General features: G+C 73.8%; 44 protein-coding genes and 2 pseudogenes (1 of these 46 cut by a window edge). 13 read left to right on the top strand and 33 right to left on the bottom strand.

Annotated elements, in window-relative coordinates; translation table 11 throughout:
- From AB0D44_RS18965 to AB0D44_RS18940, 6 genes are all read right to left on the bottom strand, one after another.
- Positions 1–667, bottom strand: partial view of an amino acid ABC transporter ATP-binding protein gene (locus AB0D44_RS18965; protein ID WP_362591938.1) — the 5' portion only. The gene continues 152 nt to the left of window position 1, outside the view; the window shows 667 of its 819 coding nt (coding positions 1–667); the start codon lies at positions 665–667; its stop codon lies beyond the left edge, outside the window.
- A 37-nt stretch (positions 668–704) separates the two neighbouring features.
- On the bottom strand, positions 705–1,535 hold the full coding sequence (locus AB0D44_RS18960; RefSeq protein ID WP_362591935.1) for an amino acid ABC transporter permease: 831 nt from the start codon (positions 1,533–1,535) through the stop codon (positions 705–707).
- Positions 1,502–2,269: an ABC transporter substrate-binding protein gene (locus AB0D44_RS18955; RefSeq protein ID WP_362592006.1), complete on the bottom strand. Its 768-nt coding sequence runs from the start codon at positions 2,267–2,269 to the stop codon at positions 1,502–1,504. Before AB0D44_RS18955 ends, AB0D44_RS18960 begins: the two co-directional genes overlap by 34 nt.
- A gap of 281 nt (positions 2,270–2,550) precedes the next feature.
- The gene (locus AB0D44_RS18950; protein ID WP_362592003.1) at positions 2,551–4,602 is read right to left on the bottom strand and encodes a SpoIIE family protein phosphatase; all 2,052 of its coding nucleotides are present in this window, start codon (positions 4,600–4,602) and stop codon (positions 2,551–2,553) included.
- Positions 4,603–4,942: 340 nt separating this feature from the next.
- On the bottom strand, positions 4,943–7,069 hold the full coding sequence (locus AB0D44_RS18945) for a tetratricopeptide repeat protein (protein WP_362591933.1): 2,127 nt from the start codon (positions 7,067–7,069) through the stop codon (positions 4,943–4,945).
- The gene (locus tag AB0D44_RS18940; protein ID WP_362591930.1) at positions 7,066–7,476 is read right to left on the bottom strand and encodes a hypothetical protein; all 411 of its coding nucleotides are present in this window, start codon (positions 7,474–7,476) and stop codon (positions 7,066–7,068) included. Before AB0D44_RS18940 ends, AB0D44_RS18945 begins: the two co-directional genes overlap by 4 nt.
- A 217-nt stretch (positions 7,477–7,693) precedes the next feature.
- On the opposite strand from AB0D44_RS18940, the gene AB0D44_RS18935 reads away from it, so the two are divergent.
- Entirely contained in the window at positions 7,694–8,893 is a 1,200-nt protein-coding gene (locus AB0D44_RS18935; RefSeq protein ID WP_362591927.1) for a serine hydrolase domain-containing protein, read from the top strand.
- Between the two features lie 34 nt (positions 8,894–8,927).
- On the opposite strand, the gene AB0D44_RS18930 is transcribed toward AB0D44_RS18935, so the two are convergent.
- From AB0D44_RS18930 to AB0D44_RS18865, 14 genes are all read right to left on the bottom strand, one after another.
- A complete protein-coding gene (locus AB0D44_RS18930; protein WP_362591924.1) occupies positions 8,928–9,641 on the bottom strand; it encodes a hypothetical protein in 714 nt (237 codons plus the stop codon).
- Positions 9,625–14,295, bottom strand: a complete 4,671-nt coding sequence (locus AB0D44_RS18925; protein WP_362591922.1) for a CHAT domain-containing protein — start codon at positions 14,293–14,295, stop codon at positions 9,625–9,627. The genes AB0D44_RS18930 and AB0D44_RS18925 overlap by 17 nt, the downstream gene beginning before the upstream one ends.
- Before the next feature lie 105 nt (positions 14,296–14,400).
- Positions 14,401–15,924, bottom strand: a complete 1,524-nt coding sequence (locus tag AB0D44_RS18920) for an AMP-binding protein (RefSeq protein ID WP_362591919.1) — start codon at positions 15,922–15,924, stop codon at positions 14,401–14,403.
- On the bottom strand, positions 15,921–17,063 hold the full coding sequence (locus AB0D44_RS18915; RefSeq protein WP_362591916.1) for an acyl-CoA dehydrogenase family protein: 1,143 nt from the start codon (positions 17,061–17,063) through the stop codon (positions 15,921–15,923). The genes AB0D44_RS18920 and AB0D44_RS18915 overlap by 4 nt, the downstream gene beginning before the upstream one ends.
- Positions 17,056–18,231, bottom strand: a complete 1,176-nt coding sequence (locus AB0D44_RS18910) for an acyl-CoA dehydrogenase family protein (protein ID WP_362591913.1) — start codon at positions 18,229–18,231, stop codon at positions 17,056–17,058. The genes AB0D44_RS18915 and AB0D44_RS18910 overlap by 8 nt, the downstream gene beginning before the upstream one ends.
- A complete protein-coding gene (locus AB0D44_RS18905; RefSeq protein ID WP_362591910.1) occupies positions 18,228–18,500 on the bottom strand; it encodes an acyl carrier protein in 273 nt (90 codons plus the stop codon). Before AB0D44_RS18905 ends, AB0D44_RS18910 begins: the two co-directional genes overlap by 4 nt.
- A 127-nt stretch (positions 18,501–18,627) precedes the next feature.
- Entirely contained in the window at positions 18,628–19,776 is a 1,149-nt protein-coding gene (locus AB0D44_RS18900) for an acyl carrier protein (protein ID WP_362591907.1), read from the bottom strand.
- Between the two features lie 29 nt (positions 19,777–19,805).
- The gene (locus AB0D44_RS18895; RefSeq protein ID WP_362591904.1) at positions 19,806–20,519 is read right to left on the bottom strand and encodes a maleylpyruvate isomerase family mycothiol-dependent enzyme; all 714 of its coding nucleotides are present in this window, start codon (positions 20,517–20,519) and stop codon (positions 19,806–19,808) included.
- On the bottom strand, positions 20,516–21,796 hold the full coding sequence (locus AB0D44_RS18890; RefSeq protein ID WP_362591901.1) for a pyridoxal phosphate-dependent aminotransferase: 1,281 nt from the start codon (positions 21,794–21,796) through the stop codon (positions 20,516–20,518). Before AB0D44_RS18890 ends, AB0D44_RS18895 begins: the two co-directional genes overlap by 4 nt.
- Positions 21,793–23,199: a lysine 2,3-aminomutase gene (locus tag AB0D44_RS18885; protein ID WP_362591898.1), complete on the bottom strand. Its 1,407-nt coding sequence runs from the start codon at positions 23,197–23,199 to the stop codon at positions 21,793–21,795. The genes AB0D44_RS18890 and AB0D44_RS18885 overlap by 4 nt, the downstream gene beginning before the upstream one ends.
- Entirely contained in the window at positions 23,196–24,854 is a 1,659-nt protein-coding gene (locus AB0D44_RS18880) for a carbamoyltransferase C-terminal domain-containing protein (protein ID WP_362591895.1), read from the bottom strand. The genes AB0D44_RS18885 and AB0D44_RS18880 overlap by 4 nt, the downstream gene beginning before the upstream one ends.
- Positions 24,855–25,047: 193 nt before the next feature.
- A complete protein-coding gene (locus tag AB0D44_RS18875; RefSeq protein ID WP_362591892.1) occupies positions 25,048–27,492 on the bottom strand; it encodes an ATP-grasp domain-containing protein in 2,445 nt (814 codons plus the stop codon).
- A 110-nt stretch (positions 27,493–27,602) separates the two neighbouring features.
- Positions 27,603–28,928, bottom strand: coding sequence for an MFS transporter (locus tag AB0D44_RS18870; RefSeq protein ID WP_362591889.1), 1,326 nt, complete (start codon positions 28,926–28,928; stop codon positions 27,603–27,605).
- Positions 28,925–30,208 (bottom strand): condensation domain-containing protein, encoded by a 1,284-nt coding sequence (locus AB0D44_RS18865; protein WP_362591887.1) that lies wholly within the window; start codon positions 30,206–30,208, stop codon positions 28,925–28,927. The genes AB0D44_RS18870 and AB0D44_RS18865 overlap by 4 nt, the downstream gene beginning before the upstream one ends.
- 223 nt (positions 30,209–30,431) lie before the next feature.
- Here AB0D44_RS18865 and AB0D44_RS18860 point away from each other — a divergent pair, with 223 nt between their 5' ends.
- The 3 genes from AB0D44_RS18860 to AB0D44_RS18850 all read left to right on the top strand — a co-directional run bounded on the left by AB0D44_RS18860 (position 30,432) and on the right by AB0D44_RS18850 (position 32,935).
- Positions 30,432–32,033 (top strand): AMP-binding protein, encoded by a 1,602-nt coding sequence (locus tag AB0D44_RS18860; protein ID WP_362591884.1) that lies wholly within the window; start codon positions 30,432–30,434, stop codon positions 32,031–32,033.
- 123 nt (positions 32,034–32,156) lie between these two features.
- Positions 32,157–32,399: a DUF6059 family protein gene (locus AB0D44_RS18855; RefSeq protein ID WP_362591881.1), complete on the top strand. Its 243-nt coding sequence runs from the start codon at positions 32,157–32,159 to the stop codon at positions 32,397–32,399.
- Between the two features lie 137 nt (positions 32,400–32,536).
- Positions 32,537–32,935 (top strand): hypothetical protein, encoded by a 399-nt coding sequence (locus AB0D44_RS18850; protein WP_362591878.1) that lies wholly within the window; start codon positions 32,537–32,539, stop codon positions 32,933–32,935.
- Positions 32,936–33,048: 113 nt separating this feature from the next.
- On the opposite strand, the gene AB0D44_RS18845 is transcribed toward AB0D44_RS18850, so the two are convergent.
- Both AB0D44_RS18845 and AB0D44_RS18840 read right to left on the bottom strand, forming a co-directional pair.
- Positions 33,049–33,255: a hypothetical protein gene (locus tag AB0D44_RS18845; protein WP_362591876.1), complete on the bottom strand. Its 207-nt coding sequence runs from the start codon at positions 33,253–33,255 to the stop codon at positions 33,049–33,051.
- A 67-nt stretch (positions 33,256–33,322) separates the two neighbouring features.
- Positions 33,323–34,486, bottom strand: coding sequence for a hypothetical protein (locus AB0D44_RS18840; RefSeq protein ID WP_362591874.1), 1,164 nt, complete (start codon positions 34,484–34,486; stop codon positions 33,323–33,325).
- A gap of 192 nt (positions 34,487–34,678) precedes the next feature.
- Here AB0D44_RS18840 and AB0D44_RS18835 point away from each other — a divergent pair, with 192 nt between their 5' ends.
- From AB0D44_RS18835 to AB0D44_RS18825, 3 genes are all read left to right on the top strand, one after another.
- Positions 34,679–35,578: an aminoglycoside phosphotransferase family protein gene (locus tag AB0D44_RS18835; protein WP_362591871.1), complete on the top strand. Its 900-nt coding sequence runs from the start codon at positions 34,679–34,681 to the stop codon at positions 35,576–35,578.
- A gap of 253 nt (positions 35,579–35,831) precedes the next feature.
- Positions 35,832–36,071, top strand: a complete 240-nt coding sequence (locus AB0D44_RS18830; protein WP_362591867.1) for a chaplin — start codon at positions 35,832–35,834, stop codon at positions 36,069–36,071.
- A gap of 142 nt (positions 36,072–36,213) precedes the next feature.
- Positions 36,214–36,837 carry a class I SAM-dependent methyltransferase gene (locus tag AB0D44_RS18825; protein WP_362591864.1) on the top strand — a complete coding sequence of 208 codons (624 nt, stop codon included), beginning with the start codon at positions 36,214–36,216 and terminating at the stop codon, positions 36,835–36,837.
- 159 nt (positions 36,838–36,996) lie between these two features.
- Here AB0D44_RS18825 and AB0D44_RS18820 read toward each other — a convergent pair whose 3' ends face one another.
- The gene (locus AB0D44_RS18820; RefSeq protein ID WP_362591861.1) at positions 36,997–38,325 is read right to left on the bottom strand and encodes an MFS transporter; all 1,329 of its coding nucleotides are present in this window, start codon (positions 38,323–38,325) and stop codon (positions 36,997–36,999) included.
- 200 nt (positions 38,326–38,525) lie between these two features.
- Here AB0D44_RS18820 and AB0D44_RS18815 point away from each other — a divergent pair, with 200 nt between their 5' ends.
- Both AB0D44_RS18815 and AB0D44_RS18810 read left to right on the top strand, forming a co-directional pair.
- On the top strand, positions 38,526–38,756 hold the full coding sequence (locus tag AB0D44_RS18815) for a DUF6296 family protein (protein ID WP_362591858.1): 231 nt from the start codon (positions 38,526–38,528) through the stop codon (positions 38,754–38,756).
- 25 nt (positions 38,757–38,781) lie between these two features.
- The gene (locus AB0D44_RS18810; protein ID WP_362591855.1) at positions 38,782–39,402 is read left to right on the top strand and encodes an L-threonylcarbamoyladenylate synthase; all 621 of its coding nucleotides are present in this window, start codon (positions 38,782–38,784) and stop codon (positions 39,400–39,402) included.
- 15 nt (positions 39,403–39,417) lie between these two features.
- On the opposite strand, the pseudogene AB0D44_RS18805 reads toward AB0D44_RS18810, so the two are convergent.
- The 6 genes and pseudogenes from AB0D44_RS18805 to AB0D44_RS18780 all read right to left on the bottom strand — a co-directional run.
- Positions 39,418–40,896: pseudogene (locus AB0D44_RS18805) on the bottom strand (UDP-N-acetylmuramoyl-L-alanyl-D-glutamate--2,6-diaminopimelate ligase); the annotation flags it as partial.
- Between the two features lie 272 nt (positions 40,897–41,168).
- Positions 41,169–41,330, bottom strand: coding sequence for a hypothetical protein (locus tag AB0D44_RS18800; RefSeq protein ID WP_362591852.1), 162 nt, complete (start codon positions 41,328–41,330; stop codon positions 41,169–41,171).
- A gap of 89 nt (positions 41,331–41,419) precedes the next feature.
- On the bottom strand, positions 41,420–42,601 hold the full coding sequence (locus tag AB0D44_RS18795) for a hypothetical protein (protein WP_362591849.1): 1,182 nt from the start codon (positions 42,599–42,601) through the stop codon (positions 41,420–41,422).
- Between the two features lie 91 nt (positions 42,602–42,692).
- Positions 42,693–43,106, bottom strand: a complete 414-nt coding sequence (locus tag AB0D44_RS18790) for a hypothetical protein (RefSeq protein ID WP_362591846.1) — start codon at positions 43,104–43,106, stop codon at positions 42,693–42,695.
- A gap of 86 nt (positions 43,107–43,192) precedes the next feature.
- Positions 43,193–45,130: a GAF domain-containing protein gene (locus tag AB0D44_RS18785; RefSeq protein ID WP_362591843.1), complete on the bottom strand. Its 1,938-nt coding sequence runs from the start codon at positions 45,128–45,130 to the stop codon at positions 43,193–43,195.
- A gap of 67 nt (positions 45,131–45,197) precedes the next feature.
- Entirely contained in the window at positions 45,198–46,601 is a 1,404-nt protein-coding gene (locus AB0D44_RS18780) for an MFS transporter (RefSeq protein WP_362592000.1), read from the bottom strand.
- Positions 46,602–46,837: 236 nt separating this feature from the next.
- On the opposite strand from AB0D44_RS18780, the pseudogene AB0D44_RS18775 reads away from it, so the two are divergent.
- Together AB0D44_RS18775 and AB0D44_RS18770 are read left to right on the top strand one after the other, a co-directional pair.
- A pseudogene (locus tag AB0D44_RS18775) lies at positions 46,838–47,026 on the top strand (hypothetical protein); the annotation flags it as partial.
- Entirely contained in the window at positions 47,016–48,524 is a 1,509-nt protein-coding gene (locus tag AB0D44_RS18770) for an SDR family oxidoreductase (RefSeq protein ID WP_362591840.1), read from the top strand. The pseudogene AB0D44_RS18775 and the gene AB0D44_RS18770, both read left to right, overlap by 11 nt.
- 25 nt (positions 48,525–48,549) lie before the next feature.
- Here AB0D44_RS18770 and AB0D44_RS18765 read toward each other — a convergent pair whose 3' ends face one another.
- Together AB0D44_RS18765 and AB0D44_RS18760 are read right to left on the bottom strand one after the other, a co-directional pair.
- Complete coding sequence (locus AB0D44_RS18765; RefSeq protein ID WP_362591837.1) at positions 48,550–51,030, bottom strand: SpoIIE family protein phosphatase; 2,481 nt, start codon at positions 51,028–51,030, stop codon at positions 48,550–48,552.
- Between the two features lie 177 nt (positions 51,031–51,207).
- Positions 51,208–51,993 (bottom strand): 3-hydroxybutyrate dehydrogenase, encoded by a 786-nt coding sequence (locus AB0D44_RS18760; RefSeq protein ID WP_362591834.1) that lies wholly within the window; start codon positions 51,991–51,993, stop codon positions 51,208–51,210.
- 299 nt (positions 51,994–52,292) lie between these two features.
- Here AB0D44_RS18760 and AB0D44_RS18755 point away from each other — a divergent pair, with 299 nt between their 5' ends.
- Entirely contained in the window at positions 52,293–52,472 is a 180-nt protein-coding gene (locus AB0D44_RS18755; RefSeq protein ID WP_362591831.1) for a hypothetical protein, read from the top strand.
- A 39-nt stretch (positions 52,473–52,511) separates the two neighbouring features.
- Here the strand turns inward: AB0D44_RS18755 and AB0D44_RS18750 are convergent, their stop codons facing one another.
- Both AB0D44_RS18750 and AB0D44_RS18745 read right to left on the bottom strand, forming a co-directional pair.
- Positions 52,512–53,174 carry a response regulator transcription factor gene (locus tag AB0D44_RS18750; RefSeq protein WP_362591828.1) on the bottom strand — a complete coding sequence of 221 codons (663 nt, stop codon included), beginning with the start codon at positions 53,172–53,174 and terminating at the stop codon, positions 52,512–52,514.
- Positions 53,149–54,321 (bottom strand): sensor histidine kinase, encoded by a 1,173-nt coding sequence (locus AB0D44_RS18745; protein ID WP_362591825.1) that lies wholly within the window; start codon positions 54,319–54,321, stop codon positions 53,149–53,151. Before AB0D44_RS18745 ends, AB0D44_RS18750 begins: the two co-directional genes overlap by 26 nt.
- A 175-nt stretch (positions 54,322–54,496) precedes the next feature.
- On the opposite strand from AB0D44_RS18745, the gene AB0D44_RS18740 reads away from it, so the two are divergent.
- The gene (locus AB0D44_RS18740; RefSeq protein ID WP_362591822.1) at positions 54,497–56,767 is read left to right on the top strand and encodes an MMPL family transporter; all 2,271 of its coding nucleotides are present in this window, start codon (positions 54,497–54,499) and stop codon (positions 56,765–56,767) included.
- Positions 56,768–56,935 lie beyond the last annotated feature (168 nt).

Raw genomic sequence — 56,935 nt, 5'->3', positions numbered from 1 at the left:
GCTCGACGATCACCCCGCCGTCCATGAACACGACGCGGTCCGCGACCTCGCGGGCGAAGCTCATCTCGTGGGTGACGACCATCATCGTCATGCCCTCGCCCGCCAGCACCCGCATCACGGAGAGCACTTCGCCGACGAGTTCCGGGTCGAGGGCCGAGGTCGGCTCGTCGAAGAGCATCACCTCCGGTCCCATCGACAGGGCCCGGGCGATCGCCACCCGCTGCTGCTGGCCGCCGGACAGCTGCGCGGGAAACGCGTCCGCCTTGTCCGCGAGGCCGACCCGTTCGAGGTTCTCCCGGGCGATGGCGGCGGCCTGCGCCTTGTCCCTGCCGAGCACCCGGCGCTGCGGCAGGGTGAGGTTCTCGGTGACGCTCACGTGCGGGAACAGGTTGAACTGCTGGAAGACCATGCCGATGCGGCGGCGCACGGCGTCGATGTCGACGTCGAGGTCGGTGACCTCGGTCCCGCCGACGAAGACCTGGCCCCCGCTAGGCTCCTCCAGCAGGTTGACGCAGCGCAGGAGCGTCGACTTGCCCGAGCCGGACGGCCCGATGACGCACACCACCTCGCCGCGTGCGACGTCCAGGTCGATGCCGCGCAGGACGTGGTTGTCGCCGAAGGACTTGTGCAGGCCCCGGATCTCGATCTCCGGGCGGTCCGTGGTCATCGTGGGCACCGCTTCCCTCTTGGGTCTCATCTCGTCCTCACGCCGCCTTGTCCGCGCGGGCCTCGAGGCGGCGCACCACGAGGCTCAGCGGCACGGTCACCAGCAGGTAGCACAGGCCCGCGACCAGGATCGGGGTGGAGTTGGCGGTCTCGCTCGCCAGGTCCCGGCCGAACTTCGTCAGTTCCCGCTCCTCCAGTGTCACGCCCAGGAAGAGCACCAGGGAGGAGTCCTTGAACAGCAGGACCAGCTCGTTGGTGAGCGGCGGGATGACGATGCGGAACGCCTGCGGAATGATCACGGAGACCATGGCGCGGGCGTGCGAGAAGCCCAGCGAGCGGGCCGCCTCCATCTGCCCCTTGGGCACCGCCTGGATGCCGGCCCGGATCGTCTCCGCCATGTAGGCGGCGGCGACCAGGCCGAGACCCAGCGCGACCTTGCCGTACGTACCGCCGGGGATCTCGGTCCCGGGGAACGCCAGCGGCACGGCCACGCCCACGAAGATGAAGATCAGCAGGGCGGGCAGGCCCCGGAACAGTTCGATGTACACGCCGGCGACCCACCGGTAGGGGGTCACCGAGGACAGTCTCATCATGGCGATGACGAGGCCGAGGACCAGGCCGAAGACGAACCCGGACAGCGTGTACACCACCGTGTTGCGCAGCGCGATGGTGATGATCTTCGGGAACAGCCGCAGGGCCAGGTCCGTCTGCGCGAACTGGTTCTGCAGGCGGTCCCAGTCGGCCAGGACGCCGATCGCGATGACCGCGGCGACGAAGACCGCGTACTGGACGCCCCGCCACACCCGGCGCCGCTGGCGCCGGGTCAGCCGAGAGGTCACGAGGTGGCCTGGGGCAGCGGGCCGATCCACTGCTCGTAGATCTTCTTGTAGGTGCCGTCCTCCTTGGCGGTCGCGATCGCCTTGTCGATAGCGGCGAGGAGGGCGGTGTTGCCCTTCTTCACCGAGAAGCCGTACTGCTCACCGGTGTCGATGTTCTGCCCGAGGACGAACTCCGCCTCGTTCGCCTTGTCCTTGAGCCAGCCCTGGACGACGGGATAGTCGATGACGACGGCGTCGACCTGGCCGGTGCGCAGCCCGTTGAGCACCGCGTCGGAGCTCTCGAAGGCGACCGGGTTGAAGCCCTGGGCCTTGGCGTAGCTCTCGCCGGTGGTCTCGGCCTGGGCACCCAGCTTCTTGCCCTTCGCCTTGACGTCGGCGAGCGAGGTGATGCCGCTCTTCTTCGTCGCGAGCAGCGCCTGGGTCGCGTCGAAGTAGGGGACGGAGAAGTCGACGTTCTTCTTGCGCTCGTCGGTGATCGTCATGCCGGCCGCGGCGAGGTCGCACTGGCCCGAGTTGAGGAAGGCACCCGTCTTGAAGTTCTCGAACGGCGTGTCGAGGATCTTCTGTTCGACTCCGAGGTTCTTCGCGACCAGGTCGATCAGGGCCACGTCGAATCCGACGACCTTGCCGCTCTGCTCGAACTGGAAGGGCGGGTACGGCAGATGGGTGCAGGTGGTCAGCTTGCCCTTCTCGACGACGTGCACGCCCCCGGCCGCCTCTCCCGGCCCGCTGTCGCCGGAGGAGCAGCCCACCACGAGGAACATGGCCGCGGCGGCGGCAGCGCCGGCCGCCGAGCGGATGCGGTGGCTGGTGCGGTGAGTACGGTGACCTTGGGCCGTCCGGAACACGGTTGACCTCCACGAGTGCGGGGCGGGCGGCGGTCGCGGGACGGGACCGCCGCCCGCGATCGTAAGCCCCCCGCGGCGCGCCGCGGGGGACCGTGCGCGATGCGTCGTGGCCGCTGCGGCGCCGCTGTGTCCCGGCCCCAGCGCGCCACCGTCCCCGCTCGAGTGTTCCCGGAGGCGCCGGGCAGTGTCCGGCTCCGTCAGGCTCGGGGGCGGGAACGCAGCAGGAGCAGGGCGATGTCGTCGGTCCGGGGGGCCGCACGCCGGGCGTACCGGATGAGGTCGTCGGCGAGCGCGTCCAGGGGCTGGTCGTGGGCGCGGGCGAGGTGTGCCGCCGTGTCCGCGATGGAGTCGTCGAGGTCGCGGCCCGGGCTCTCGACGAGGCCGTCGGTGTAGAGGGCGAGGAGGGTGCCGGGGGTGAAGGGGATCTCGGTGGCCGTGTAGGTGGCGACCGGGTCGATGCCGAGGAGGAGGCCGGGGCTCAGGTGCAGGACCTCGACCGGTCCGCCGGGGCGGCGCCGGATCGGCGGCGGGTGGCCCGCGGTGGCCAGGCAGGCGCTCTGGCGGGCGAGGTCGAGGTGGACGTAGAGGCAGCTCGTGAAGAGCCCGGGGTCGAGGTCCGTGAGGAGTCGGTTGGTCCGGGCGAGGACCTCGCCGGGTGGGGCCCCCGCGGTGGCGTGCACGGCGGTGCGGACCTGCCCCATGAGGGCGGCGGCGTTGACGTTGTGGCCCTGGACGTCGCCGATGGCGGCGGCGACGGTGGTGTCGTCGATGCGGATGAGGTCGTAGAAGTCGCCGCCGACGTCCAGGCCCTGGGTGGCGGGGAGGTAGCGGGCAGCGACCTCCAGGGAGGGTACGTCCGGCAGGGCCCGCGGCAGGAGGGCGGTCTGCAGACTGCGGGCGAGCTGGTGCGTGGCGTCGTAGAGGCGGGCCCGGTCCAGCGCCTGGGCGACCAGGCCTGCGATCGAGGTCAGCACGGCGCGTTCGCCTGGTGCGAAGGTGTGGGGGCGGGCGTAGGCGAGGACGAGGGACCCGATCGGCCGGCCCGACGCGATCAGGGGCAGGAACGCCCAGGCGGCCGTGTCCGGTTCGACGTCGGCGGACGGGTACGCGGCCAGGAGCTCGTCGGGGTCGCCGTAGAACAGGGGGCTGCCGGTGCGCAGTACGCGGGTGACGGCCGTGTCGGACGTCAGGGGCCGGCCGTCGTGGCGCGTCGTGAAGTCGGCCGCGTACCCCCGGTGGCCGACGAGGCGCAGGCGCTGTTCTTCCACGGCGAAGAGGGCCATGGCCTGGGCCCCCAGCGCCGGGACGAGCTGGTCGGCGGCCTGTTCGACCACGTCCTGCGTGTGTGCGGCCTCCGTGAGCGTCGCGGCCAGGTGCATCAGCTGGTAGAGGGCGGTGGCCCGGCTGGGCAGGGCGGCGGCCACCGGGCCGCCCTCCCCGGGCGGACCCTCGGGCGGCGCGGGGAGCTCCTCGACCGGCCTGATGCGGACGCTGATCCCCGAGTCGTCCGGGTGGAGGTCGAAGTGCAGCAGGTGGTCGGGCGGGCGCAGGGCGGTGAAGGACCGGGGCAGGCGGCTGATCACCGCGGCCCGGTAGTGGTCCTCGATCACGGGGGTGTCCATCCAGGGAAGCGCTTCCCAAGGCAGGGCGCCGAGCAGGTCGGAGAGCGGTGCGCCGAGCAGGTCGGCGGCGCCGGGGGTGGCGAAGGTGATCTTCCCGTTGGTGTCGAGCGCGCAGCTTCCGCCCGGGAGGCGGCGGACGAAGGCCGAGACCGCAGCGGCCTCGACGGGTCCTGGCGTGGCGGGAAGCGGGGGGCGCATCAGGACGGGAGTGGCCGGCGGGTGGAACGGGTGCCCCGCGTCGGCGGCCTGCCGCAGGGTGTCCGCCAGGTGCCGGCAGGCGCCCTCGATGGCGTCCCTTTCGGCGGGAGCGAGGTCCGGCGGGTGCGCGCCCGACCACAGCAGGACCAGCCCGCCGGGTGGGGGCGCTGCGCTGTCCGGGGTGCGGCGGGGCAGGGGCGCTGCGGCGAGGGTGAACTCGTAGGGCAGGACCAGGCCGAGTCGCGGATAGCGTCGGGCGGTCTCCTCCCGTCCGCCCAGCCAGACGAGCCGGTCGTTGCGCAGCGCGTCGGCCACCGGGATGAGGTCGTCCAGGCCCACGCGGGACCAGGGGGCGGCGAACTCGCGGGACACCCCGCTGACCAGGGCGAGGTGCAGGACGCGCTCGTCCGGTCCCAGGAGGTAGAGCATGCCGACGGACGCGCCGGTGGCGCGTACCGCTCCGTCCAGCGCCACCTCCGATTGCCGCTGACCAGACGCGTCGCTTCCGGCACCTGGGGCATCCCGCACCCGCCCATGGTCTCCCGCCCGCCGTGCCCGCGCGCGGACCGGCCGGTCCGGGCGTGTCCCGAGCCCGGGCAACCGTTTCCGGTTCAACCTCTTTACGCGGACAGGCGGGGTTCGGTGGCGAGGGCGACGGCGACCTCGGCTGGTGGCGGCGCCTGCGCCACCCGGCCGGCTCGTGGCGCGGCCGGGTGGCGGGCGGGGCGGATAGAGCGGGCGGAGGCGGAGGCGCCAGGAGGCGGAGGCGTCAGTAGGTGGATGCCACGCCGGAACGGAACGCGGCCAGGTTCGCCCCGGCGTCCCGCGTCCAGGGGTGGTCCGGTCCGAGGACCCGGGTCCGCTTCTCCAGGACCGTCTCCATCTGCTCGATCGCCTCGGGGAACGCACCGACGCCCGCGAGGGTCAGCGCGAACAGCGACCGGGAGGCCAGGGTGATCTGGTAGTCAGGCCCGTAACGCGCCTCGGCCGCGGCGAACGCCCGACGGGCGAGGGGCAGCGCGTCGGCGGGACGTCCGGCGTAGAACAGCGCGTTCGCATGGTTGAGCTCCGCACCCATGGTGATCGTATGGTCCGGCCCCATGGCGTCGATGCACTGCCTGACCAGGGCGGGCGCTCCCTCGAGCTCCCGGGCCAGCTCCGGACCGCGGACGAGCTCCAGGAGGATGTAGCGCGCCCTCAGGGTCTGCGGGTGCACCGGCCCCAGGACCGCGGTCCGGCCCTCGATCACCCGCCGCATCAGTGCCGCGCCTTCGGCCTCCCCGCCGTTCACCCACGTGGCAATGGACAGGATCGCGCAGCTTTCGAGCGTGTCGAGGGCGGCCGGTCCGAACAGGCGCTCGCAGTCCGCGAGGGTCCGGCGCGCGAGGGCTTCCGCCTCCTCGAAGCGGCCGAGCCTGCGCAGCGTCCGCGCCACGCGCTGGCGGAGCCGTACCACCAGCGGGTGCTCCTCGCCCAGTCGTGCCCGCGCGAGGTCCACGGCCGTAGTCCCGACCGCCAGCGCCGAGGCGGAATCGCCCGACCGGTGGAGGTTGACGGCGAGCCGCAGCGCGCACTCCGCCGCCGATTCCACGACCGGCCTCTCCGCGTCCTCCCGCTCGGTCACCCGTCGCAGCAGCGCCAGCACATGGGGGGCCAGCGGCCGGAAGGGTGCTGCCTCGATGCCGCGTTCGGGGATCTCGGGGAGTTTCGCCAACAACAACTGGGCTGCCTTGGCGGCGAGTTGCCCGCGCTGCTCGGCAGGCGTGCCGCGGGCCACGCTGTCGAGGAGGACCCCGTGGGTCCGCAGGCCGCGCGGCGGGCCCTGCACGAGTTCGGTCAGGGAATGGTCCAGCAGGCCGCGCAGCGCCGGCTCGACCCGCCCGGCCGGGAGGTCCGTACCCAGGTCCAGTCCGGCCAGCAGGGAGAGCGGGAGCGGATCGCTCGCCCAGCAGGCCAGCAGGCGCAGCAGGGTCTGGGCCTCGGGCAGGCCCTGGTCGGCGACGGCGTCAAGGGAGAGCTCCCAGGTGCTGCTGACCAGGTGGCGCGAGTCGCCGCCGATGCCCACGGCTCCCTGGTCTATCAGGTCGATGTCGAGCCGCTGCCCGTACTCGGTCAGCGTCCAGGGGCTGATCACCTGGTGCGCCAGGAAGGTGCCCGCCAGGGTGAGGGCGAGGGGGAGCCGGCCCAGCCGGTCGGCGATCTCCTCCGCCTCCTCGGCCGTCCCGGCCTCGGGAGCGAGGTCGCGGAGCACCTGGGCGGCGTCCGTGCGGGGCAGTACGCCCACGTGGAGCAGCTGCGCCCCGGGCCACCAGCGGCTGGAGGCCTGGCGGGTGGTGACCAGGACGGTGCCGCGCGGGCTGCTGCGCAGCCAGCCGCCGTCGCGCAGGACGGAGGGGTCGTCGGCGTTGTCGAGGACCAGCAGCCAGGGCCGGTCGGACCGGTCCAGGTAGTCCCAGACGAGGTCCGCGGCGGCGCGCAGCCCGCTGCGGGCGGCCGTCAACTCGCCCTCCGCGGCGCCGCGGTCGGCGGCGACGGCGAGCATGCCGGAGCGCAGCGACGTGGTGTCGGAGGCGTTCACCCACAGCCCCACGCGGCCTCCGTCGGCGGTCGCGTGCGCGAAGAGGGCGCAGGCGACGGCCGTCTTGCCGCAGCCGCCGAGTCCGTGGAGGACGTGCACCTGGCCGCCCACGCCCGGGGCGACGGAGACCCGCAGCGTGTCCATCAGCTCGACGCGGTCGCGCAGGACGAGCGGAGTGCGGCCCAGCGCGGGGCTGCGTACCGTGTCCGGGCCGGACCACGAGGGGCCGTGGTGGTGGTGCTCGACGATGTGCTGGTCGCCGGAGGCCTGGTAGACGCGGCCCTGGCCGCTGGCCCGGCCCTCGGTGCGGCCGTTCACTGCGGACCCAGGTGCATGTCGCGGCCGGCCTGGTAGACGCGGCTCTTCCCCGACGCGGTGGCGTGCTGGGTGATCGCGGGCGCTGCGGGCGGCTGCTCCTGCTGCGGGACGAGCAGGGCCCGCAGTTCGTCGGCCGCCTCCGGGTGCGCGCTCAGCAGGCGCCGGATCCGGCCCTGCCACTCCGCCGCCAGCTCGGCCGGGGTCTCCTTGTCGCCCTCGTCCTGGGCTCCGAGGAGATCGTCCCTTGTCGCCTCGAGTTCGGCCTCCACCCCGTCGGCCCGCTCCGGAAGCAGCCGCCTCCACAGCGCGACCAGCCCCACGGTCGCCGTCTGCCAGGCCTCCGTGGCGAGTGCCGTGACCAGTGCCGTGCCCGCGCCGGCCGCCAGCGCGGTGATCTCCGGTTCCATCAAACCCCCATGTCCACACCGTAATTGTCCCAGCATCACATAACCGCGGGACCGGATCGAGGAGGAGGACCGGGTGGGAGGTGGGTCCCGGGTCGCAGGTGACGGCGGGCCCCGGGGCCTCGGGCCGCAGGGCGATGTGCCGGGCCGGGTCCGCTTCCTAGTGTCGGGACGTCCACACCGTCGATGCGCCCGGCAGGGCGCACCAGGAGGGTCACCCATGACCGGTCTTTCCCATCGGCTTTCGTCCGCCCACGTCCCCTCGTCATCCGGATCGCGGCGGGGCGCCGCGGTGGTGGCGGTGCTCGCGGCCGCCCTTGCCGCGGGCGGCACGCTGCCCGCGGCCGCGGCGCAGGGGCGCGCTCCCGGCGACGCGGTGCGGCAGGGCCTGGAGCGTCTGGTCCGCGAGGACGGCCACCCCGCCGCCCTGGCGGCCACCGTCGACCGTGACGGGCGCGCCCGCAACCACACCGCTGGTGTCGCGGACCTGCGGACCCGGGCGAAGGTGCCCGTCGACGGGCAGGTACGGATCGGGAGCAACACCAAGGCGTTCACCGCCACGGTGGTGCTCCAGCTGGTCGGTGAGGGCAGGATCGCCCTCGACTCCGCCATCGAGGAGTACCTGCCGGGCCTGGTCCGGGGCGAGGGCATCGACGGCCGGCACATCACGGTGCGCCAGCTGCTCCAGCACACCAGCGGACTGCCCAACTACACGGAATACATGATCGCCGACTACCTCGGCAGGGACTCGCGCCACACGTACTACGAGCCCCGCACCCTGCTCGACACGGCGCTCGCCCACAAGGCCCTCTTCGCACCCGGGACCAGCTGGTCCTACAGCAACACCAACTACGTCCTCGCCGGTCTGCTCATCGAGAAGGTCACCGGGCGCCCGCTGGCCGAGCAGATCACCCACCGCGTCATCGACCGCATCGGTCTGCGCCACACCTACTTCCCCGGCGTGGGCGACGAGGGCATCCGCGAAGCCCACCCCCGGGGCTACCAGGCGGCGCGACCCGGAGGTCCCTTGGAGGACATCACGCGGATCGACCCCTCCTGGGGATGGGCCGCCGGGCAGCTGGTCTCCACCCCGGGCGACGTGAACCGCTTCTTCTCCGCCCTGGTCGGCGGCAGGCTGCTGCGGCCCGCGGAGCTCGCCGAGATGCGCACCACCGTCGCGGTTCCCGAGGAGAGCGGTATGGGGACCGGTGTGCGGTTCGGGCTGGGAGTGACCAGCACGCCGCTGAGCTGCGGGGGCCTGGCGTGGGGCCACGGCGGCACCATCCCGGGCTACGCCACGCGCAACGCGGTCACCGATGACGGCCGCGCCGCCGCGGTGGCCGTGACCTCCGTCGGACCGCCCACGACCGAGCACCGCGACAACGCCCAGGCGCTCGTCGACACCGCGTTGTGCAGCTGACGCGCGACGGCAGCCGGCCCGCCCCCGCCGGCGGCTACACGAGCCTGCACGTCCCCTCGAAGCCCGCGAGCTTTCCGGAGAGGCGCACGACGCGGCCCAAGCCGCGGGGCAGCACCCGGGCGCGCAGGGTGACCACGGCGTCGACGGCCGCGCCGGCGGGAGCCCGGACCAGCAGCCGCAGCTCCTCGTTGACGTGCAGGAACTCGCGGTCGGAGGCGTGGAAGTCCCAGTAGGCGGTGCTGAATCCGATGCCCGAGGACGTGATGCGGGGGCAGTAGACGGTGCGCCGTCTGATCACCTGGGGCGTGAGGTCCGCGCCCAGGGCGGCGCCGGCCGCGCTGAAGCTGAGGCCCGCTCCCCGGCTGGTCTCGATCTCGATGGGTTCCTCGCCCTCCACCAGCGTGGGCGACATGTCGGCGATGGTGGCACCCGGTGAGGGCGAGAGGTCGAGCACCAGCCGCGACCAGCGCACCGTGCATTCGGGGTGCGTCTGGACGACGCAGATCAGCGGGATGTCGTAGGCCTGTACGGCGGGATCCCCGGTGTCGATCGGCGTGACCTCGCCGCGGGCCAGGCCGATGCGGGTCTCGCGCCGCAGCAGGCTGACGGTCGCCTCGTCGACCTGCTGGTAGGCCCGGTCGGGCTCGTCCTCCTCGACGGCCGGGGCGACCAGGCCGAGCAGGTCGAAGCCCGCCGGCAGGGGGTGCGACAGCTCGGCCGCTCCCTCGGACTCAGCGGTCTGCGGCATGCGGTGCTCCCTTTCCTGTGGGGTGGGGGGCCCGCCATTCCCCGAGGAGGCAGAACGCGGCCCATCGGTCCAGCCGGTCTCCGCCGGGACGGTCGCGCGCCGCGAGCATCGCGGTGCGCAGGGCATGGTCCGGCCGCTCGCCGGACAGGGTGAGGTCGTGGAAGTCGCCCATGACGGAGGCGGTCGCCGCATCGGGGACCCGCCACAGGCTCATGATCAGCGACCGTACGCCGGCGAACAGGAGGGCCCGGCTGAGCCCGAGGGTCTCGTCGGTGCGTCCGGTGCGCCCCAGGCCCGTCTCGCAGGCGGAGAGCACCGCCAGCCGGACCCCCTGCCAGTTCTGCCGCAGGATGTCGTGGCCGCAGAGCACGCCGTCGGCGAGGAGCAGGCCGGAGGCGAGCGGATCGTCCTCCTGGAACGAGGCGTGGCAGGCGGCGTGCAGGACCTCCGCGCCGGCCATGTCGCGCAGGACCCGCTCCCGGGTGGCCGCCCGGCCGATCAGCGGAGCGGTGCCCAGGCGCGCGCCGAGCAGCAGTGCCTCGGAGCGGGCGTGGGGCAGGTCCCCGCCGGGGTCGCCCAGCACCACGGCGCCCCTGCCGCCGCCCGCCGTGCGGTGGCCGAGCGTACGGAGCAGGGACACGCTGGGCAGGTAGCCGACGGGGTTGCGGTCCAGGAGGGTGGCGCCGCCGTCCGGTGACAGGGCGTGGAACGGCACGTGGTGCAGGGCGCCGGTCGGGCAGATCAGTACGGTGTCCCCGGGGGCGGTCAGCCCCTTCAGCGGGGCGACCAGCGGGCCCAGGACCTGGTGGAAGAGCCCGGGCATGTCGACGGCCATCTCGCGGACCCGGCCCGCGCTGCCGAGGTTGTCCGCGATGAAGCGGAGTATCCGCTCGCCGTCGGCGTCGATGCCGGTGACGGCGAGCCCGCTGCGGGGGTCGAGGGTGAACAGGACGGTGCGGCCGTCGCCGAGGTGGGCGTACGAGGCCACCACGACCTGCTCGCCGGCGAGTTCTTCGAGCACGGCGCCCGGAGGGGTCACCGCCGCGCGGCGGATGGCGAGGTACTCCTCGGCCTCCGGGCAGCGCTCGGCGATGGCGCTCCACACGGCGGCGAGCTTCCGCCCGATGTCGTGGTGCAGGGTCCAGTCGGTGTCCCCCGCCCGCTCTACGGCGGTCCGCTCGCGCAGCAAGGCGGCTTCCCGGGCCAGCAGTTCACCGGGGATCCCGCTGGGCGCACGGAGTTCCGCCGTGCTCATGGCATCGAGCAGGGAGCGTGCCCGCAGCCGCTCGGAGACCGTGAACGCCGCCTCCGTGCTGCCGTAGCCGTCGACCCGGTAGCGGGTGAGCAGTTCGTACACGCCGGCGCGCTCGTCCTGGATGCGGCGGCGCAGCGCCGGGTCGGTCTGCTGGGCCCGGACCAGGTCCGCCAGGTCGACGCCGAGTTCGAGGACGGCCACGGCGGTCTCCGGATCCCCCGCGTCCCAGGCGGCGCGGGCCATCGGGCCGATGACCGGCCAGGCCCGTTCGGGGTGTTCGATGCGCACCGGCTCGCCGGCCACCCGGCGCGGCCGCCACAACAGCGGGTCACCGTCCCGTCCGGGCACGCCCGACAGGTGCAGGACGTGCTCGAGCGCCTCGAGGGGGTCGCCCAGGTCGGGACGCTTGCCCAGGATGTCGGCGGTGACCCTCCAGTCGGCCGACAGCCGGTCGGCGTTCCCCGCGTTGCAGGCCCGGGCCTGCGCGATGTGCTGGAGCGCGGTGCGCTCGAGACCCAGCTCGGAGAGGGCCTTGGCGCGGGAGTGGTGGACGAACGCGAGGATCTGCTTGACCGGGGACCACGCCGCCTCGCGCTCGGCGAGCGGCAGGGCACGGTCCAGGAAGTGGAAGGCACGGTCGGTGTCGCCGCGGCCCAGACTGACCACCGACTCGTACACCATCCGCAGGATCCGCTCCTGGTCGGAGCCCGGGCCCTCCTCCCGCCACCGCTCCGCCTGCCGCCGATGGCCTTCCGCGGCCTGCTCCGCGCCGCAGCGCACGGCCGCCTCGGCCAGCTGGTGGTACAGCTGGGCCCTGGGGTTCCCTCCTGCGAGATGGGCGCCGAGCATGCCCTCGAGCGGCCGCCCGACGCGCTCGCGTTCGACGCGGTCGGCCTCCATCCAGGCCTCGGCGCGCAGCAGGACCGCGTAGGCCTCGTCGTACCGCCCGAGGTCCCCCAGGACGGACGCCTGGTGCTCCAGGGCGGTCGCGACGAGCAGGGCCTTGCCGGCCCACCGCTCCGTGTCCCCGCCCCATTGGCTCTCCAAGGACTCCGAGATCTGGACGCGGCGCCGGGCGAGGAGGAACGCCCGCGCGGTGTTGCCGGCCTTCGCGCTCCACTGCCAGGCCAGTGACCACAGCCCCGTGTACACGGAGCCGAAGTGCTCCGGGAGCCACCGCTCCTGCCAGCGGGCGAACCCCTCGTCGTCCTCGAGGCAGTCCAGCAGCTCCGGGAAAGCGGGGTTCTTCTCCCGCAGGACTGCTTCGAGCTGCGCGGGCACCTGCGCCTGGACTCCCGAGGCCGACAACTGCTCGCGGACCGAGCCGCCTTGCGGCTCTTCCGCGGGCGCGAGATCCGGTGCGGGTGCGGGTCCGGGTGCAGGTTCCGGTGCGGGTGCGGGCGCGGGTGCGGGTGCGGGTGCGGGTGCGGGCCACGGTGCGGCCGCGGGCGCGGGTCCTGGTGCGGGGGCCGGTTTCCGTGCCGGCCGGGGTGGGGCCGCGGGTGCCGGTGCCGGCGGAGGCGCCGGTGCGGGCGCGAAGACCGGTGCCGGCTCGGGTAAGGGGATGACGACCGGCGAGGGCCCGCCGGCGGGTTCCGGTGCGGGTGGGAGCGCCTCGAGTCCCTGCCGGGCGCCGCCGTAGCCGGGGTCCAGCTCCAGGGCCCGCTGGTAGCAGGCACGGGCGCGTTCCACCGTGGCGGGCTCCGCCCCCAGCGTGTCGCCGAGGAACCGCCAGGCCATCGGCGTCTCCTCCGTCGCCAGGGACTCCTCGAAGTAGACGCGGGCCGCGGCGCGTTCCTGCCGTACGTAGTGCACGTCCCCCAGCCACAGCAGGGCCAGGGCGCTGTCCGGATCGAGCTCCCGCGCCTGCCGGTAGCAGGCGGCGGCCTCCGTCAGCTCGCGGCGCTGGAAGTGCTCGTCGCCGCGCCGCACGAGCGCTTCCGCCCCGGCCCGGTGCGACGGCTCCGCCGGCCCGTCCGGCTCCCCCGGCCCGTCCGCCGGTCCGGCCGGGGCCACTCCGAGCAGGGCGGCGACCTCGGCCGCCACCGCAGGATCCCGTTCGGCCAGGCCGGCCAGCATCTCGGGGCCGTCCGGGCTGCCCGCGTACACCGCCGCGAGGAAGTGCGCCCGCAACTGGGTGCGCGACAGCGAGGCGGCGGCGGGATCGATGGTGAGCGTCCCGTTCTCGAACCGGGCCAGCAGCGGCGGCGGGGCCAGTGCCTCGCGCACGGCCGTCGGCAGCATCCCGACGATTCCGCCGTCCCCGCGGATCCGGGCCAAGTGGGCGTCCCACACCGCGCTTTCGGGAGAGCCGACGCCGCGCAGGATGCCCACGAGGGCGGTCAGCACCCCCTCGTCCTGCGCAGTCGGCGGGGCGGACAGGCAGGCACGGAGCAGGGGCACAGCCTCCTCCCCCCGGCCCGCCCTCTCGTAGGCCAGCGCGAGCCGGACCGCCGTGTGCCGGTCCTCCGGCCGCTCCGCGTGCAGCGGCTCCAGGGCCTCGACCGCGAGCGCGGCCCTGCCCACCTCGTACGCGAGACCTCCGAGCGTCCCGCGGAAGACGGCGAAGCGGGGGTGCGCCGCGAACACCTCGTCCAGCACGCCCGCCCGCCGCGCGGCCCCGCCGTCCTGTGCGGCGACGGACCGCGCCACTCCGGGCAGCAGGGCCGCGAACAGCTCCTCCGCATCGCCGTCGGGGTGCTCGTGCAGCCAGCGCTCCAGGAGCTCCCGCGCCGGGGCCTGCTCTGCGGACCCCGCGGCCGCCCACCACCGGCGTGCCGCCTCCCGGGCCGAGACGCCGACCCGCAGCGCCCGGCGCACCTCCTCAACGGCGGCCCCCCGGGCCCGGCCCTCCAGCGGCTCCAGGGCCCGGTCCACGGCGTCCCGGAGGCTATCGGGCCGGGGGGCGGTCTCCGCGGTGGCGAGCATCCCGATGCGCCCCAGGGCCACCGCGATCGGGTGCCCCACGGCCCGGCCCGCCTGGTCGGCCCGGGCGAACTGCCGGTGTGCCTCCTCGCGTTGCCCCGCCAGGTCGGCGGCGATCCCGCGCAGGACATGGGCTTCGATCTGCATGCGCTCGCCGGCTTCGAGGGCGGAGCGACCCGCGCCCGACGCGGCGATGCCCAGCCCGATGGCCGCCAGGACCTCCGCCATCGCCCCGGCCGTCCCGGCGTCCCGCCCGCCGGATCCCGGACCGGCCGCCAGTACCACCAGGTCGGCGCAGAGCGGCTCACGCCCTGCCGCGCCGTCCCTGCCGAGGGTGCGCAGCAGTTCTCCGGTCGGCAGCGCGCCCAGCCTGCGGACGCGCTCCTGCGCCGCCACCGGGTCCCTCGCCTCCGGCCAGGTGAACGTGGCGGCTCTCAGCGAGCCCCAGAGCCCGAGCAGTGCCCGACCGAACATGACCGCCCCCCTGCGTCATGCGTGCATGAACCACCCGTCGCGAACGGTACGTCACTCCACCCCCTCCAACGTCCTTTCCTCCTGGCGTAGTTCCCGGGGCGGCCCTCAGGCGGCCGTCAGGAGCGAGCGCAGGGCGGTGCGGTCGGTCTTGCCGTTGGCGTTGAGCGGGAGGGCGTCGAGCACGGTGAGGGTGGCGGGGACCATGTAGCCGGGCAGGCGGGCGCGCAGGGCTTCCGTGAGGGCGGCGGCGCGGCCGGGTCCCGGGCCGGAGCAGGCGGCGGCGAGTTCGGTGCCGCCGCCCGCGTTCGGCACCGCGATGACGGCCGCCTCGGTGACGCCGGCCTGTTCGCGCAGGGCGGCCTCGACCTCGCCGAGTTCCACGCGGTAGCCGTTGACCTGGACCTGCTGGTCGAGCCGGCCCTGGTGGAGGTAGCCGCCGTCGGGCAGGGCGGTGACCCGGTCCCCGGTGCGGTACCAGTGGTCGTCGCCGAGCGGGGTCGCCGGGTCCCAGGGGGTGCCGTCGGGGGCGAGGAAGCGGTCGGTGTTGTCTGCGGGGTCCAGGTATCCGGGGAAGCGCTGGGGGCCGCGCAGGCACAGTTCGCCGTCCCGTACGAGGGCCTCCAGGCCCGGGTAGGGGCGGCCGACCGGGACGGTGCCGTTGGAGGTGCGCGGCCAGCCGCCGGGTTCCCCGGACAGCTGGTGGGCGGTGCAGGTGACGGTCAGTTCGGTCGGCCCGTACGCGTTCTCCACGGTGCTGTGCGGGGCGGCCAGCCGCCAGGCCTCCGCCTGTTGGAGGGTCAGCGGTTCGCCGCAGAACACGCTGCGGCGCAGGGCCGGGAGGCTGTCCGGGCGGAGCTGGCGCAGCCGTCGGGCGAGCGAGACGAGGGACGGGACGGAGTTCCAGTGGGTGAGTTCGCGCCGGGCCGCGAACCGGACGGGGGTCATCAGCTCGGTGCGGTCGGGGACGACGAGGGTGGCGCCGGATCCCCAGGCGCAGAACATGTCGAAGACGGACGGGTCGAAGGTGAGGTCGAAGGTCTGGGAGAGCCGGGCGCCGGGGCCCGCCCCGTGTGCGGGGACGACGTGCCGCAGGAACGCGTCCGCGTTGCGCTGGAGGACCGGGACGCCCTTGGGCACGCCGGTGGATCCGGAGGTGAACAGGATGTAGGCGAGGTCCCCGGGTGCGCCCGGGGCCGGGGGCGGAGCGGAGCCCGCGGGCAGGGCGTCGAGAGCGGTGTCGGTCAGCCGCAGCACGGGGGCGGGCAGGGTGAGTCCGGGCGCGGCGTGTTCGTCGGCGAGTACGGCGTCGAGGGCGGCGGCGCGGGCCACGGTGACGTGGCGGGCGTGCGGGAAGGCCGGGCCGAGCGGTACGACGGCGGCGCCCAGGCGCTGGACGGCGAGGTACCCGGCGTACGCGACGAGGGTGCGCGCGGCGAACAGCCCCACCCGGCGGGGGGTGCGGCCGCCGAGGTGGTCGAGGAGGGCGGCGGCGATCCGGGCGGCGAGGTCCTCGAGTTCGGCGTACGTGACGACGCGTCCGGCGACCTCCAGGGCGGACCGCTGGGCGTGGGCCGCGGCGGAGCCGGCGAACCAGTCGTGGAGGGTACGGGTCCCGGTGGGTACGGTCATGGTGTCTCTCCTCGGGGTTCGAGGCGGGCGAGGACGTGCTCGGCGGAGTCGGCGAGCGCCGCGAGGACGACCTCGGTGGCGCCGCCGCCGATCCCGAACAGCGCTGCCTGCGCCCTGGTCTGCTGGAGCGATCCGTCGGCGAATCCGGCGGCCCCCCACCACTGCGCGCAGTCGCCGAGGACCTGGTCGACGGTGGCCGCGGCGGCCGCCTTGAGGGTGGCGGCGGCGGTGGTGTCGTGGTCGCGGGCCACGGGCTGGGCGAGCTGCTCGCACAGGGCGTGCAGTTCCTGGGTGCGGACCAGGCAGGCGGCGAAGCGCTGCCGGATCCCCTCGTTGTCCCACAAGGTGGCCTCGCCGTGGGCGCGTCCGGCCAGGTGGCGGCGCGTGTCGGCGAGCACGCGCCGGCAGAGGGCGACTGCCCACAGGGCGCCGGCGAGCCGCTCGGCGGCGATGTGCCGGGCGAAGGACGGCAGGCCCATGCCCACCCGGTCGACGAGGTGCCCGGTGGTCAGGCGTACGCCGTCGAAGCGGACGTGTCCGGTGCCGGAGGCCGCGTAGAGGGCGGAATCGGCGGGTCGGACGTGGACGCCGGGGGCGTCGGACGGGACGAGCACCCAGGTGAAGGCGGTGAAGTGGCGGCCGGGTCGCAGGCGGGCCAGCACCAGGAACCAGGCGGCGGTGGTGGCGTTGGCGATCCACTGCTTCTCGCCGGTGACCTCGACGGTGTCCCCGTCGAGGTGGACGGCCGTGCGCAGGCCGGTGAGGTCGGTGCCCGCGGTGACGTCGGTGGCGGCGAGGGCGGTGGTGACCCGCCCGGCGAGGGCGTCCGCCAGCGCCCGGCGGGCCTCGGTGGTGGTGCCGGTGGCCAGCACGGGCAGGGTGGTGGCGAGCGGCACGCTCACCGAGAGGGTGGCGGGGATGCCGAAGCGGGCGTCGGCGGCGGCCAGCAGCCGGGCGAGGGCATCGGGGCGCAGTCCTCGGCGGGGGTCGCCGTCCCGGTAGCAGGCGGCCAGGTGGCCTGCGGCGCCGAGGGCGGACCACAGCTCGGCGCCGGAGGCGCCGGGGGCCAGGGCCTCCAAGGTGCTGTCCGGGCTTCGGTGCGCGGTGCCCTTGAGGGCGCGGATGCGGAGGTCAGACAAGGCGCACCCCCGTATCGCGCAGGGCGAGGCGGCCGTCGGCGAGGTGGAGCCGGTCGTTGCTGTAGTTGAGGGCGGCGGACCGCAGGTCGCGCAGGGCCTGCTCGAGGCGGGTCGGCGAGTCCTTGAGGTAGCCGTGGCGCAGTCCGACCGCGGTCACCAGGTCGTCGACGGCGGCGTGGCACTGCTCGGCCGCGGTGATCTTCAAGGCGTTGAGCAGCAACTGGCCGCTGGGGGTGTGCAGTTCGCCCCCCTCCTCGACCATGGCGAGGGTGTGGCGGAGCAGGGCGTGGACGGTGTCGAGCCGCTGCCGGGCCCGGGACAGACGGGTGAGCAGCAGTTCGGAGCCGATGTCGAAGCGGCCGCGGCCGTCGGGGCCGCGCAGCAGCCGAAGGACGCGGGACAGGGCCCCGGCGGCCGTGCCGAGCCAGGCCGCGGACCAGCCTATGTGGGCGTACGGGGCGAAGATGCCGCCGGCGATGCGCGAGAAGTCGCCGTGCTCGCCGATGACCTGGTGGCCGGGCACGCTGCCGGTGAGGCGGAGCGGCACGCTGTGGCTGGCCCGCATGCCGAGCGGCTGCCAGTCGCCGTCGCCGGTGAGGGTCAGCTGGTCGCGGTCGGCGTAGACGAGGGAGACCTGGTGGCCGGAGATGGCACCGGGGCTGCGCATGGTGACGAGGAAGCCGTCGGCGTGAGCGCCTCCGGTGACCACGGGGGCGAACCGGTCGATCTCCAGGCGGCCCTGCTGCTCGGCCAGGGCCGCCTCGGCGGTGAGGAGACGGCCGCCCTTGCCCTCCTCGGTGGTCACGGAGGCGAGGTAGACCTCGCCGGCCGCGAGCCGGGGAAGCAGGGCGGAGCGCAGCGGCTCGTGGGCGTGGCGCACCAGCGCCTCGGCCTGCTGGCAGTGCATGGCGAAGATCATGGCGACGGAGAGGTCGGCACGGCCGAGCCGCTGCGTCACCTCGACGACGTCGCGCAGGGTGCCGCCGGGGCCCCCGTGTTCGGCGGGGACGAGCAGGCCCAGCAGGCGGGTGCGCCGCAGGGCCGCGAGTGCCTCGACGGGGAAGGCCGCGTCCCGGTCGGTGCGGGCCGCGTGCTCGGCAGCGACGGAGGCCACCTCTTCGGCGGCCTCCAGGGCGGTTCGGGCGGAGGTGGTCGCGGCCGTGGTCATGCGGCCACCTGGCCCGGGGAGGTGCGGCCCGGCGAGATCTGGGCGGCGACGGCCTGCCAGAGGCTGCCGGCGGTCGCGAAGGTCTCGTCGTTCAGGTCGGTGTCGGGCAAGGAGATCCCGAAGGTGTCCTCGAGGGTGAACAGCAGCTCGATCGCGGCCATGGAGTCGATGCCGAGGGCGCGCAGGTCGGTGTCGGGGGTGATGTCCGCGCCGGTGGCGCCGTCGACGGAGACGGAGGGGCGGAGGATCTCGATGAATCGGGGGTCCACGGGTGGGGTCCTTTCCTCGGGTGTGCGGTCGGAACTCGGTGTGCGGTCGAAGTTCGGGTGTGCGGTCGGAGCTCGGGTGTGCGCACGCGTACGGGGTACCGGTACGGGCGGCGTGCCCGTGCGTGCGTCAGGCGGCCGGGGCGGCGGCCCGGGGCCGGGAGGCGATCTGGCAGAGGTCGTCGACCCGGCGCAGGTTCTCCGGGATCAGCTCGTCGGCGTCGAGTTCGACGTCGAGGTCCCGTTCCACCCGCTCGATCAGCTCCACGAGCCGGAAGGAGCTGAACGCGGGGAAGGCGTTGAACTCGGCGCCGTCGAGGAGCAGCTGGCGGGGTGCGTCGAGCACGGAGGCGGCGATGTCGGCGACGGCGTCGCGCAGCGCCGGGTCCGCCGCCGCCCGCGGTGCGGGCGCGGCGAACGCGGTGGCGTCGGCGGCGAGCGCCGCCGCGAGCCGGTCCAGTACGCCGGGCGGTTCGGTCCGGCCGCGGGCCACCCTGCGGTGGGCGAGGTAGGACTGTTCCACGACCAGGTCCCAGCGCCGCTCGTGCTCGGCGTCCACGGGCAGGGACAGCCGGGCGCGCCACCGGGCGTGCAGGGCGCGGGCGCGGGCCAGCAGCCAGGTCTCGGAGGCGAGTTGCTCGAGGGCGGCCGCCCGGTCCGGGTGGTCCGCGTAGGCGGCGAGGTAGCGGGCGGGGTCGCCGCCGTCGTACGCGGGCCGCGGTGCGGTGGCGTCGAGGAGCCGCGGCGCCCACTCGATGACCTCGGCGTGCCCGATGCCGACGAGGGCCTCGGCGCCGAACTGCCAGTGCCCGGGGACCGCGGGGCCCCACGGCGTGTCGGTGCGGTAGCCGTCGACGACGTGGAAGCCGTCGGGTCCCGGCGCGAGGAGGAAGCTGTGGTCCATGTGGCGCCGGCCGTGGTAGGGCAGCCAGGGCATCGCGTGGGCGTCGGCCACGACGTAGTGGGTGGTGCCCCGCTCCCGCACGGTGTTCAGCAGGTCCGCACCCGTCAGTTGCGTACGGCTGCGGACCTTCAGGCCGAGCAGCTGTTCGGCCTCGGCGATCCGCTGGTCGAGCGAAGGGTCCACGGTGGGCAGTCCGTGGGGGCCGGGGCGGTCGTGCCAGCGCAGGGCGGACCCGAGCCGCAGGTGGGTGTCCGGCCCGTGGTGGTGGTCGGCGAGCACGGCCAGGTTCACCTGGATGCAGTCGAGCAGTGCGGTGTGCACGGAACCGAGCGCGTGGCGTTCGGGCAGCGGCGCCGGCGCAGGGTGGTCGTTCATCTGGTACTCCTTCCGGGTGGTGCGGTACGTCAGATCCAGGCGGGCAGCTCGGGCAGCGGGCCCGGTGTGGAGAGCCCCTCGCCCTTCGAGCGGCCGGTGAGCCAGGCGAGCAGGGCGCCGCGCGGGCCGGTGACGACGGGCCCGCCGGACCCGAAGGAGGCCACCTGGGCTCCCGAGTCGTCGCGCAGGGTGCAGGGCGGGGTGCCGTCGGCCGCGGCGAGGTAGCCGGACACGTCCTCGAGGAGGACGTCGACGGCCGGCCTGGGGATGTCGTCGAAGCCGTAGCCGAGGTCGAGGTCGGTGTGGTGGACCTCGAGTTCGCGCAGCCGGATCACCAGGATGCGCTCGGGGGTGCACAGTTCGCCCGTGAAGGGGCGCACGACGGTCTGCCAGGCGGGGCCGGGCAGTTCCCGGACGGTGGTCAGGAAGCGGGCGGCGGAGTCCCGCACCCGGTCGACGAGCGCGGCCGCGGGTTGCCGGGAACCGTCCTCGATCTCGCTGTCGCGGGCGTGCCGGTCGGCGTACTGGGGTGTCTCGGTGCCGGTACGGGCCCAGTGCAGGAGCCGCTCCAGGGCGTCGACCTGGGCGCTGAGATGGCTGAGCACGTGGGCGCGGCTCCAGCCGTCGAGGCGGGAGGGGGCGGCCGCGTCGGCGTCGGTGAGCCGGCCGAGGTCGCGCAGCAGCCGGTCGCCCGCGTCGGTGATGAGGGCGAAGGTCTCCGCGGTGGGCGGCAGGGACTTCATGACGGCCTCCTGGTGCGGCGGGGCCCGGGCCCCTTGGTCAGACGGGTGAAGGCTTCCTCGATCCGGGCGAGCTGCGCCGCGATGTGCGGCAGGGCGGTGGGGTCCTCGGCCCGCAGGGCGTGCAGCTGCTGTTCCTCGTCGCCGTAGAGCAGGCTGGTCGCGGCTTTGAAGCGCAGGGCCGTGGGGTCGTCGCCGAGCAGGTGTCCGGCGAGGACGGCGACGCCGCCGTGGTCGAGGAGGTGGGCGGCGAGCGAGGCGGAGTCGGTGACGCCGTGCCGGGCCAGCCCGGCGCGCAGCGGTTCGAAGTCGGGGTAGACGTAGAAGCCTGCGGTGGGCGGCCTGCAGTGCGCCCCCGCGGCGAGCGCCCGGGCGTGCACCGCGCGGGCCACGGCGCCGTGCAGGCGGGCCGCGGCGGCCGCTCGGGCGCGGATGGGCTGCGGTTCGGCGAACGCGTAGGCGGCGACCTGCTGGAGCGGGCCGGCCAGGGTGGACCAGATCTCGCTGGCCGCGGCGACGACGCCCTCGCGGACCGCACGGCCGCGGGGACCGGCGGGGAAGCGGGCGGCGCCGATGCGCCAGCCGCCGATGCCCAGCGATTTGGACAGGCCGGTGGTGACGACGGTGCGCTCGGGCGCGACCTCGGCGGGGCTGAGGAAGGGGGTGCCCGGATCGTGCACGACGTCGCGGTAGATCTCGTCCGAGACGATCAGGAGGTCCTCGGCCTCGGCGACGGCGGCGAGTTCGCGGACCAGGTCCGGTGGGGCGAGGGTGCCGGTGGGGTTGTCGGGGAGGGTCAGGACCAGCAGGCGCGGGGTGCGCCCGGCGGCCCGGGCCCGGCCGATCGCCCGCCGCAGCTCGGCGGGGTCGGGCACTCCCCCGCACACGTCGGGGACGGGCACGGCGAGGGGCTCCTTGCCCGCGTAGCGGGCCTGCGGCGCGTAGGTGTTCCAGGCGGGCCGCGGCAGCAGCACGTCCCCGTCCACCGCCAGGTTCAGGGCCATCAGCAGCGGTTTGCTGCCCGGGGCGAGGACGACGTCGGCCGGGTCGGTGGGCAGGCCCCGGCGCCCGAAGTAGCCCGCGACGGCGCTGCGGGCGTCCTCGGCGCCCGCGACCGGGCCGTAGGAGGCGCGGCGGGCGCCCGCGGCGAGCTGCTGGGCGAGCTCGGGGAGGACGGGCAGGCGGGCCTCTCCGAAGGTGAGGTTGACCAGGGGCTCGCCCGCGGCACGCCGCTGTTCGACGAGGTGGTTGAGGGTCAGGTTCGGGGAGGGCCGCGTCATGCCGCTTCCCGGGGCTGGTCGGTGTCGGTGTCCGCACCGGGCGCCGTACCGCCGGCCGTGCCGTCGGCCGTACCACCGGCCGTACCGCTTGCCGTGCCGCGCAGCGCGTCCACGAGGTCGGCCGGGGTGTCGGGGTGCGGGCGGAGGTCGTCGAGCCATGCGGCCGTGGTGGAGTAGCGGGCCCGGAAGGGGCGTCCGACCAGGGCCGGGTTGCGGGCCTGGACCATGCGCAGCTGGAACCAGCGGCCCTCGGCGGTCTCCTCCACGCCGTCGACGCAGACCTTGCCCGGGGTGGCGGACATGACCGGGCCGCGGACCGTACGGGCGAGGCCGGGCAGGGTGCGGTAGGCGGCGCGGAAGATGCCGACGGCCTTGGCCAGGGGCACCTTGAAGTACTCGTGCGGACCGGTGTCCCGCTCCACGAAGAGGTAGTAGGGGACGGCTCCGGCGGCGAGTTCGCAGCGCCACAGCTCGCTCCACACTCCGGCGTCGTCGTTGACGTGCGCGATCAGCGGTGCCTGGCAGTAGACGACGGCGCCGGTGGCCCGGATGCGCGCCACCGCCCGGCGCGCCAGGTCGTTGTCGAGTTCGCGGGGGTGGCTGAAGTGCGCCATGACCGCGAGCTGCCGCCCGGAGGCCACGACCTGTTCGAAGAGCCGCAGCAGGTCGTCCGCGTCGTGGTCGGTGACGAACCGCTGGGGCCAGTAGGCGGGTGACTTGGTGCCGATGCGCAGGGTGCGTACGGACTCCACCGCGAGCAGCGGCTCGAGGTGGGAGCGCAGCCGCTCGGTGGACATGATGAGCGGATCGCCGCCGGTCACCAGGACGTCGTGCACCTCGGGGTGCTCCCCCAGGTAGCCGATCAGACCGGACGGGTCGGGGGCCGCGAAGCGCAGGTCGGCGTCGCCGATGAACTGCGCCCAGCGGAAGCAGTAGGTGCAGTAGGCGTGGCAGGTCTGCCCCTGGCCGGGGAAGTACAGGACGGTCTCGCGGTACTTGTGCTGGAGTCCGGGGACCGGCCGGCCGTGCTGGTGGGGAACGTTGAGTTCGCGCTGCCCGGAGGGGTGCGGGTTGAGCCCGGCGCGGATCCGGGCGACGGCCGCGCGCAGGTGCGGCTTGCGGGAGGGGTCGCCGAGCAGGCTGCCGATCTCCCCCTCGTCGGCCGCGGTGAGCATGCCGCGCTGGGGGAAGGTGAGCTGGAACATCGGGTCGTCGGGGACGCGGTCCCAGTCGACGAGCTGTTCCAGCACGTGGGAGTTGACGCGGAACGGCAGGACCTGGGAGACGCGGCGGACGGTCTCGCGTACGTCGTCGGGCAGGCCGTAGCGGGCGGCGATCTCGTCGAGGTGGCGCGGCCCGTACGCGGTGAAGCGTTCGGTGGCGAGGGCTGCGGGCACGGTCACCGGGCTGCCCCCTGGCCGGTCTCCTTCGTGTAGAGGGAGTCGTCGAGGACGAGGAAGTCCAGCCGCATCGCCCGGAAGGCGTTCAGGGCGTGGACCGCCGTGTCGACGATCGGCTCGCCCTTGTCGTTGAAGGAGGTGTTCAGCAGGACCGGCGGGACGCCCTGGCGCTCGAGGGTGTCGAGGACGGCGCCCACGAGCGGGGCGTCGTCGCCGCGCAGCACCTGCGGGCGGGTGGTGCCGTCCACGTGGACGACGCCGGGGGCGACCTGGCGGCCCAGCTCGGTGGCCTTGGCCGCGCCGAGCATGTAGCGGCTGAGGTACTCCTGCTGCTCCCACACCCGGGCGCTGTAGTCGGGGCGGGTGACGCCGGCGAACGGGCGCCACTGCTCGCGGTTCTTGACCGTGTTGACCCGGGTGTTGACCTCGGCGGTCTCGGGGAAGGCGATGATGGAGCGGTGGCACAGGGCGCGCGGCCCGACCTCGGCGCGGCCCTGGGCGACGGCTCCGACGCGGCCCTCGAGCAGCAGCCGGGTCACCACGTCGACGTCGAGGTCGGTGCGGTGCAGTCCGCTGGTGTCCAGGCCGGCCGCGCTGCCGATGTCGCTGCCCAGGTACGGGGACAGGGTGCTGGTGTGCTGCTTGGGCGGGCTGACGGCCCAGGCGGCGCCGAGGGCGACACCCGCGTCGTGCGGCACCGGCGGGACGTACAGGGGGCCGGGCAGGGTTCCGTTGGTGGAGCAGTTGAGGGCGACGCCGCCGGCCAGGCAGAGCTCGTCCACGCCGGAGATCTTGCGCGTGAGGGCGCTGAGATGGGTGACGGTCTCCTCGATGATGCGCTGCGCGGTCCAGGCGACGGTCACGGCCTTGGGGTCGTCGGGGAGGTTCTCCTCGCCGGCCTGCGGGCGGTCGGCGCCGACGATGCGGGTGTAGCGGTCGCGCCAGGCGGCGACCTGTGCCTCGTACTGCCGCTTGATGTCCTCGGCGGTGGCCCGGCCCGGGGCCTCGGTCAGGGGGGCGATGGCGAGCCGGAAGTCCTCGTCGCGGATGTCGACGAGCTGTTCGGCCGGCATCCCGGCGGCCCGGCCGTAGGCGGCGAGGCCCATGGTCTTGCCCGCGTTGAGGAAGGAGAAGCCGAGCCAGGTGGAGGCGGCGTCGTAGGCGTAGCCGAGGGAGGCGGTGCGGCCCCAGCTGCGTTCCTGGCGCGGCTCTTTGCCGTCCTCGAAGGTCCAGATGCTGGAGGACTCGTTCTCGCCGTGGCCGTCGATGACCAGGACGCCGGCCTTGCGGAACGGGGAGGCGTAGAAGGCGGAGGCGGCGTGCGCGGCGTGGTGCGGGACGCGGACGACTTCGGGGAGGTTGCTGCCGAAGTCGAGTCCCACGGCGTACGCGAGGAAGTCCGCGTCGCTCGTGAAGCGGCCGGGGTAGAGCTGGTCGACGTCCCAGCCCAGGGCGACGACGTCGATGTCCTCGGGGCTGATGCCGGCCCGGTCGAGGCAGAGGCGGGCGGCGCTGACGGGCTTGCGGTAGAGCGAGTGGCGGTGGCGGTTGATGCGCTCTTCCTCGCTGAAGGCGATGATCTCGCCTTCACCGTTGACGAGGCAGGCGGCGGTGTCGTGCCAGCCGGTGGGAGGAGCGTTGACGCCGAGGGTCCACATGGTGATCGCCTTTCATCGCAATGCGTACGGTCGTGGTGCGGTCGTGCGGTCGTGGTGCGGTCGTGCGGTCGTGGTGCGGTCGTGCGGTGGCGGTGCGGTCGTACGGGGTGGCGGTGCGGTCGTACGGGGTGGCGGTGCGGTCGTACGGGGTGGTGGTGCGGTCGTACGGGGTCGGGCGTGGCGTGGCGGGGTGTCAGCCGGCGGCCGTGACCAGCGGGGTCACGTCGGCGCGTACGGCGTGGGCGGCGCGCGCCGACGCTGCGGCGCACTCCTCGGGGGTGTCCCCGGTGACCAGCAGGGCGGCCAGCCGCGGAACGATGCCGCGCGGCGGAAGCAGGAGTTCGGTGCCCGGGGCGGCCAGGGCGACGGCCCGTTCGACGCCGGGCACCGCTTCGGCGGCGCTGAGGTCGAGGGAGCGGACCTGCCCGTCGTGCGGCGGGTAGACGAAGGTGACCTCGGCGCAGCGGTCCCGGGTCGGGGTGAGGCCGGGGGTGCGGCCCAGGGCGATGTCGCAGGCGGCGGCGACCAGGTCGACGCCGGTGGCCAGGGCGCCCAGCAACGGGATGAAGTCCCCGCCGAGGCGGCCGTTGACCTCCACGACGCGCGGTCCGGTGGGGGTGAGCCGCAGCTCGGTGTGGGTGAGGCCGGTGCGGATGCCGAGCGCCGCGTGGGCCTCGGTGACCACCCGCTCCACGGCGTCGGCCCAGGTCTCGTGACGCCAGGGCGCGACGAGGTGGCCGACCTCCTCGAAGTGGGGCGCGAAGCCGAGCCGCTTGCGGGCGACGTTGGCCACCACCGCCCGGCCGCCCTGGACGGCGCAGTCCACGCTGATCTCGGGCCCGGTCAGGTACTCCTCGACGATCACCCCGTCGAGTCCGGTGATGCCGGGGAAGGCCGATCCGGCGGCCTGGTCGAAGGCGGCGGCGAGCTCACGGGGGTCGGCGGCGAGGGTGACCCCGATGGAGCCGGCCAGGGCGCGGGGTTTGACGACGACGGGGTAGCCGAGGGCCTCGGCGGCGTCCAGGGCCTCGGCCGGTGTGCGGACGTGGCGGAACCCGGCCGACGGAACGCCCGCGGCGCCCAGGATCCGGCGGGTGGTGAGCTTGTCCCGGCAGCGGTCCACGGCGTCGGGGCCCATGTGCGGCAGGCCGAGCCGGGCGGCGGCGCCGGCGGTGGTGCGCAGCAGCGTCTCGTCCCAGGTGAGGACTCCGGCGGGGCCGGGGTGGCCGGCGAGCAGCGAGGCGACGGCGGCCGCGGTCGCGGCCGGGTCCGTGGTGTCGGCGGTGCGGTGGCGGCCTTCGACGTACGGGAGCTGCCAGTCGGCGGGCGCGGGCTGGACGAGTGCGGCCTCGGCGCGGGCGGCCACCGCGTCCAGGGAGTACGTCCGGTAGGCCGGGGTGCCGCACCCCACGACGACGATGCGGGCGGGGGCTTCGGGGTCGAGGGCGGTGGTGTCGAGCCGGGCGGTGCGGGCGGTGCGGCGTACGGCGGCCTCGACCTCGGCCGTGCTGTGGCCGCGGAAGCGGAAGCGGGCTCCGGCGTGCTCGTACCCGCCGCCGGTGACGAGGGCGCCGACGGCCGGGAGGGCTTCGGCGTAGGGGCCGTTGCCCAGGTGGGAGCTGACGGCGCGGACCCGGCTGGGGGTGGCACTGGACGGGGGCACCAGCAGCCAGCCGGCGACCTGCGAGGGGTCGTCGACGGCGGCGCCCGAGGTGTCGGGCAGGCCGGTCTGGTGGGAGAAGGCGGCGGCCATCAGGTCGATGCCGTGCACCTCGCGCCAGACGAAGGGCACTTCGGCGCCGCCGGGGCGGGCGGCCATCTCGAGGACGCTGAGCCCGCCGAGCTCGTCGCGGAAGAGTTCGAGGTGGAAGACGGAGGCTCCGGTGAACAGGGCCTCGGCGGTGGCGAGGGTGAGCGCTCCGACGGCTTCCAGGGTCGCTTCGTGGTCGATCTCGACGGAGCCGAGGGCGCTGCCGGAGGTGAATTCCAGGCAGGTGTTCAGGTAGCGGGAGGCGCGCCAGGCGCCGAGGCAGGACCCGGTGTAGACGCCGTCGACGTGCAGCACCTGGTGCGGCTGCCAGGGCTGCACGATCATGTCGGTGCCCTCGGGCAGCCGGTACGCGGCGAGCTGCGCGGCGTCGTCGAGGCGGGTGATGGCGGCGCTGGCGGTGCCGCGGCGGGGCTTGACGAGCACGGGCCAGCCGTGGCGGGCGGCGAACTCCGCGATGGCCGCCCGGTCGGGGGCCGGCTCGGTGGCGGGGGCGGGCAGCCCGGCGGCGTGCAGCCGCCGGGCCATGACCAGCTTGTCGCGCAGCGGTTCCAGGTCGGCGGGGTGCGTGCCGGGCAGGCCGTGGGCGGCGCGGAGTTCGGCGGCGAGGTCCAGGTCGGTCTCCTGGAGGGCGACGATCCGGGTCGGGGGGCCGCTGCGGGCCACCAGCCCGTCGACCTCGGCGCGGACCGCCGCCAGGTTTTCGGTGCTGTCGACCAGGGCCACCCCGGCTGCCAGGTCGGTGGGCAGCGAGCGGACGGCGCGTTCGGTGGTGACGTAGCTGACGCGGTGGGCGCCGTGGTCGATGTATGCGGCGTAGTCGGCGTAGCGGTCGGTCCACCGGTGGATGATGATCACGTGTTCGGGCATGGCGGAGCCTCCAGGGGGCGGGTGCGGGAAGGCGGCGGGGTGTGCTCGGGGCGCGTGTACGCGTCTCGGTGTACTCGGTGTACTCGGTGTACTCGGTGTGCTCGGTGTGCTCAGTCGAGGGAGACGGTCAGGGGCCGCAGGACGCGGGACGAGGCGGCGAAGAGCAGCCAGCCGGCCGCGAACGCGGCGCAGACCACGACGAGGGCGGTGTGCAGGCCCGCCTGTTCGGCGAGGGCACCGCCCGCCCAGGCACCGAGCGGGAAGGTACCGAAGGCCACGGTGCGGTAGGCGGCGGTGACCCGTCCCAGCCGGTCGGGCGGGGTGACGGTCTGCCGCAGGGTGACGAAGTAGACGTTGAAGACGGTGAATCCGATGCTGAACACCGCGAAGGCGCCGGTGATCAGGGCGAGGGAGACCGGGTCGCTGCCGTCCGGCAGGAGGATCACGGCGGGGGCGGCGCAGCCGAGGGCCATGGAGCCGACCAGGACGCGTGCGACGCCGAGGGCCCGCCCGGCGCGCCGGGCGAGGACGGTGCCGAGCACGGCGCCGAGGCTGCCGAGGCCGATGCAGGTGCCCAGGGCCCCGGCGCCGAGGCCGAGCTCGCGTACGGCGTAGACCAGGAAGACGGTGAGCAGGGCCTGTTCGCACAGGTTGAACCAGGCGCCCTTGAACGTGAGCAGGCGCAGCGCCGGTTCCCTGAGGATGAAGGTGAATCCGGCGCCGAGCTGGCGCCACAGTCCGCCGTCCTCGTCGGAGCGGGGCCGGGCCGGGGCGTCCTCGCGGGTGCGGATCAGGAGCAGGGTCACCGCGGAGACCAGGTAGGAGGCCACGTCGATGAGCAGGGCGAGGGGGGCACCGGCGAAGCGGATGAGGAGGCCGCCGAGTCCGGGTCCGCCGACCTGGGCGACGGCGTAGCTGCCCTGGAGCTTGCTGTTGGCGGCGACCAGGTCCCGGCGGTCGACCAGGCTCGGCAGGTACGAGAGGTAGGCGACGTCGAAGAGGGCGTTGCAGCAGCCCACGGCGAAGGCGACCGTGCAGAGCAGGCCGAGGCTGAGCCCGTCGGCCCACCACGCGAGCGGTACGGCGGCCAGGGCGACGGCGCGGACCAGGTCGGCGCCGACGAGCAGGGGACGGCGCCTGCGGCGGTCCACCCAGCGGCCCGCGAACACGGTGAGCAGCAGAACGGGCAGGAACTGTACGGCGGTCAGGGTGCCGACCTGCGCGGCCGAGGCGTCGAACGCGGTGAGCGCGACGAACGGCAGCGCGAGCTGGGTGACGTAGGTGCCGCACTGGGACACGGTCTGGCCGGTCCACAGTTTGAGGAAGTCGCCGTGGCGCCACAGGCTCGGGCGCGCCGCGCCGGGGTCCGGTAGGGGGGCAGGTCCGGGTCGGGGTGCGGGGGCCGGGGCGGGTACGGGTGTGGTGGGCGCGGTCATGCCGTCTTCCCTTCGGCGAGCAGCCGTGCGTGCAGGTCCCACAGCAGGGCGGCGGCCTGGTCACGGGCGAGGTCGCGGACGGTGAGCCGGACGCAGAGCACGCCGTCGATGTCGTCGGCGCGGGCGTAGCAGCGCGGCCCGATGGTGGTGAACGGGGTCTCCCAGCGCAGGCTCGGGCTCTGGTCGCCCGGGTCGGGCACGGTGGCGGCGCCGGGAGTGCGGGCACTGTCGGGCAGCGCTACGAAGTTGTAGGCGCAGGTGGGTTCGGGAGCGGCGGCCCGGTCACGGAGCCGGGCCACGGCGGTGACGTCGTGCATGCCGTGCCGGAACGCGGTGAGGCTGCTCCAGTGGGCGGCGCGGGCCAGGCCGACGAGATTCGTGGCGGGCGGCAGGGGCAGCAGGGCGGGCGCCCACTGGTTCATGGAGGTGACCAGGCCCTTCCAGCGGGGAGTGAACCGGTTGGCGCTCATCAACTGGACGTGCAGGGCCTGCGGTTCGGCCTGGTCGTCGGCGCACAGCCGGGCCACGGAGCGGGCGTACGCGGCGAGGACCACGCAGGCGACGGAGACCCCGGCGCGGTCGGCGATCACGCGGGCGGCGGACAGGGCGGGGGCCGAGCGCAGGGTGGCCTGCACGGCCGTGCCGCGGTCGGCGGGCCGGTGCGGCAGGGCGGTGCGGGGAGTGTCGGCGTGCAGCCGCTCCCAGTGCCGCAGGGCCGCGGCCTGCCGGCTGAGCCCGGCCTCGGAGAACTGCTCGGCGGCGAGCTCGGCCGGGCCCGGCGCCGGGGCCGCGGCGGGGGCGGCGCCCGCGAGGGCCTGGGACAGCTGGACGCGGAGCAGCTCCTGCGCCCAGGCGTCGGCGACGATGTGGTGCTTGACGAAGACCAGCGCGCGGGCGGTGTCCCCGCGCGTCAGCAGGCGGGCCCGCCAGCCGTGTTCGGAGCCGAGGTCGAAGGGCCGGGAGGCGAGTTCGGCGGCGACGGCGTCGGCCTGGCCCGGGTCGCCGGGGTCGGCCTCGGCCTGGTCGAGAACAGCGGTGGCCGTCTCGTCGGCGGGGAGCTGGAGCGGCGCGTCGGGGTCGGTCAGGTCGTAGCGGGTGCGCAGCGAGGGGTGGCGGCGGGCCAGCATGCCGAGGGCGCTGCGCACCTGTCGTACGCCGGTGTCCGCGGGGAGGGTCCACACGGCGGCGTTGTTGGGCTCGTGACGTCTGGCCGGGGGCAGATCCCGGATGTCGTGCCAGACCGACAGCTGGCCCAGCGAAAGCGGAATGGCCTGAAACATTTGGGGACCGACCTCCAATTCCGGTGTGATGCGAAAGTTTTTCCAGCGCTTCTCAAGCGGTTTTCCAGTGGCGCTCCACCGACGCTCCGGCAATTCTCGAAAGAGCATCGATAATTCTGCATTGCGGAAACTTTTTTCCGCCACTGGAGAGACGATTACACAACCTGTTGAAGCATGTCCAGTGCGGCAATTGACGCACTGTGAGGACGAATGGGAGATCCGGATGAACCACGGCGACCGACTGTCCCCGCCTTATGGCGCGTCACCTGCGGAATTCCTCCACGAATTCCTCCTGGCGGCCGTGACGGATTTCCCCGACCGGCCGGCCGTCATCGAGCCGACCGCTAGCGGGACGCTGGAGACCACCTATCGAGAACTGGCCACGGCGGTGCGCGTCCTCACCGAGGGGCTCGCCGCGCTGGGGGTGGGCACCGGTGACCGCGTCGTCCTGGAGGCGGACGCCTCCGCTGCGTCCATCGCCGCGCTGCTGGCCTGCTCCACCCTCGGCGCCGCCTTCATCCCGGTCAGCCCGCAGACCCCGCGGGAGCGTCTGCTGTCGATCGTGGCCGCGACGGATCCGGCGTTGCACCTGCGGGATCCCGGGAGCCCGGCCACGGAACTGCCGGCGGGCCCGGCCATCGCCACTTTCACCGCGGACGGGGTGGACGCCGAGCGGGCGCCCGCGCCCCGGCCGCGGCGGCGGCGCACCGAGCGCTCGGTGACCGACCCGGCGTACATCATCTTCACCTCGGGCACCACGGGACGCCCCAAGGGCGTGGTGATGAGCCACCGCGCCGTCGTGGCCTTCTACCGCGGCATGCTGGCCGCACGCCTGGTCACCGAGCAGGACCGGGTGGCCTCCACCTCACCCCTGCAGTTCGACTTCTCGCTGCTGAACTTCGGCATGGCCCTGGGCGCCGGCGCCGCCGTCGTACCGCTGGCGCCCGAGGTCGTGCGCTGGCCGCGGCGCTTCCTGTCCGCGCTGGGCGAGGCGGGCGTCACCCAGGTCAACGGGGTGCCGTCGCTGTGGACTTCCGTACTGCGCCGCGACGCCGACCGGCTCGCCGCACTCGGCTCGCTGCGCACGATCCTGTTCTGCGGCGAGAAGTTCCCCCTGCCGCAGCTGCGCCGCATCCAGGAGCTGCGGCCCGACCTGCGGATCGTCAACTGCTACGGCAGCACCGAGTCCATGGCCGCCTCCTTCGCCGAGGTGCCCCGGCCGCTGCCCGCGGACGAAACCGACCTGTCCATCGGCGTCGCCCACCCCGGCGCGGAGATGCTGTTGGTCGACGCGGACGGCCGCGTCGTCGACGAGCCGTACGTCACCGGGGAGATCCTGCTGCGGACGCCCGCGCTCTTCTCCGGGTACTGGGACGACCCACGGGCCACCATCGCGGCGCTGGCGGCCGATCCGCTGGAGCCGCGCTCCGGTCAGCCGCTGCTGCGCACCGGGGACCTCGCCTACCGCGACCCGAGCGGCGCCTTCCGGCTGAAGGGGCGGACCGACTCACAGGTGCAGATCCGCGGCAACCGGGTGGAGCTCGGCGAGGTGGAACGCCGGCTGCTGCAACTGCCCGGGACGGCCGCGGCTGCGGTGTTCGCCGAGGAGCGCGGCGCCGACGGGGCCGTGCTGTGCGCGTTCGTGGTCCCCGAGCCGGGGACGGGGGGCGTGGCCGCGGCCGCCCCGGACGCCGCTCGGGTGCGCGCCTTCTGCGCGGAGGCACTGCCCGCGTACATGGTGCCGCAGGAGGTCAGGACGGTTCCCGCCCTGCCGGTCACCGCCAACGGCAAGACCGACCGGGCGGCGCTGCTGGCCCTGCTCTGAACGGGACGGGCGGCTCCGGCGGGGCCCGAGTGCATCCCGAGCAGACGTCGAGCGGGGGCCCAGCGCGGGCCGGAAGCATCGTGCCGAAGCATGATCGTTCCGACGGATGAGGTGACAGTGGACATGCGACCCGGCAGGCGGCCTTCCCTTGCACGGCGCTGGGCGGGCGTGGTGTGGCAGGGCCTGATCTCCTTCGGCACCCTCCACATGCACGGGGAGACACTGCGCGCCGAGGCCGAGCCGAGGCCCGTCCCGCTCGGCGGCCCGCCGCCGGGTCACCCCGAACGCCTGTGCCCCGAGCTCCCCCTCAGCCCGGTCGAACGCGCCCTGTTCCGCGACCTCCAGGCCCGGGGCCCCGTCCACTGAGGCGCGAACTCCCGCCGGGGGGCGGCGCAGGGGTGAAGACGTATCCATCATGACAGGTCAGAGGGTGTTTTCGTAGGACGGAGAGCACAGCGGATTGCCCTTGTTCGGGCCCCTGTGCGGCTTTCAGAATCTCCCTCATGAATCACACGGCGAAGATCAACCACGACGCGGTCCTGCGAGCCCGGGTGGCCCTCCTCGGATCGGAGACCCTGCCGGTCCGGGAGCAGGTCGCCGCCTATCGCGTTCTCGTCCGGGTGAGCCCCCTGGCGTACCTGCCCCTGCTGACGGTCGCGCTGTACGAGTACAGCCGCCAGGAGTTCGCCCACCAGGAGGAGACGGCACTGGCCCTGAGGAACGAGTCCGTCGCCGCCGCGCGCCGCATGTACGCGCTGGAGCCGGAGCGGGCACCCCTGCTCCTCGACGCGCTGTTTCGCTACCGGGAGCAGCTCGGCCTGATGGGTCGCCAGGACGAACTGGCCTCCGTGGACGCGGAGACCGCCCTGGCCGCAGCCGGCCGCCCGGCCCCCGCCGTGTGAGGCACGCCCCGGCCGGGCCGCGCGCCTCGCCGACGCCCCGTGGACCCCTGGCGCCCTGGCGCCCTGGTTCCCTGCGGGACGACGGGGGCGACGGGGGCGACGGGGGCGCCGGACTACGGGCGCCGGGGACGCAAGGGGGCGCCCCCTCCGCCGGTGGTGGCGGGGTCGTGGTCGGGGTGCAGGCCGAGCATGTCGAGGAGGACCTCGAGCTCTTCGGAGTCCGCGGCATGGGCGGCGGCCGTGCGGCGGGCCGCGCGGCGCTCGGCGAGGCCGCTCGGCGCCGACACGGCCAGGACGTCAATCGCGTACGGATCGTTCATGCACCGATCCGACCACTTCCCCCCGCCCGGGGCAGCTCCATGTGCTCCACCTGCCGCGACGTGCCTGTCAGGAGCAGCCGGGAACCGTTCCGGCACAGTTCGCGGGCAGGTTGTCGACGATCTCGCTGTCGGTGAGGGTCACGACGGCCCCGGCCCGATTGTTGATGCCGCCGCCCAGCCCGGCCGCACGGTTCTCCGAGACGGTCGTGCGTTCGAGCGTCAGCCGGGCGGCGTCCGCCCCTGCCACCTGCTCGTTGTTGATGCCCCCGCCGTCGCGGCCCGACGAGTTCGCCTCGACCTTGCCCTTCCTCAGGGTCGCGGTGCCCTCGTTGTGGAGGGCGCCGCCGTCGTTGCCGGCCTTGTTGCCGATGAGGAAGGAGTTCTCGGCCTCCAGCGTCCCGTCCACGCCGTTGCGGATGCCACCGCCGTCGATGCCGGCCCAGTTCTCGTTGATCTTGCTGTGCCTGATCTTCGCGGTACCGAGGTTGGCGATGCCGCCCCCGTCGCCCTCGCGGGCCTCGTTGTTCGTGACGACACCGTGGTCGACGGTCAGCGTGCCGTGGTTCTGGATGCCGCCGCCGTCCTCGTCGGCCGAGTTGCCGGCGACCGTGCTCTTCTTGATTGTGAGGGTGCCGGTCGCACTGTTGCTGAGGCCGCCGCCGTTGCCGGGTTCGCCCGCCGCGGAGGTGGCCACGTTGACCAGCACCCGGCTGTCGACGAGCGTGACCTCGCCGCCCTCGTTGGCGATGCCCCCGCCGTCCCCGCCCGCCTGGTTGCCCGCGACCTTGCTGTTCTCCAGCCGCAGGATTCCCGCGTTGGCGATGCCCGCGCCGTTGCCCTCGGTGTGGCCGCCGGTCACGGTGACGCCCTTCAGGGTGAGGCGGCCCCCCTCGCCGACCGCGAGGATGCGGAAGTACGGCAGGCCCTCGCGCGCCGAGCGGATCAGGGTCGAGTTCTGCCCCACGATGCCGACCTTCCCGGTGACGGCCGGCAGGGCGGTGCCCGAGTCCTCGAAGTCGTCCTGGAAGCGGTAGGCGCAGTTCTTGGCCAGCGTGATCGTGCCCCCGTCGACATGCGCGTTCGCCTGCCCGACGGCCGCGATGAGACCGGCGACGTCCCCGCAGCCGACGCTCAGGTTCAACGGGATCTGCGCCATGGCGGGCGTGGCCGCCGAGCACAGTCCGACGCTTGCCACCACGGCGGATCCGGCGAGTACGAGTCGGTTCTTCATGCGCATGCCTCTCCTCGGTTCGGATGCACCAGAGGTATCTCCCGATTCCGGCGGGTCCCCGCACCCGAGTTCGGACCCTCCGCAAATCCACGCGAACGGCCGTCACCTCCCGCCCCGCGTCCCGACGACCCGTCCCGCGCCGCACGAAAGCCGTTTGACGACCACCGGTGTCCCGGGATCGGATGGCGGGCCATGAGCACAGGACAGATAGCCGACGACCGGCATCCCGTCGACGACGATCTCGTACGGCGGCTGGTCGGCGAGCAGTTCCCCCAGTGGGCCGGGCTGGCGGTGGAGCGCTTCTCGTCCGGCGGGACGGTCAACCACGTCTACCGTCTGGGTGACGCGATGGCCGTGCGGCTGCCCCTGCACGAGGGCGGGGCCGAGGACGCGGCCATGGAGCGGGAGTGGCTGCCCCGCCTCGCACCGCTGCTGCCCACGCCCATCCCCGAGGTGCTCGGGGCCGGCCTGCCCGCCCAGGGGTATCCCTGGCCGTGGTCGGTGTACGCGTGGCGGACGGGTGAGCACCCCGAGGCGGGGGCGCTGGGCGAGCCCCTGCTGCTGGCCGGGGATCTGGCCGCGTTCGTGTCGGCGATGCGGAGCATCACCCTGCCGGACGCGCCACGGGCCTACCGCGGCGGGCCGCTCACCTCGCTCGACACGGGGACCAGGGAGGCGATCGCGGCTCTGCGCACCCTGCCGCAGGAGGGCATCGACTGCGACGCCGCGCTCGCCGTGTGGGAGGAGGCGCTGCGCGCCCCGCACTGGGAGGGACCGCCGGTGTGGCTGCACGGCGACCTGATGCCGGGCAATCTGCTGGTGGACGGCGGCAGGCTCAGCTCGGTGATCGACTTCGGGTGCACGGGAGTGGGCGATCCGGCCTGCGACCTGTTCCCTGCGTGGAACCTGTTGCCGCGCGAGGGGCGGGAGCTCTTCCGGGAAGCGCTGGGCGTGGACGACGCGACCTGGATCCGGGGCCGCGGGCGGACGCTCTCCCAGGCGTTGATCGCCCTGCCGTACCACCGCACGAGGAACACGGCGATGGCACGCAACGCCCGGCACGTGATCCGGACGGTCCTGGGCGAGGACTGACGCCGGCCGGCCGGCGGGACAGGCACTCCTGCGCGGCGACCGCTCCGAAAGCGGCACCGGCGGGACCTGCCCGGCCGATTCCGGGACACCGCCCCCGATGCCGCCGAATGCCGCCGCCCGGGGCACTCCTTCGGGGGAATCCGGGCGGCAGCACCGGGCGCCGGGGGCGATGGCTGCCGAAGCAAAGATGCGGCCCCCGTCCGGGGACGCGCGCAGCCGGGCTGCGCTTTCCGTCTGTACAAGGAGACTTCACATGTCGCGTGTCCTGAAGAGTGCCGGCCTGGCCCTCGCCGTCGGTTTCGCGCTCCTCGGTGGTGCCTCGGTCGCGTCCGCCGACTCCGAAGCCTCGGGTGTTGTGGCCGGCTCCCCCGGTGTCCTCTCCGGCAACCTGGTCCAGATTCCCCTCCACATCCCGATCAACGCCTGCGGCAATTCCATCAACGTCATCGGGGCGCTCAACCCGGCCGGCGGCACCACCTGCGCCAACGTCTGACACGTCTCGAGCGCCCGGGTGGTGCCGCGTTGGGGCGCGGCACCACCCCCGCCGGTCCGATCGGCGGCCCGGGCCACCGGGCGCACGCCCCGGCTCGCCCGCGCCCCGCGGTGCCTGCTGCACCCGAGACACGGAGACTGACATGGGGTTCTACGCCGGACAGGTGCTGCCACGGATCATCAACGCCGCCTGCGGGGTCAAAACGGCCAAGCCGCTGAGGCGCAGGGTCTGCGCCGGCCTGGCGGGCGAGGTCGTGGAGATCGGCTTCGGCACGGGGCACAACGTCCCCTTCTACCCGCCGGCCGTCACCGGCGTGGCCGCGATCGAGCCCTCCGATCTCGGCTGGCGGCTCGCCGCGGACCGGGTCAGGGCGGCGCGCGTACCGGTACGGCGCGCCGGGCTGGACGGCCAGTCGCTGCCCTTCGAGGACGACACCTTCGACTCCGCCCTGTCCACCTGGACCCTGTGCACCATCCCCGATGCCGACGCCGCCCTGCGGGAGGTGCGGCGGGTGCTCAAACCCGGAGGGACCCTGCACTTCCTGGAACACGGGCTGGCTCCGGAAGAGGACGAGGGCGTACGCCGCTGGCAGCGCCGGCTCGAGCCGCTGAACAAGCGCCTCCTGGGCGGGTGCCACCTCACCCGTCGGCCGGTCGGCATGCTGGCCGCCGCCGGGTTCCGCATCACGGCGGTCGACGTCTTCTACGAGGAGGACGCCCCCAAGGTGCTGGCCGCGGAATCCCTGGGCCTCGCCGTATCGCCGTGAGCGGGCTCCGGCGCGGGTGCCGGTTCGCCGAGCGGGGCGGCGCATGCCCGGCCAGGAAGACCAGCTGGACCGACTGGCCCTTCTGCGACGACGGCCGCACCGGCGCCGTCTTCACCACGGGCACCTGCAAACGCCAACGGCCCCTGGGCCGGAACCGCTTCACTCACGTCGGCCGGCGTCTGGATCCGCGACCGCGTCCGCACCGCGGACGATTTCCCCACCGGCTGACGCTCCAGCGGCAGCCCCACGCCTCCCACGGCCCCGCCCGGCACGCGCGCCCCGGGCGGGGCCTCGCGCCGGGCCGCTCCGTCCGCCGACGGCGGAGGCGAGCGTGACCGCCACGGACGCGGCGGCCAGCACGGTGATCGCGGTGCCGGCACCGAGGTACTGGGCGGCGCCGCCCGCGAGCGCGGCGCCGATGCCCTGCCAGGTCATCCGGCCGGCCGACTCCACGCCCTGGACCTGGCCGCGGACCGGGTCGGGGGTCAGCTCGAGCAGCCGTTCCTGGAGGGGCAGGGTGGCCGCGAACCCGGCTCCGGCGGCGAACACCGCGACCGCGGCGAGCAGGACCGGCGGGTGGAGCGCGAAGAGCAGGTACGGGACGGCGAGCAGCAACCGCAGCGCGAAGGCACAGCGGCGGCGCCGGTCGGCGGTGAGCAGGCGGCCGACGATCAGGTCACCGAGGAGCATGCCCGCGGATCCGGCGGCGAGGAAGGTCCCGGCGTGCTCCGGGTCGAAGGAGATGAACAGCGCCTCGCAGCCGACGATCAGGCCGTTGGGCACCCACAGGCCCAGCAGCAGGACGCGTCGGGCGGGGTCGCGGAAGAGTGCGGCGTTGGTCGTCCAGGTCTGCCGCAGTCCGGGACGTCGGGTGAGGCGGATCGAGTGCTCCCGTACGGTGGCCGCCACCACCGCCAGGGCGAGCGCGGTCAGGACGACGGCGACCAGGAAGACCCCGTGGGGGGTCAGGAACCGCAGCAGTACGGCGCCGGTCGCGTAGCCGAGGATCGCCGTGCCGCCCGAGGTGATGTTCATCAGGGAACGGGCCAGGGCGTAGGCCGAGTCGGGCACCATCTCGGCGAGCAGACCCATCCGGGTGCCGGTCCCCAGGGCCTGGAAGAAGCCGAGCACCAGCAGGGCCGCGAACCGGGCGGCCAGGGGCAGGCCGGGTACGGCCTGGACGGCGACACCTGCCAGCGTGAGCAGCTGGAGCACGACCAGGGTGCGCCGCGGGCGTTTCCCGTCCGCGACGGACATCAGGGTCAGGGCGCCGAGGACGGTGGCGAACGTCGCGCCGTACATGCTCACGGCCGTCAGGAACGGGGAGTGGGTCTGCTGGTTGACGACGGTGCCGAGCGCGAAGCCCGAGAGGGTGGTCGCGGCGGCCGTCAGGGTGAAGCCGGCGTACAGTCCGGCGAACTCGCCGTTGCGCAGCAAGTCGCGATATCCGGTGGCGGGGGCCGCAGGCGCGGAGGTGGAAGTTGGCATAAAAAAAGCCTTCGGACGGGTGCGCGGGGCACGCTCGCCGGAGGCCAACGGGTGCATTCTAACAGCACTTCACCCCTCCTGCATCGGCGTCACCCTCCGTGAGGACACGCCGATGCGGTCCGGGCGCTCGACCCGCATGATGAAACGGCGGGCGGCCTGCCGTCCGCACCTGCCAGACCGGACCGGCCGGAGGGAACGAGATGCACGCGGAGCGGTACGAGCTGGTGTTCCCCGACGGCGCCGACGAGGGCCAGGACGTCGTCGTGGTGAGCCGTACGGAGCGCAGCGGCCCCGGCGGCCATCCCGTCTACTGCGACGAGACGGGCATCGTCCAGGCGGAGATCAGCGACCAGGGCGAGGTCCGCATGCTCCCCTCGAGCAGCCAGCAGGTGCCCGCCCACGGGGTCCAGGCCCGGCCGTTGTCGGAGTGACGCAGGTCCCCGGTAGGCTCGGCGGATGGCCAAGTACTTCGATGTGCACCCCGAGAACCCCCAGCCGCGCACGATCGGCAGCGTGGCGGACAGCATCCGGTCCGGTGCGCTCGTCGCGTACCCGACGGACTCCTGCTTCGCGCTGGGCTGCCAGCTGGGCAACCGCGAGGGCATGGCCCGGATCCGGTCGATCCGCAACCTCGACGAACGGCACCACTTCACCCTCGTCTGCCAGAACTTCGCCCAGCTGGGCCAGTTCGTGCACATCGACAACGACGTGTTCCGCGCGATCAAGGCGTCGACGCCGGGCCCGTACACCTTCATCCTGCGGGCGACGAACGAAGTACCCCGTCAGCTGATGCACCCGAAGAAGAAGACGGTCGGGGTCCGCATCCCCGACCACGCCGTCACCCAGGCGCTGCTCGCCGAACTCGGCGAGCCCCTGCTCTCCAGCACCCTGCTGCTGCCCGACGAGGACGAGCCGCTGACGCAGGGCTGGGAGATCAAGGAGCGGCTCGAGCACCTGGTGGACGCCGTCGTCGACTCGGGTGACTGCGGGACCAAGCCCACGACCGTCATCGACTTCTCCGGCGGCGAGGCCGAGATCGTCCGCGCGGGGGCGGGCGACACCAGCCGTTTCGAGTAGTCCCGTTCCTCACCCGGCGTGGGCCAGTTCGCGCACGGTGGCCATGTCGCTGAAGGGGATCAGTTCGTCGCCGACGATCTGGTGCGGCTCGCTCCCCTTGCCGGCGATCAGCACCGTGTCGGCGGGGCCCGCGACGGACAGGGCGAACGCGATCGCCTCCCGGCGGTCGGCGAACCTCTCGAACGGCGTGCCGGTCGCCGCGAGGCCGGGGGTGATCTGGTCCAGGATCGCCTCGGGGTCCTCGTGGCGGGGATTGTCCGAGGTGAGGACGCACAGGTCGGCGTGGGTCCCGGCGATGGTCCCCATGTCGGCGCGCTTGGTCGTGTCCCGGTCCCCGCCGCAGCCGAAGACGGCGATGATCCGGCCGCGTGCGAAACCCCGGATGGTGGTGAGGACCTTGTCCAGCGAGTCCGGTGAGTGCGCGTAGTCGACGACCACCGAGGTGCCCAGCGGGGTCCGGAAGCGCTCGAACCGGCCGGGGACGGGCGGCATCCGGTCCAGGGCGGCGACCAGGGGGCCCACGTCGTGGCCCAGCAGGTGGCAGGCGGCCAGGGTCGCGAGGGCGTTGGCCACCGAGAACCGGCCGGGTACGGGGATCGAGGCCGGATATGCGCGCCCGTCGTGGTGCAGGGTGAACCGCGTGCCGGAGGCGCTCACGACGAGATCGGTGGCCCGGTAGTCCGCCGGGGCGTCGAGGGCGTACGTGGTCACCGCGCCCGGCATCATCGACCGGATGCCGGCGCCCACGGGGTCGTCCACGTTCACCACCGCGTGCCGGCACAGCCCCTGGAACAGGCGCAGCTTGGCATCGCGGTAGTTCGCCATCGTTCCGTGGTCGTCCAGGTGGTCCTGCGTCAGGTTGGTGAAGACGCCGACGTCGATGAAGGTCCGGTCCACGCGGTGGGTCAGCAGGGCCATCGACGTGGCCTCGAGCACCGCGCTCCCGGTGCCGCGGTCGCGCATGTACCCCAGGAGGTACTGGAGGTCGGGTGACTCCGGCGTGGTGAGCACGGACCGCGGCATCGGGATGAGCTCGTCGCCGATCCGGCTGCCGGCCGTCCCGATCACCCCCACCTTCGCGCCCTCCGCGATGCGCAGGACGGACTCGACCATGTACGACACCGACGTCTTGCCGTTGGTGCCGGTGATCGCCACCATGTCCATCTGCCGTCCCGGTTCACCGAAATAGCGGGAGGCCACGACCGCGGCGGCCGTTCGGGTGTCCGGCACCCGCACGGCGCACGCGCCCGGAGGCCACGTCGGGCCGGGGTGGTCCTCCGCTCCGCCGTCGACGAGCACCGCGGCGGCGCCCCGCGCGAGGGCGGCCGGCACCGCGACCGGGCCGCCCTCCTCGTGACCCGGCACCGCGACGAAGACCGACCCCGGCATGACCCGCTCCACGTCGAAGGTGATCGAGGCGGTGATCGGTGTCTGCTCCGGGTCGCCCCGGAGCACGTGGTGCTCCTGCCCGGCCAGCAATGCGCTCAGCTTCACAAAGATCCCTTCGAGGCGGCCGGGACCCGATCGATCGGGCCGCGGCCGGGCGACGGTCTACGACGGCACGCCGAAGACCGCGGTGGTGACTTCGTGCGTCCGCCCGTCGCCCGGCCGTTCTCGCGCCCGTCCGGTACCGGCGCCGGAGGCGGGGAAGCGGAGGCGGAGGCGGGGCCGGTCGTGGCAGTCGTCCCGGCAGGGAGGGGCGCGGCGGACGTACGCGAAGAGCGGCGCACCGGCCGCGCGGGCCGGAGCGGATCCGCGGAAGATCGCTAGCCGTGGCCGTGCAGAGCGGTACGGCGCGTCTGGGGCGCCTCGACCACTGCCTGCACCGTGCTGTCGGGGCCGGCGGCCGCCGACCTCACGGCGACCGGGCAGCACGCGAAGGCGGCCCGCCGCGGCGGGCACTCCCTCGTCGAACGTGTGCGACCCATGGGCCGAGTGTACGGCCGTCGGGGCCGTGCGAAATCCACCGCGGGCTCGTGCGGGGCTGCCGGCGGTCTCGAAGGGGTGCGGTCGGTCCTCAGCGCTCGTAGTTGGTGAGGACGCAGCCCTCGACCTGGGACTTCTCCAGGCGGTAGCCGGCCGGGGCGCTGAAGCCGGGCTCGCAGTTCAGGGTGAGGAACTGCAGCTGGTAGAGGCCGTGCCGGATCGAGGGGCTGTTGGTCTCGACGGCGATGTTCTGGCCGACCAGGAGCCTGCTGGCAGTGGCCTTGAGGCGGCCGTCGTCCTTCAGGTCCGCCTGCTGGGCGGCCTTCGCCTTGGTCTGCAGCATCTTCATGTCACGGACGACGTCGAGCCAGTTCAGGTTGTGGGCCCGCCGGTCCCCCGCCGCGTCACCGCAGATGGCGCGCTCCTTGATCCCCCACCCGAGCAGCTCGCCCTGCACGACCGGCGTGTAGTCGATGGACTCGACGGCGACGGCGTCGGGAGCAGTGGACATGTTCGTGCAGTCGACGGTGTGCGGGTGGACGAGCGCCTTCAGCTCGCCGAGGCTGTCGGCCCGGGGCAGGCCGAGGCTGCCCTGCGCCGGCTGGCCGGGCTTGGCGGAGGCCCCGCCCGCCGCGGCCGGATCCTCCTGCGGGGTCTCGAAGTTCGGGCTGCCGCTGCCGTCCGTGCTCCCGACGAAGTCGCTGAGCACGCAGCCGTCGACCAGCGCCTGCTCCTTCTTGTACCCCTTGGGTACGCCGAAGGTCGGGTTGCAGGTGAGGATGCGCAGCTCGGAGGTGGCGAGGGCCAGGGCCGTCTTGGTCTCGGTGGGGGTGACGGCGAAGTTCTTGCCCACGAACACCCGGCTGTTGAGGCCGTACGACCCGTTGCCTGCGGCGATCTTGTCCATGACGCGCTGCTTGTAGCCCGCCTGGAACTCCTTCATGTCCGAGGCCATGTAGAAGATGATCTCGCCGTGCTCGGTGCGGTCGGTGCACACGCCGCGCTCGGTCACCGACCACGTGCCGACCGTCGTGAGGTCGGTCAGCGGCAGCCGGCTGTCGCCCGGCTCCGTGCCCATCTTCTCGCACGACGCGTACTGCTGGACGTACTTCTGCGCCTCGGCCAGGGACGCGGGGGCCGGCGCCGGTGCCGACGGGGATCCGATGCCCGGCGGCACGGTCGCCGACCGGCCGGGATCGCCGTCCTCGCAAGCGGCGAGCGTGGTGAGGGAGGCGAGGACGACCGTCGCGGCGAGGATCCGCTTGATGCGCATGGGGTGCTTTCGTCGGGCTGGGCACGCAGAAGTGCGTATGGCGTGCACATGCTAGGCAACAACACCGTTGTCGATCAAAGCCGTTCGCCGCTCACCGGCGGAGCGTCGCGGCCGCCCCCACGATGACGGTGCCGACCGAACAGGTGAGCATGACCGCCCGCAATGTGCTCGCGTTGCCGCAGGTGAGGGCCGTCCGGAGCCGGCCCAGCAGCCGGTCTTGGTCGTCCTCGCCGTCCTGGCCGTACGGCACGTCCTGGCCGGAGGGCACGTCCTGGCCGTACGGCACGTCGTGGCCGGCGGGCACGTCCTGGCCGGAGGGGCCGGCCCGACGGGACGGCCCGTCCTGGCCGGCGGGCCCGGCCTGACCGGGCTCCCGCGCGGCCCCGGCCGCGAGGCTCCGGTGCAGGAGCGCGCAGTGGACGCAGGGGGAGCAGTCACCGTCGGCGGCGTCGAGCCAGTACGCGCCGTCGAGCACTGCGTACGTCTTGGGGGTGGTGGCTTCCATGCTCCCTGCAACTGCCGTACGAGCGGGTCGGGCACGAGCAGTGCGGCGGTCGCAACCGAATCGGTATCAGCGCGCCGGCAGGACCTTCAGGAGCTCGCGGGGGGCGTGGTCCCGGCTTCGCCGACCGTCGACACCTGGTGGATGCGCAGGGCGAGTTGCAGTTCCAGCGCCCGCTCCGGAAGGTTCCAGTCCCGTCCGAGGAGGCGCCCGATGCGGTCCAGGCGCTGCACCACCGTGTTGACGTGGACGTGCAGCGCCGCCCGGGTCTTGGCCTGGCTCATGCCGAGCGCGAAGTAGGTCCGCAGGGTGTGGGTGAGGTCGGTGCCGCGCTTCGCGTCGTAGTCCAGGAGCGGGCCCAGGGTCTGGCGTACGTAGCCCCCCAGGTCCGTCTGGTCGCCGAGCAGCAGTCCGACGAAGCCCAGGTCCGCGAGGGCGGCGCCGGTCCCCCGGTGGCCCAGGGCGTGCAGCGCCGCCAGGCAGCGGCGGGCTTCCGCGTGCGCCTCGGCGAAGTCCGGCGGGTCGCTCACCGGGCGTCCCGCCGCCCCGACGGTGACCGGAACGGCCACGGCCTGGCCCAGTTCGGCGGCGAGGGAGCCCGCGCAGGTGCTGGGGGTGTCGGAGGGGCAGATGAGGACCACGTCGTCGTGGTGCTGTCCGGCCAGCCCCTTGCGCGCGTGCGCGGTGCGGGCGGCCGCGGCCAGCAGTCGCGGGCGGGGGACGGCGTCGGCGTGCAGCACGAACACCGCGTGCGGCTGGCCGAGGTTCACGCCGAGGCGGCGGGCCCGGGCCGACAGGCCTGCGGGGTCGGCGGCCCGGGTGAGGAGGTCGCCGAGCAGTTCGCCCCGTACGCGGTCCTCGGTCTCGGCGACCGAGCGGCGCAGGAGCAGCAGCAGGGCCGTGACGACACTGGCCCGTTCGAAGAGCCTGCGGTCGGCGTCGTCGAGGTCGGCGCGGCCGGTCAGGGCGATGCTGCCGAGGAGTTCGTGGCCGGCGAGGACCGCGCAGACCCAGGTGCCCTGGACCGGGACCGCGCGGCCGCCGGCCCGGGAGGCGGCCACGGCCTGGGGCGGCGGGGGCTGCGGGTCCGCGCCCGCCCGCGCGAGTTCGGTCCCGTCCGCGTCGTGGATGAGCACGCCGCCTTGCAGGACCGCGCCGATGGCGGTCGCGACCTCGGTGATCCCCGCTCCGCGCAGCACCAGATCGGTCAGCCGGTCGTGGGCGTCCTCGGCACGCCTCATGGCCCGGCTGTGGGCCTCGATCGTCTGGGAGGCCGCGTTGAGCTCGACCAGCGCGGTACGGGTCTCCTCCAGGAGCCGGGCGCTGTCGATGGCGATGGCGGCGTGGTCGGCGAGCGAGGCGAGCAGGGCGACCTCGTCCGGTGTGAAGGCGCGGGCGGTGCGGTCGGCGGCGTAGAGGACGCCGATCACGCGGGTGCCCAGGCGCAGCGGGACCCCGAGGATGGCCCGCAGCCCCTCTTCCGCGACGGCGCTGTCGATCGTGGCGGTGTGCTTGAACCGGGGGTCGTCGCGGTAGTCGCCGGTGGTGTAGGGGCGGGCCGTCTCGGCGACCAGCCCGCCCAGGCCCTCCCCCATGCCCAGCCGCACCTGCTGGAAGGCGGCGGAGACGGAGCCGTCGGTGACCCGCATGTAGGTGTCGCCCGCCTCGTCGTCGTTGAGGGACAGGTAGGCGACGTCCGTTCCGAGGAGGAGTCTGGCCCGGTGGACGATGGCCCGCAGGACCGCGTCCAGGTCGCGCAGTGCCGCGAGGTCGCCGGCGGTGTCGAAGAGGGCCGCCAGTTCGGCCTCGCGGCGGCGGTGCTGGCTGAGCGTGCGGCGGATGGCGAGCGCCACGTGGGCGGCCTCGGCGATCTCCTGCGTCCGTGCCGTGGACAGCCCCGCCTGCCGGGCTGCTTCGGCCGGCCGCGCGAAGTGCTCGGCCGGCGCGCCCTCGGCCAGCAGGTCCAGCAGCTGTCGCAGCGCGGTCCATGCCGCGCCGTCGCCGGGGCTCTTCGCGGTGGTGGGCATGTCGGCTCTCCGTGGTACGGGGCCGGCCGCCGCCCGCATCGGCGTCGGCGGCCGGCGGGGGGCCCGGCTACTTGCCGGGGGACGTCAGGCCGGCGTCGGCCCCGGCCCGGCGGCTGCCGGGAACCGGCACCGGGGTCGCGCCGTACGACCGGGCCAGGTTACGCCCGCGCGTTTCCCGGGCGGCGAGCACGGTCGCGCTCGTGACGAGCGCCGCCGCCGCGAGGTAGATCGAGATCGGCAGGGAGGAGTCGTAGTCGTCGAGCAGGGCCACCGCGATGATCGGCGCGAGGGCCCCGCCGATGATCGAGGCGAGCTGGGATCCCATCGAGGCGCCGGAGTAGCGGACCTCGGTGTCGAACATCTCCGAGATGAAGGCCGCCTGCGGTCCGTACATCGCGCCGTGGAAGAGCAGCCCGATCGTGACGGCGGCGGCGATGACCGGGAAGGACTTGGAGTCGAGCATCGCGAAGAACGCGAACGCCCAGCCGGTCATGCCGAGCGAGCCGATGAGCGTGACCGGGCGGCGGCCGATGCGGTCGGACAGCGCGCCCCACGCCGGGATGGTGACGAAGTGGACGGCGGAGCCGATCAGGACGGCGTTCAGACCGGCGCTCTTGGACAGCCCCAGGTGGGTGGTCACGTAGACGAGGAGGAACGCCGTGATGACGTAGTAGGAGATGTTCTCGCCGAGGCGGGTGCCGATCGCGGTGAGGACGCCCCGCCAGTTGGTCCGGAACACCTCCACCACGGGCGGCTTCTCGCCGCCGCCGGTGCCCGCCGCGGCCTGTTCGGCGGCCTTGGCCTGCGCTTCGAGGAAGAGCGGGGTTTCGGAGACCGACACCCGGATCCACAGGCCGATCACCACGAGCACCCCGGAGAGCAGGAACGGGATCCGCCAGCCCCAGGCGAGGAAGGTCTCGTCGGACTGGACCGCGGCCAGCAGGGCGAGGACGCCGGTGGCCAGCAGGTTGCCGCCGGGGGCGCCGGCCTGCGGCCAGGAGGCCCAGAAGCCGCGGTTCTTGTCGTCGCCGTGCTCGGAGACCAGCAGGACCGCGCCGCCCCACTCGCCACCGAGCGCGAAGCCCTGGATCAGGCGCAGCAGGGTCAGCAGGATCGGCGCGCCGACACCGATGCTCGCGTGGGTGGGCAGCAGGCCCATGGCGAAGGTGGCGCCGCCCATCATGACGAGGCTCAGTACGAGGAGCTTCTTCCGGCCGATCTTGTCCCCGTAGTGCCCGAAGACCAGGCCGCCCAGCGGGCGGGCGGCGAACCCGATCGCGTAGGTGAGGAACGCGAGGAGGGTGCCGACCAGCGGCTCGCTGCTGGGGAAGAACAGCTTGTTGAACACGAGCGCGGCCGCGGAGCCGTAGAGGAAGAAGTCGTACCACTCGATGGTGGTGCCGATGAGGCTGGCGCTGATGACGCGCGCGATGCCCGAGCGGGCGGGGGCAGCCGATGCGGGGGAGACCATGTGCACCACTTCCAGGTGGTCGCGGGGGACGTGACGTGTGGGGCACAACGTAGAAGCCCCCTGGCCGACGGCATATGTGGCCGGCCATCACAATCGGACAACCGCACATGTGCCAAGCGCCCACCCCATACGGCCAAAGCCAGAGCCGCAGCCGCAGCCACAGCCCCAGCCGGGGCGGACGTTCGCAGGGGCGTGGGCCGGGGTGAAAAAAGGCGACCTTGGTTTTCCGGTGACGGCCTATTCTGATCATCACCGGCGGGCGGAGCGACGTGCTGCGCGTCCGCCGTGAGCACGGCTTCCTCCTCGCCGGCGGCGCCCGGCTGCCCTGTGCTCCGCGCGGCCCGGTCTTCCGGTGCGATGAACGCCACCAGGCGGGGGAGAGCCGCGGACGACCCCTCACACGTAAGGCACCCCATGGACAGTGAGCGCATACAGACCTGCCTGGACCTGCTGCACCAGGCACGGCAGCTACCGGTGGACGATGCGCAGCGCCGCCTGGTGGAGCAGGCTGCCGGCGAACTCGTCCGCGACGGCCGGCACCGGCGCCGTGCCGAGGCGCGCGCGGAACGGGCCGCGGCCGACGCGAAGCTGCTGAGCGCCACGGCGATGGGCGCCCCCGACCGCGTGATGGACGCCGCTCTGTCCGCCCACACCCCGCCCGAACGGGGCCTGTCGGTCCGCGAGTACGTTCAGCTCCGCCCCGGATCTTCCGCGGCGCGACGGCTGCCGGACCGTACGCCGCACGGTGAGCGTCCGTCACGGCTGCTGAACCGCCCCCAGCGCTGCTACGTCTGCAAGGACCACTACCGGCACGTCCACGACTTCTACCACCTGCTGTGCCCCCCGTGTGCGGACGAGAACCTCGCCCGCCGCACGGCCCGCACCGACCTCACCGGCCGGCGGGCGCTGCTGACCGGCGGACGCGTCAAGATCGGCTTCCAGGTCGCGCTGATGCTCCTTCGGGACGGCGCCGAGCTCACCGTGACCAGCCGCTTCCCCCGGGACACGGTGCGCCGGTTCGCGGCGGCCCCCGGCGCCGCGGACTGGTGGCACCGGCTGCGGATCGCCGCCCTGGACCTGCGCGATCCCCGGCAGGTCCTGGCCTTCACCGACCGCCTGCTCTCCCAGGGCCTCCCCCTGGACGTTCTGATCAACAACGCGGCGCAGACCCTACGCCGCTCCCCTCGGGCGTACACCGCGCTGTCGGCCGCCGAAGCCACCCGCGCCCCCGTGCCACTCACCGCGCCGCAGATCTGGACCGCCCCGGGATTTTCCGTACCGGGCCCCCGCACCACACCTCTGCCGTGGACGGCGGAACTCGCCCGGCGCCCCGGGGCGCCCCACGCCCTGGCCGGTACCGCCCACACGCCTGATGCCCCGGCAGCCGCCGCACTGCCGCAGGAGGCCGTCGACGAGGCGGGCCTGCTGCCCGAGACGGCCGCCACCAACTCCTGGACCCTGCGTCTGGGACAGGTCGACCCGACCGAGCTGCTGGAGGTCCAGCTGGTCAATGCCGTCGCCCCGTTCCTCCTCGCCGACCGCCTGCTCCCCCTCCTCGATGCCTCCCCGCACCCGGACCGCTACCTGATCAACGTCTCGGCAGTCGAAGGGCAGTTCACCGTGCGCAACAAGACCGGCGACCACCCGCACACCAACATGGCCAAGGCCGCCCTGAACATGCTCACCCGCACCAGCGCCGCCGACCTGGCCACCCGCGGCATCCACACCTGCAGCGTCGACACCGGCTGGGTCACCGACGAGAAGCCCCTCCCCGCCCGGGACCGGCACGCCGCGACCGGCTGGCGCCCGCCGCTGGACATCGTCGACGGTGCTGCCCGCATCTACCACCCCATCGTGCAAGGGCGGGCCGGCGCACCCGTCCACGGCGTCCTCCTCAAGGACTACCGGCAGGTCCCCTGGTGATCCCCGGACCACATGGTCCCCGGTGTCACCCGTCGAGCGCGAGGATCGCCGCAGCCGCGGAGTGCCCCTCCGCCCCCGTGGTCAGGGGAAGCTCCGTCCAGACGGTCTTGCCGACCCGGGTGTAGCGGGTGCCCCACCGTTCGGTGAGCTGGGCCACCAGCAGCAGACCGCGCCCGCCCTCGTCGGTGGTGCGCGCCCGCCGCAGGTGCGGGGCGGTGCTGCTGCCGTCGGAGACCTCGCAGATCAGGCTGCGGTCGCGGATGAGCCGCAGGGTGACCGGCGTGCCGCCGCCGTACCGGTAGGCGTTGGTGACCAGTTCGCTGACGACCAGTTCGGCGGTGAAGGCCATCTCTTCCAGGCCCCACCTGGTCAGGGTGGCCTCCGTCAGGTGCCGTGCCCGGGCGGCGGCGGTCGGTTCCGCGGGCAGTTCCCAGGAGTCGACCTGCTCGGGGGCCAGCACGCGGGTGCGGGCGAGGAGCAGTGCGACGTCGTCGCGCGGGTGCTCGGGCAGCAGGGCGTCCTGTACGGCCGTGCAGGTCTCCTCCAGCGAGCGGCCGGGCCGGGAGAGGGCTTCTCGCAGCCGCGAGAAGCCCTCGTCGAGGTCGCGGCCGCGGTCCTCGACCAGACCGTCCGTGTACAGCGCCAGCAGGCTCCCCTCGGCGAGTTCCAGTTCTGCGGCCTCGAACGGGAGTCCGCCCAGGCCCAGGGGCGGTCCCTCGGGGAGGTCGGGAAGGCTCACCGTGCCGTCGCAGGCCACCACCGCGGGAGGCAGGTGGCCCGCCCGGGCCAGGGTGCAGCGCCGGGAGATGGGGTCGTAGACCGCGTAGAGGCACGTCGCACCGACGATCTGCCGGCCCTGCGGGCCCCCGTCAGCGGGCTCCTGCTCGTCTGCCAGGCGGCTGACCAGGTCGTCCAGATGGGAAAGGACCTCGTCCGGGGCGTAATCGAGGCTGGCCAGAGTGTGGACGGCCGTGCGCAGGCGGCCCATGGTGGCCGCCGCGTGCAGACCGTGGCCGACGACATCGCCGACGACGAGGGCGACGCGGGCTCCGGAGAGGGGGATGAGATCGAACCAGTCGCCGCCGACCCCGGTGGCGGGATCGGCCGGCAGATAGCGGTGCGCGACCTCGACCGCACTGTGGGCGGGCAACTCCCGCGGCAGCAGGCTGCGCTGCAAGGTCAGCGCAGCCTGGTGCTGCTGGGTGTAGCGGCGGGCGTTGTCGATGCACAGGGCGGCGCGCGCGGCGAATTCCTCCGCGAGCGTGACGTCGTCCGACTCGAACGGTTCGGGCCGCTCGGCCCGCCACAGGCTGAGCAGGCCGAGGAGCAGACCGCGGGCCGTCAGCGGTACGACGATCAGGGAGTGAGCGCCCAGGGCGAAGGCGCGCCGGGTGCGCTCCGGATCCTGGAAGTACCAGCCGGGGCTGCTCTGGAGCACTGGTTCGAGGATGGGCTGCTGTTCGGCGAGGCACGTGGCCTGCGGGGTACGCGGGTCGAAGCGGAAGACCTCTCCGGCGGAGTACATCACCTGCAGTGCCTCTGCCACGACCGAGTGGACGGCCATCCTGCGGACCAGTCCGCGCGCCTCCTCGGTGCTCTCTTCGCCGCGGGCCACCGGCTCCAGAAGGTCCACCGAGACGGCGTCGGCGAGGTCGGGGACGGCGACGTCGGCCAGCTCCCGGGTGGTCTGGCCGAGGTCCAGCGTGGTGCCGATGCGGGCGCTCGCCCGGTTGAGCAGGGCCAGCCGCCGCCGGGCGCGGTAGCGGTCGGTGACGTCCTCCACCAATTGGGTGACCCCGAGGATCCCGCCGGCGGGATCCTCCATCCGGAACGCCGACACCGACACCACCCGCTCGTTGCCGGGGTCGCTCCTCAGGCGGCAGGGCTGCTCGGTGAAGATCAGGGGTTCGCCCGTCGCCAGCACCCGTCGCAGCCGCGTCTCGATGGTCTGCAGGTCCGGACCGATGAGGAAGTCGCCGATCCGCCGGCTGCGCATCTCTGCCGCGGGAAGGTCGGTGAACCGTGCCAGCGCCCGGTTGATGCGCAGGATGCTGAGGTCGGGGGCGTGGACGGACAGACCGATCGGGGAGCGCCGGAACAGACCGTCCAGGACCGACCGGTCCGTCTCCCACTGGAGCACCTCGTCGGCCGGGGCGACGACGAGGAACCACTCGCGGGCCGAGCCGGCGCGGATGACGGCGCGGGCGCGGAAGCCCAGCTCCACCCGTCGCCCGGTGCGGTGCAGGACGGGCAGGACACCGGACCAGCCCTGCTCGCGCTCGCACGCGGCCACGGCGTCCCGCACCGCTCCGCGGTCGCCGGGATCGAACAGGAACTCGATGGCCGCCTGGCCCAGCACCTCCTCGGGCGGGTAGCCGAGGTGCTCCTGTGCGCGCTCGCTCCAGCCGACGATCCTGCCGCGCTCGTCCAGCACCGCCGAGGCCGAGTGGTGCAGCGCGAACGGGTCCTCCGGCACCTCGCCCCACCCCGGCGCTGGTGCGTCCATCGCTACCACCCTTCGACCTTCCGAACGGAACGCTCAGCGGGCATTCCCGCAGCGGCCACCCAGGGTGATCAGACACCAAGGGCGTGAGCGGACGGCTCAGGTTCAGTATCGCCGCGCCGCTGCACGTCGGCAGAGGTCGTTCACGGTGCGGCGGCGCAGGGCCGCGCGGAGCGGTGTTCAGGCGGCCGTCCAGCCGCCGTCCAGCGGGATCGAGGCGCCGGTGAGGTAACCGGTGTGGGGCCCGCAGAGCCATACGGCGACGGCCGCCACCTCCTCCGGTTCGATCAGCCGCTTGAGCGCGGAACGGCTGAGCATCACCTCGCCGACCACCCGGTCGGCGTCGATGCCGTGGGCCGCCGCCTGGGCCGCGATCTGCCGTTCCACCAGCGGGGTGCGCACGTAGCCCGGGCTGACGCAGTTGCTCGTGATGCCGTGCGGAGCGCCTTCGAGGGCGGCGACCTTGCTCAGGCCCTCCAGGGCGTGCTTCGCGGCCACGTATCCGGCTTTGAACGCGCTGGCCCGCAGGCCGTGGACGCTGGAGATGTTGACGATCCGGCCCCAGCCGCGGGCCCGCATGTGCGGGAGCGTCCGGCGGAGCAGGAGGAACGGGGCGTGGACCATCACTTTCTGGATGAGCTCGAATCGTTCCGGGGGGAACTCGGTCAGCGGCGCCACGTGCTGGAGGCCCGCGTTGTTGACGAGGATGTCGACGTCGGCCGGCAGCCCCTCCACGAGCCCGCCCTGGGCCAGGTCCACGACGTGCGGGGTGCCTGCGATCCGCTCGGCGACGGACGCGGCCGCCCGGGCGTCGACATCCACGACGTGGACGCGGGCCCCGGCCGCGGCCAGGGCCGTGGCGCAGGCGCGCCCGATACCGCTGCCGGCCCCGGTCACCATGGCGGTGCGGCCCGCCAGGTCGACCCCTGCTGTCCCGTCGAGCGCGGGAGTGTTTCCGCTTGTCATGGCCGGAATCATGGGCGATGTCCCCGCCCCCCTCCCATGGGTCTGCCCACCACAGTCGGCTCCGCGCATGTGTCGGTGACCGCCAGTGGTCACGGCCGGGGCCCGCAAGGAGAGGGGTGCGGCCGGAAGCGGGACGGGCAGGTTCGCGCTTCCGGTCCTCCAGGGCACCCCTGCCGACTCCCCCACCCGTCTGATGAGAACGGTTTGTGCGTACTCGTGGGTATCACGACCCGAAGGGGCCGGGATTTGATACTTCTGGACCAGTCCGTGTGCACACTGCCCGCGGGAAGGACGTGACCATGCTCGATTTTCTGCGCCCCAAGACCGTTGTCTGCCCGTACTGCCGGGCCACCGACAAGGAAGGGGTCGCGCGGACCCTGAGCGCCGTGGCGGGCTCGCTGTCGGTGACCTGGCACACGGCGTCCTGCCCGCACTACGCCGCCGACCTGATCCTCGCCGACAGCGAGCGCAGGCCCTAGGCCGCGTATCGGGTCGTGATCATCGGGCCCTGCACCCGCTCAGGTTCCGGGGAGGATACGGCGCGTTTCGTAGGCCCACATCGCGATCTCGACCCGGTTGCGGGCGCCGAGTTTGGCCATCAGGCTGGCCAGATGCGTCTTCACCGTGCTGAGGCTGATGTGCAGCGCATCGGCGATCTCGGTGTTGGTCAGCCCGCGAGCGACGGCGAGGAGCACTTGCTCCTCGCGGGCGGTGACGGGGGAGACCGGCTGGGCCACGGGCCGGCCTGCGGGCAGGTCCGCGAACGCCTGGAGCAGACGGACGGTGACGCTGGGCGCGATGAGCGCCTCACCGCCGGACGCCGACCGTACGGCCTGGGCCAGAAGGTCCGGCCCCGTGTCCTTGAGGAGGAATCCGCGGGCGCCGGCACGCAGCGCGCCGTAGACGTACTCGTCGAGGTCGAACGTGGTGATGACGACCACGGCCAGCGGGTCGGTGACGCCCGGCCCGGCGACCAGCCGGGTGGCCTCGAGCCCGTCGAGTACGGGCATGCGGATGTCGAACAGGCAGACGTCGGGGCGCAGTTCGCGTGCCAGACGTACCGCCTCCCGCCCGTCGGCGGCCTCGCCGACCACCTCGATGCCGGGCTGCGCGTTCAGTATGATCCGCAACCCGGTGCGGATGATCGTCTGGTCGTCAGCGACGAGGACGCGAATGGACACCGCTCTCGCTCCTCGCTCTCGGCAGTTCGGCATCGACGTGCCAGCCCCGGTCGGTACCCGGGCCGGCTCGTAGTGTGCCGCCGAGCAGCGTCGCGCGCTCGCGCAATCCGGTAAGTCCGTATCCGTCGCGACTCCGGCCGGTGCGCCGTCCGTTGTCGCGCACGCTCACCCGTACCGTGTGCCGTTCCGCGGCGACCCGGACGACGACCTCGGTCGCGTCGACCGCATGGCGCAGCGCGTTGGTCACCGACTCCTGCACGATCCGGTAGACGGCCGCGTCCACGGCCGGGGGCAGCGCGTCCAGTTCGCCGTCGATCCCCAGGTCGACCCTGAGGCGACCACCCGGGGTGCGCACCAGGCGCTCCAGATCCGCGACTCCGGCGGGGGGCGCCAGCTCGGCGCCGACGCCGCGGTCGCGCAGCGCGGCGACCATGGCGCGCATTTCCTCCAGCGTGCGCGCCCCTTCCTCCTCGACGCCCTCCAGCGCCTCGACGGCGGCGGACGGGTCGGTGCCCGCGAGCACCCGGCCCGCCTGAGCGATGATCACCATGGCCGAGACGTGGTGGGCCACCGTGTCGTGCAGTTCCCGGGCGAGCTGCTCGCGCTCGCGGGAGCGCACCTGCTCCAACTGCCGCTCGCGAGCGGTCACCCGGAACCGCACGGCAGCCCCGACCACGCCGGGCAGCAGCAGGAAGACGAGGCCCACGACCTTTTCGACGACCGGGGTCTCGTCCATGCCGACACACAGCGCGCCGACCGCGAGGATCACCGCGCCGCCCAGCACGATCTCCCGTCCCGATCCCCACCGGGGCAGCGCGTACACCAGTACGAGCACGACCGCGCCGGTGTACAGGCCGACGGGCTCGCGCGGTGCGGCGACGAGCGAGGCCACCGGAAGCAGGCTCACCGAGCCGAACGCCAGAGTCACCATCGCCAGCGGGCGGGTCCGGCGCCACAGGGGCAGCAGGCACAGCCATACGGCGAACACCACCGCCACCGGCCGCCACACGACGTTCTCGCGCAGGGTGGCCTCCAGCACCACACCCGCCAGCCCCGCAGCGAGCAGCGCCCAGTCCCGCCGCACCCGGGCGGGCGCGCCGGGCGGCCGGGGTTCGGTCCACAGGGTTCGCAGGTCGTCTCGGAGCACGGTTCTCAGCCTAGGGACCGCGGCGCGGCGCGCATCGGCCGAAAGGACGGGTCGTCACTCCGCCCCGGGGCCGACGGATCCGCGGCCCGCGGGCCGATGCCGCGGAGCGCCGTGGCGACGAGCCTCGGTATCGGCGGCCGTACAAGGACGGCCGACGAGGTGGTTGGAGGACCCGATGCTCTCGAAAGCCCTGTTGCGCCTGGGCGGGGGCGCTGCCCGCCATCCCTGGCGGGTGATCGCGGCATGGCTGATCGCCGCCACGCTCGCGGTCCTCGCCGCCGTCGCCTTCGGCGGGCGTACCGCGGACTCGATGACCGCTCCGGGACTGGACTCCCGACGGGCCGCGGAACTGATCGAGCGGGCAGGCACCGGCCAGGAGGGGATGACCGCCCACGTGGTCGTCACCCCCCTCGACGACGGTGCGACGTTCTTCGGCGACGACGGCGCGCGCACCGCTCTCACGCGGCTGCGGGCCGAGGTGACGCGGCTGCCGCACGTGCTCGCCGCGAGCGACCCGGCGGGGGCGCTCGACACGGGCGGGGACACCGCCGTGCGCGGCGGCCTCGTTTCGGCCGACGGGCGGATCGCGGTCGTCCGGGTGCAGTACCCCGACCAGAGCCGGCTGTCGGCCGAGGACCTCGACGCCCTCGTCGGTCTCGGCGACCGGCTGCGCGCCGAACTGCCCCTGCGCATCGAGATGGGCGGGAACCTCTTCTACGCCTTCTCCGACCCCAACGGCGGCGCGAGCGAGCTGATCGGCCTCCTCGCCGCGGCCGCGATCCTGTTCCTGGCGTTCGGTTCGCTCGTCGCCGCCGCGCTGCCGATCGGCATGGCGGTCTTCGGGCTGACCGTCGGGGTCGCCACGATGACGGTACTGGCGGGGGTGACGGAGGTCCCCACCTTCGCACCGGTCCTGGGCAGCATGGTCGGGCTCGGAGTGGGCATCGACTACGCGCTGTTCGTGCTCGCCAGACACCGGGAGTACCTCGCGTGCGGGCTCGATCCGCAGGCGGCGGCCGGACGAGCGGTGGCAACGGCTGGGCGGCCGGTGGTCTTCGCCGGCGGCACCGTCGTCGTGTCGATCCTCGGCCTGGCGGTCGCGGACGTGCCGTTCATGACGGTGGGCGGGGTTGCCGTCTCGATCGTCGTCCTGACGATGGTGCTCGCGTCGGTGACGCTGCTGCCGGCCTTCCTCGGCGCGGCGGGCCCGCGGCTGGGCCGGGCCGGCCGGGTCGGCCGGGCTCTGCAGAGCAGGAAGCTGGGCCGACTCGCACGGCGGAGGGACCCGGCGGCAGACGCCGCCCGCGCCGCCGGGTGGCGGCGCTGGCTCGGGCACGTCGGCCGGCACCCGCTGCCGTACGCGGTCGGCGCCGCGGCGCTGCTGCTGACGGCGACGCTGCCCGTGCTCGGCCTGCGCGTCGGCCTGCCCGACGACGGCTCACTGCCCCACAGCCGGACCGAGCGCCGCGCGTACGACCTCGTCGCCGAGGGATTCGGCCCGGGCACCAACGGTCCCCTCGTCATCGCCGCGGACCCCACCGGTGATCCGGGAGTGCTGGACCGACTCGTCGGGGCGGTCGCGGCGGATCCGGGCATCGCATCCGTCGCGCCGACGCACATCGATCGCGCCACCGGCATCGCGACCCTCGTGGTGTTCCCGACCACCAGCCCTCAGGACAAGGCCACGGCCGACACCATCGCCCGGCTGCGCACCGACGTGCTGCCCACGGCGATCGGGGACGGCCCGGCCAGGGCCCACGTCGGCGGCGCCGCCGCGAGCCTGTCCGATGTGGGCCAGCGCACCAGCCAACGCCTGCCGGCGTTCGTCGCCGCCGTGCTGGCGATGTCGTTCCTGCTGCTGATGCTGGTCTTCCGCTCGATACTCGTACCGCTCAAGGCGGTACTGCTGAATCTGCTGAGCATCGGCGCGGCCTACGGCATCATGGTCGCGGTCTTCCAGTGGGGCTGGGGAGGTGCACTCATCGGACTGGAAGCGACGGTTCCGATCGTGTCGTTCATCCCGATGTTCCTCTTCGCCATCCTGTTCGGCCTGTCGATGGACTACGAGGTGTTCCTCCTCTCCCGCGTGCGCGAGGAGTACCTGCGCACCGGCGACAACGGCACGGCGATCGTCGAGGGCGTCTCGGGCACCGCCCGGATCATCACCTCCGGCGCCCTCATCATGGTGGCCGTCTTCCTGTCCTTCGCCGTCGCCGAGGACCCCTCCAGCAAAATGTTCGGACTCGGCCTGGCCACCGCGATCTTCATCGACGCCACGGTCGTACGCATGGTGCTGGTACCGGCGACCATGACGCTCCTCGGCCGGAGCAACTGGTGGCTGCCGAAGTGGCTGGACCGGATGCTTCCCCGCGGCCCGGTCGGCACCGACGACACCGACGCGGAACCCACGGGTGAGGCCCCGCGTCCACGGCTGGTCGACCGTTGACCCCACCCCTGCCCGCCCTTGGCGTCCGGCACCTCAGCGCTGTGCTGTGAGCTTTGGTCACGACTCGATAGGCGCTCTAGGGGGTGTCTGACGGAGGTCCGTGGTGAAGGAGCGGTGTCCGGTGCGTGCTCTCGGCGTGCCGGCCGGATGCCCCCGTACTGGACGTAC

Origin of the sequence: Streptomyces sp. NPDC048349 (assembly GCF_040651925.1) — a bacterium.
In the GTDB taxonomy this organism is placed as follows: Bacteria; Actinomycetota; Actinomycetes; order Streptomycetales; family Streptomycetaceae; genus Streptomyces.
Note: the sequence above shows the minus strand (reverse complement) of the source record. Positions and strands in the feature narration are given on the sequence as shown.

Coding starts and splice junctions, on each gene's coding strand:
- AB0D44_RS18955 (WP_362592006.1), bottom strand. CDS start 2,269: ATGTTCCTCGTGGTGGGCTGCTCCTCCGGCGACAGCGGGCCGGGAGAG.
- AB0D44_RS18950 (WP_362592003.1), bottom strand. CDS start 4,602: ATGCTCTACCTCCTGGGACCGGACGAGCGCGTCCTGCACCTCGCCCTG.
- AB0D44_RS18940 (WP_362591930.1), bottom strand. CDS start 7,476: ATGGAACCGGAGATCACCGCGCTGGCGGCCGGCGCGGGCACGGCACTG.
- AB0D44_RS18935 (WP_362591927.1), top strand. CDS start 7,694: ATGACCGGTCTTTCCCATCGGCTTTCGTCCGCCCACGTCCCCTCGTCA.
- AB0D44_RS18930 (WP_362591924.1), bottom strand. CDS start 9,641: ATGCCGCAGACCGCTGAGTCCGAGGGAGCGGCCGAGCTGTCGCACCCC.
- AB0D44_RS18925 (WP_362591922.1), bottom strand. CDS start 14,295: ATGTTCGGTCGGGCACTGCTCGGGCTCTGGGGCTCGCTGAGAGCCGCC.
- AB0D44_RS18920 (WP_362591919.1), bottom strand. CDS start 15,924: ATGACCGTACCCACCGGGACCCGTACCCTCCACGACTGGTTCGCCGGC.
- AB0D44_RS18910 (WP_362591913.1), bottom strand. CDS start 18,231: ATGACCACGGCCGCGACCACCTCCGCCCGAACCGCCCTGGAGGCCGCC.
- AB0D44_RS18900 (WP_362591907.1), bottom strand. CDS start 19,776: ATGAACGACCACCCTGCGCCGGCGCCGCTGCCCGAACGCCACGCGCTC.
- AB0D44_RS18895 (WP_362591904.1), bottom strand. CDS start 20,519: ATGAAGTCCCTGCCGCCCACCGCGGAGACCTTCGCCCTCATCACCGAC.
- AB0D44_RS18890 (WP_362591901.1), bottom strand. CDS start 21,796: ATGACGCGGCCCTCCCCGAACCTGACCCTCAACCACCTCGTCGAACAG.
- AB0D44_RS18880 (WP_362591895.1), bottom strand. CDS start 24,854: ATGTGGACCCTCGGCGTCAACGCTCCTCCCACCGGCTGGCACGACACC.
- AB0D44_RS18875 (WP_362591892.1), bottom strand. CDS start 27,492: ATGCCCGAACACGTGATCATCATCCACCGGTGGACCGACCGCTACGCC.
- AB0D44_RS18870 (WP_362591889.1), bottom strand. CDS start 28,928: ATGACCGCGCCCACCACACCCGTACCCGCCCCGGCCCCCGCACCCCGA.
- AB0D44_RS18865 (WP_362591887.1), bottom strand. CDS start 30,208: ATGTTTCAGGCCATTCCGCTTTCGCTGGGCCAGCTGTCGGTCTGGCAC.
- AB0D44_RS18860 (WP_362591884.1), top strand. CDS start 30,432: ATGAACCACGGCGACCGACTGTCCCCGCCTTATGGCGCGTCACCTGCG.
- AB0D44_RS18855 (WP_362591881.1), top strand. CDS start 32,157: ATGCGACCCGGCAGGCGGCCTTCCCTTGCACGGCGCTGGGCGGGCGTG.
- AB0D44_RS18850 (WP_362591878.1), top strand. CDS start 32,537: ATGAATCACACGGCGAAGATCAACCACGACGCGGTCCTGCGAGCCCGG.
- AB0D44_RS18845 (WP_362591876.1), bottom strand. CDS start 33,255: ATGAACGATCCGTACGCGATTGACGTCCTGGCCGTGTCGGCGCCGAGC.
- AB0D44_RS18840 (WP_362591874.1), bottom strand. CDS start 34,486: ATGAAGAACCGACTCGTACTCGCCGGATCCGCCGTGGTGGCAAGCGTC.
- AB0D44_RS18835 (WP_362591871.1), top strand. CDS start 34,679: ATGAGCACAGGACAGATAGCCGACGACCGGCATCCCGTCGACGACGAT.
- AB0D44_RS18830 (WP_362591867.1), top strand. CDS start 35,832: ATGTCGCGTGTCCTGAAGAGTGCCGGCCTGGCCCTCGCCGTCGGTTTC.
- AB0D44_RS18825 (WP_362591864.1), top strand. CDS start 36,214: ATGGGGTTCTACGCCGGACAGGTGCTGCCACGGATCATCAACGCCGCC.
- AB0D44_RS18820 (WP_362591861.1), bottom strand. CDS start 38,325: ATGCCAACTTCCACCTCCGCGCCTGCGGCCCCCGCCACCGGATATCGC.
- AB0D44_RS18815 (WP_362591858.1), top strand. CDS start 38,526: ATGCACGCGGAGCGGTACGAGCTGGTGTTCCCCGACGGCGCCGACGAG.
- AB0D44_RS18810 (WP_362591855.1), top strand. CDS start 38,782: ATGGCCAAGTACTTCGATGTGCACCCCGAGAACCCCCAGCCGCGCACG.
- AB0D44_RS18800 (WP_362591852.1), bottom strand. CDS start 41,330: ATGGGTCGCACACGTTCGACGAGGGAGTGCCCGCCGCGGCGGGCCGCC.
- AB0D44_RS18795 (WP_362591849.1), bottom strand. CDS start 42,601: ATGCGCATCAAGCGGATCCTCGCCGCGACGGTCGTCCTCGCCTCCCTC.
- AB0D44_RS18790 (WP_362591846.1), bottom strand. CDS start 43,106: ATGGAAGCCACCACCCCCAAGACGTACGCAGTGCTCGACGGCGCGTAC.
- AB0D44_RS18785 (WP_362591843.1), bottom strand. CDS start 45,130: ATGCCCACCACCGCGAAGAGCCCCGGCGACGGCGCGGCATGGACCGCG.
- AB0D44_RS18780 (WP_362592000.1), bottom strand. CDS start 46,601: ATGGTCTCCCCCGCATCGGCTGCCCCCGCCCGCTCGGGCATCGCGCGC.
- AB0D44_RS18770 (WP_362591840.1), top strand. CDS start 47,016: ATGGACAGTGAGCGCATACAGACCTGCCTGGACCTGCTGCACCAGGCA.
- AB0D44_RS18765 (WP_362591837.1), bottom strand. CDS start 51,030: ATGGACGCACCAGCGCCGGGGTGGGGCGAGGTGCCGGAGGACCCGTTC.
- AB0D44_RS18760 (WP_362591834.1), bottom strand. CDS start 51,993: ATGACAAGCGGAAACACTCCCGCGCTCGACGGGACAGCAGGGGTCGAC.
- AB0D44_RS18755 (WP_362591831.1), top strand. CDS start 52,293: ATGCTCGATTTTCTGCGCCCCAAGACCGTTGTCTGCCCGTACTGCCGG.
- AB0D44_RS18740 (WP_362591822.1), top strand. CDS start 54,497: ATGCTCTCGAAAGCCCTGTTGCGCCTGGGCGGGGGCGCTGCCCGCCAT.